This window comes from Chitinophaga filiformis, assembly GCF_021646545.1.
GTDB classification, from domain to species: domain Bacteria; phylum Bacteroidota; class Bacteroidia; order Chitinophagales; family Chitinophagaceae; genus Chitinophaga; species Chitinophaga filiformis_A.
This window is the reverse complement of sequence record NZ_JAKIRP010000008.1, coordinates 57,672-115,342: the sequence shown is the minus strand read 5'-3', so window position 1 is coordinate 115,342 and position 57,671 is coordinate 57,672. Positions and strand designations below refer to the sequence as shown.

General features: G+C 46.3%; 41 protein-coding genes (2 of these 41 cut by a window edge). 19 read left to right on the top strand and 22 right to left on the bottom strand.

What is annotated here, in order from left to right; all coding sequences use genetic code 11:
* On the top strand, positions 1-1,791 hold the 3' portion of the coding sequence (locus L3C95_RS19715; RefSeq protein WP_236390276.1) for a DUF3857 domain-containing protein. Its footprint begins 396 nt before the window's first position; the window shows 1,791 of its 2,187 coding nt (coding positions 397-2,187); its start codon lies off the left edge, out of view; its stop codon occupies positions 1,789-1,791.
* Between the two features lie 108 nt (positions 1,792-1,899).
* Here L3C95_RS19715 and L3C95_RS19710 read toward each other — a convergent pair whose 3' ends face one another.
* The 6 genes from L3C95_RS19710 to L3C95_RS19685 form a co-directional block, all read right to left on the bottom strand.
* A complete protein-coding gene (locus L3C95_RS19710; RefSeq protein WP_236390275.1) occupies positions 1,900-4,488 on the bottom strand; it encodes a hypothetical protein in 2,589 nt (862 codons plus the stop codon).
* A 92-nt stretch (positions 4,489-4,580) separates the two neighbouring features.
* On the bottom strand, positions 4,581-8,075 hold the full coding sequence (locus tag L3C95_RS19705) for a gliding motility-associated C-terminal domain-containing protein (RefSeq protein ID WP_236390274.1): 3,495 nt from the start codon (positions 8,073-8,075) through the stop codon (positions 4,581-4,583).
* A 245-nt stretch (positions 8,076-8,320) separates the two neighbouring features.
* Positions 8,321-9,286 carry a DUF5996 family protein gene (locus L3C95_RS19700; protein WP_236390273.1) on the bottom strand — a complete coding sequence of 322 codons (966 nt, stop codon included), beginning with the start codon at positions 9,284-9,286 and terminating at the stop codon, positions 8,321-8,323.
* Between the two features lie 477 nt (positions 9,287-9,763).
* Positions 9,764-12,799, bottom strand: coding sequence for a T9SS type A sorting domain-containing protein (locus L3C95_RS19695; RefSeq protein ID WP_236390272.1), 3,036 nt, complete (start codon positions 12,797-12,799; stop codon positions 9,764-9,766).
* A gap of 152 nt (positions 12,800-12,951) precedes the next feature.
* Positions 12,952-13,869 (bottom strand): HigA family addiction module antitoxin, encoded by a 918-nt coding sequence (locus L3C95_RS19690; protein WP_236390271.1) that lies wholly within the window; start codon positions 13,867-13,869, stop codon positions 12,952-12,954.
* Between the two features lie 2 nt (positions 13,870-13,871).
* On the bottom strand, positions 13,872-14,213 hold the full coding sequence (locus L3C95_RS19685) for a type II toxin-antitoxin system RelE/ParE family toxin (protein WP_236390269.1): 342 nt from the start codon (positions 14,211-14,213) through the stop codon (positions 13,872-13,874).
* Between the two features lie 374 nt (positions 14,214-14,587).
* Between L3C95_RS19685 and L3C95_RS19680 the strand changes: the two genes are divergently transcribed.
* The gene (locus tag L3C95_RS19680; RefSeq protein WP_236390268.1) at positions 14,588-15,016 is read left to right on the top strand and encodes a MarR family winged helix-turn-helix transcriptional regulator; all 429 of its coding nucleotides are present in this window, start codon (positions 14,588-14,590) and stop codon (positions 15,014-15,016) included.
* Between the two features lie 60 nt (positions 15,017-15,076).
* Positions 15,077-15,946, top strand: coding sequence for an SDR family oxidoreductase (locus tag L3C95_RS19675; protein ID WP_236390267.1), 870 nt, complete (start codon positions 15,077-15,079; stop codon positions 15,944-15,946).
* 143 nt (positions 15,947-16,089) lie between these two features.
* On the opposite strand, the gene L3C95_RS19670 is transcribed toward L3C95_RS19675, so the two are convergent.
* Positions 16,090-17,073: a quinone oxidoreductase family protein gene (locus L3C95_RS19670; protein WP_236390266.1), complete on the bottom strand. Its 984-nt coding sequence runs from the start codon at positions 17,071-17,073 to the stop codon at positions 16,090-16,092.
* Positions 17,074-17,196: 123 nt separating this feature from the next.
* Here L3C95_RS19670 and L3C95_RS19665 point away from each other — a divergent pair, with 123 nt between their 5' ends.
* On the top strand, positions 17,197-17,571 hold the full coding sequence (locus L3C95_RS19665) for a winged helix-turn-helix transcriptional regulator (protein ID WP_236390265.1): 375 nt from the start codon (positions 17,197-17,199) through the stop codon (positions 17,569-17,571).
* Positions 17,572-17,688: 117 nt separating this feature from the next.
* On the opposite strand, the gene L3C95_RS19660 is transcribed toward L3C95_RS19665, so the two are convergent.
* Entirely contained in the window at positions 17,689-18,543 is an 855-nt protein-coding gene (locus L3C95_RS19660; protein ID WP_236390264.1) for an NAD(P)-dependent oxidoreductase, read from the bottom strand.
* A 185-nt stretch (positions 18,544-18,728) separates the two neighbouring features.
* Here L3C95_RS19660 and L3C95_RS19655 point away from each other — a divergent pair, with 185 nt between their 5' ends.
* A complete protein-coding gene (locus tag L3C95_RS19655; RefSeq protein ID WP_236390263.1) occupies positions 18,729-19,118 on the top strand; it encodes a winged helix-turn-helix transcriptional regulator in 390 nt (129 codons plus the stop codon).
* A 123-nt stretch (positions 19,119-19,241) separates the two neighbouring features.
* Here the strand turns inward: L3C95_RS19655 and L3C95_RS19650 are convergent, their stop codons facing one another.
* The gene (locus L3C95_RS19650; protein WP_236390262.1) at positions 19,242-19,832 is read right to left on the bottom strand and encodes a DUF4202 domain-containing protein; all 591 of its coding nucleotides are present in this window, start codon (positions 19,830-19,832) and stop codon (positions 19,242-19,244) included.
* Positions 19,833-20,102: 270 nt separating this feature from the next.
* On the opposite strand from L3C95_RS19650, the gene L3C95_RS19645 reads away from it, so the two are divergent.
* A complete protein-coding gene (locus L3C95_RS19645) occupies positions 20,103-20,549 on the top strand; it encodes a hypothetical protein (protein WP_236390260.1) in 447 nt (148 codons plus the stop codon).
* Positions 20,550-20,715: 166 nt separating this feature from the next.
* Here the strand turns inward: L3C95_RS19645 and L3C95_RS19640 are convergent, their stop codons facing one another.
* Positions 20,716-20,934 (bottom strand): hypothetical protein, encoded by a 219-nt coding sequence (locus tag L3C95_RS19640; RefSeq protein ID WP_236390258.1) that lies wholly within the window; start codon positions 20,932-20,934, stop codon positions 20,716-20,718.
* Between the two features lie 660 nt (positions 20,935-21,594).
* Between L3C95_RS19640 and L3C95_RS19635 the strand changes: the two genes are divergently transcribed.
* The gene (locus tag L3C95_RS19635; protein WP_236390256.1) at positions 21,595-22,638 is read left to right on the top strand and encodes a DUF2167 domain-containing protein; all 1,044 of its coding nucleotides are present in this window, start codon (positions 21,595-21,597) and stop codon (positions 22,636-22,638) included.
* A 173-nt stretch (positions 22,639-22,811) separates the two neighbouring features.
* Here L3C95_RS19635 and L3C95_RS19630 read toward each other — a convergent pair whose 3' ends face one another.
* The 4 genes from L3C95_RS19630 to L3C95_RS19615 all read right to left on the bottom strand — a co-directional run bounded on the left by L3C95_RS19630 (position 22,812) and on the right by L3C95_RS19615 (position 26,152).
* Positions 22,812-23,312, bottom strand: coding sequence for a hypothetical protein (locus tag L3C95_RS19630; RefSeq protein WP_236390254.1), 501 nt, complete (start codon positions 23,310-23,312; stop codon positions 22,812-22,814).
* Positions 23,313-23,452: 140 nt separating this feature from the next.
* Complete coding sequence (locus L3C95_RS19625; RefSeq protein ID WP_236390253.1) at positions 23,453-24,406, bottom strand: tetratricopeptide repeat protein; 954 nt, start codon at positions 24,404-24,406, stop codon at positions 23,453-23,455.
* A gap of 39 nt (positions 24,407-24,445) precedes the next feature.
* Positions 24,446-25,102 carry a hypothetical protein gene (locus tag L3C95_RS19620; RefSeq protein WP_236390252.1) on the bottom strand — a complete coding sequence of 219 codons (657 nt, stop codon included), beginning with the start codon at positions 25,100-25,102 and terminating at the stop codon, positions 24,446-24,448.
* A 417-nt stretch (positions 25,103-25,519) separates the two neighbouring features.
* Positions 25,520-26,152, bottom strand: coding sequence for a hypothetical protein (locus tag L3C95_RS19615; RefSeq protein WP_236390251.1), 633 nt, complete (start codon positions 26,150-26,152; stop codon positions 25,520-25,522).
* A gap of 211 nt (positions 26,153-26,363) precedes the next feature.
* Between L3C95_RS19615 and L3C95_RS19610 the strand changes: the two genes are divergently transcribed.
* The 5 genes from L3C95_RS19610 to L3C95_RS19590 all read left to right on the top strand — a co-directional run bounded on the left by L3C95_RS19610 (position 26,364) and on the right by L3C95_RS19590 (position 36,796).
* Positions 26,364-30,446 (top strand): two-component regulator propeller domain-containing protein, encoded by a 4,083-nt coding sequence (locus L3C95_RS19610; RefSeq protein WP_236390250.1) that lies wholly within the window; start codon positions 26,364-26,366, stop codon positions 30,444-30,446.
* Positions 30,447-30,570: 124 nt separating this feature from the next.
* Complete coding sequence (locus L3C95_RS19605) at positions 30,571-33,555, top strand: SusC/RagA family TonB-linked outer membrane protein (RefSeq protein ID WP_236390249.1); 2,985 nt, start codon at positions 30,571-30,573, stop codon at positions 33,553-33,555.
* A 24-nt stretch (positions 33,556-33,579) separates the two neighbouring features.
* Positions 33,580-35,091: a RagB/SusD family nutrient uptake outer membrane protein gene (locus tag L3C95_RS19600; protein WP_236390248.1), complete on the top strand. Its 1,512-nt coding sequence runs from the start codon at positions 33,580-33,582 to the stop codon at positions 35,089-35,091.
* A 4-nt stretch (positions 35,092-35,095) separates the two neighbouring features.
* Complete coding sequence (locus tag L3C95_RS19595) at positions 35,096-36,127, top strand: glycoside hydrolase family 43 protein (protein WP_236390247.1); 1,032 nt, start codon at positions 35,096-35,098, stop codon at positions 36,125-36,127.
* 126 nt (positions 36,128-36,253) lie between these two features.
* A complete protein-coding gene (locus tag L3C95_RS19590; protein WP_236390245.1) occupies positions 36,254-36,796 on the top strand; it encodes an STM3941 family protein in 543 nt (180 codons plus the stop codon).
* Between the two features lie 64 nt (positions 36,797-36,860).
* Here L3C95_RS19590 and L3C95_RS19585 read toward each other — a convergent pair whose 3' ends face one another.
* The 3 genes from L3C95_RS19585 to uxuA form a co-directional block, all read right to left on the bottom strand.
* Entirely contained in the window at positions 36,861-37,436 is a 576-nt protein-coding gene (locus L3C95_RS19585) for a YdeI/OmpD-associated family protein (protein WP_236390243.1), read from the bottom strand.
* A gap of 138 nt (positions 37,437-37,574) precedes the next feature.
* Positions 37,575-38,657 (bottom strand): major royal jelly family protein, encoded by a 1,083-nt coding sequence (locus L3C95_RS19580; RefSeq protein WP_236390241.1) that lies wholly within the window; start codon positions 38,655-38,657, stop codon positions 37,575-37,577.
* An 887-nt stretch (positions 38,658-39,544) separates the two neighbouring features.
* Positions 39,545-40,711: a mannonate dehydratase gene (uxuA, locus tag L3C95_RS19575; RefSeq protein ID WP_236390240.1), complete on the bottom strand. Its 1,167-nt coding sequence runs from the start codon at positions 40,709-40,711 to the stop codon at positions 39,545-39,547.
* Between the two features lie 707 nt (positions 40,712-41,418).
* Between uxuA and L3C95_RS19570 the strand changes: the two genes are divergently transcribed.
* Positions 41,419-42,453, top strand: a complete 1,035-nt coding sequence (locus L3C95_RS19570) for a LacI family DNA-binding transcriptional regulator (RefSeq protein WP_236390239.1) — start codon at positions 41,419-41,421, stop codon at positions 42,451-42,453.
* 122 nt (positions 42,454-42,575) lie between these two features.
* Here L3C95_RS19570 and L3C95_RS19565 read toward each other — a convergent pair whose 3' ends face one another.
* Complete coding sequence (locus L3C95_RS19565) at positions 42,576-42,944, bottom strand: hypothetical protein (RefSeq protein ID WP_236390238.1); 369 nt, start codon at positions 42,942-42,944, stop codon at positions 42,576-42,578.
* Positions 42,945-43,769: 825 nt separating this feature from the next.
* Between L3C95_RS19565 and L3C95_RS19560 the strand changes: the two genes are divergently transcribed.
* The 3 genes from L3C95_RS19560 to L3C95_RS19550 are packed head-to-tail and all read left to right on the top strand — an operon-like array spanning position 43,770 to position 48,641.
* A complete protein-coding gene (locus tag L3C95_RS19560) occupies positions 43,770-45,899 on the top strand; it encodes an alpha-glucuronidase family glycosyl hydrolase (protein ID WP_236390237.1) in 2,130 nt (709 codons plus the stop codon).
* A gap of 24 nt (positions 45,900-45,923) precedes the next feature.
* The gene (locus tag L3C95_RS19555) at positions 45,924-46,673 is read left to right on the top strand and encodes an SDR family NAD(P)-dependent oxidoreductase (protein WP_236390236.1); all 750 of its coding nucleotides are present in this window, start codon (positions 45,924-45,926) and stop codon (positions 46,671-46,673) included.
* A 21-nt stretch (positions 46,674-46,694) separates the two neighbouring features.
* Entirely contained in the window at positions 46,695-48,641 is a 1,947-nt protein-coding gene (locus L3C95_RS19550) for a sialate O-acetylesterase (protein WP_236390235.1), read from the top strand.
* Positions 48,642-48,661: 20 nt separating this feature from the next.
* Here the strand turns inward: L3C95_RS19550 and L3C95_RS19545 are convergent, their stop codons facing one another.
* Positions 48,662-48,922 carry a SemiSWEET family sugar transporter gene (locus L3C95_RS19545; protein WP_236390234.1) on the bottom strand — a complete coding sequence of 87 codons (261 nt, stop codon included), beginning with the start codon at positions 48,920-48,922 and terminating at the stop codon, positions 48,662-48,664.
* Between the two features lie 136 nt (positions 48,923-49,058).
* On the opposite strand from L3C95_RS19545, the gene L3C95_RS19540 reads away from it, so the two are divergent.
* The 3 genes from L3C95_RS19540 to L3C95_RS19530 all read left to right on the top strand — a co-directional run bounded on the left by L3C95_RS19540 (position 49,059) and on the right by L3C95_RS19530 (position 52,638).
* Positions 49,059-49,244: a DUF3606 domain-containing protein gene (locus L3C95_RS19540; RefSeq protein ID WP_236390233.1), complete on the top strand. Its 186-nt coding sequence runs from the start codon at positions 49,059-49,061 to the stop codon at positions 49,242-49,244.
* A 64-nt stretch (positions 49,245-49,308) separates the two neighbouring features.
* Positions 49,309-50,049 (top strand): ROK family protein, encoded by a 741-nt coding sequence (locus tag L3C95_RS19535; RefSeq protein WP_236390232.1) that lies wholly within the window; start codon positions 49,309-49,311, stop codon positions 50,047-50,049.
* Between the two features lie 336 nt (positions 50,050-50,385).
* Complete coding sequence (locus L3C95_RS19530; RefSeq protein ID WP_236390231.1) at positions 50,386-52,638, top strand: glycoside hydrolase family 19 protein; 2,253 nt, start codon at positions 50,386-50,388, stop codon at positions 52,636-52,638.
* A gap of 84 nt (positions 52,639-52,722) precedes the next feature.
* Here the strand turns inward: L3C95_RS19530 and L3C95_RS19525 are convergent, their stop codons facing one another.
* From L3C95_RS19525 to L3C95_RS19515, 3 genes are all read right to left on the bottom strand, one after another.
* Positions 52,723-55,158, bottom strand: coding sequence for a TonB-dependent receptor (locus tag L3C95_RS19525; RefSeq protein ID WP_236390230.1), 2,436 nt, complete (start codon positions 55,156-55,158; stop codon positions 52,723-52,725).
* A gap of 277 nt (positions 55,159-55,435) precedes the next feature.
* Positions 55,436-56,752: a RagB/SusD family nutrient uptake outer membrane protein gene (locus L3C95_RS19520; RefSeq protein WP_236390229.1), complete on the bottom strand. Its 1,317-nt coding sequence runs from the start codon at positions 56,750-56,752 to the stop codon at positions 55,436-55,438.
* A gap of 30 nt (positions 56,753-56,782) precedes the next feature.
* Positions 56,783-57,671, bottom strand: the 3' portion of a protein-coding gene (locus tag L3C95_RS19515) for a SusC/RagA family TonB-linked outer membrane protein (protein ID WP_236390228.1). The gene runs 2,105 nt beyond the window's last position; only the last 889 of its 2,994 coding nucleotides appear in the window; its start codon lies off the right edge, out of view; it ends in the stop codon at positions 56,783-56,785.

The window sequence follows — 57,671 nt, the reverse complement described above, 5'->3', positions numbered from 1 at the left end:
AATGGCCAGCAGCGCGATATAGACATGAAAGACGCGGTGAACGTTAAAGATGAACATGACGAGAAAAAACAAAAGATCGCTATCTCTGATCTGCAGGTAGGAGACATCATCGACTTCTATATAAGGATGAACAAAGACGCAAGCAGTTATTACTCCTCTCCCGATCCACTGGATTATTCAATAGGCGAGAAATACCCCATGCTCGACTTTTCATTAAATGTGACTGTCAACAGGAGAATGGGTGTATCCTGGCGCTATCTGAATGACGAACCGTCTGCAATGAAACATAGCAAGGAGGGCGACGACTACGTATTCTCCATTCACAAAACAGACGTGCCTAAAGTAACAGACGAGCGGTGGTTGTATGAGCAAAGAGCGTTACCAACCCTGCGCCTGGCCTACAACGGACTAAAAAGTAGTGAATTCACGAACGGAATGAATGAAGAGCGCATCCGCCGTTTCCTGACATATGAGATCATCAGTATAAACGCCTCATATCCTACCCTCGCCGCTATTGTAAGAGGCTTTCCTGAGGTGCTGGACGAATATGCTACAAGGACCGGCGTAAGGAGAAAAGAGATGAGCAAAAGGGCCATCGCCGAGCTGGCTTTTTATTACATTCGCTATGCCTCTCTTTACAAAGAAACCAGTATAGGTAGTTCTATAGAAGTAGGACAACAGAGGAAGACTTACTCTCCCCGTGAACATTATACGGCTAACGTATTCAGAACGCTGCTGGCCCGTTATGATATTCGTACGGAACTGGCTGCAGCTGTACCCCGCAGTGTAGGTACCTTGGAAGACGTAGTGTCACTGGACGATCTGAATTACTTCATCATTGCCTATCCGGATGATAAACCGATGTACTGCTTTATGAGCAGCATGTTTAGTTTCCCTGACGAGCTGCCTACCCAACTGGAAGGTCAGCAAGCCTACACGGTAAGTGTAACCGGCAGCTCAAAAGAGAAAGATGCCTCGTTTAAAAAGATTTCGCTGCCAATGAGCAACGCAGATCAGAACATGGATGAGGAGAAACTTAATGTGAAATTTACAGCAGATAATATGCAGCAGCTAAGTATAGATCGTATTATCCGTGTTAAAGGACAATATCGCTACAACTACATAGACATGCTGTTGTATGAAGATATGCTGACTGACGAACGCAATAACCTGCGCGTAACTTCATCAAGAGATGAAGACCTGCTGGCCACCGGCCCGTACCGGAAAAGAGCCAATGAATTTGACGCAGCCTTCGCTAAAGCCCGGAAAGATATGGACGAAACGGTGAACGCCAATATTGCCAGTGAGTACGGAACTAAACCCACAGCCGTTACGTACTTTAAGGTAGCAGAGCATGGGCTGGAAAAACAAAACAAGCCCTTGACTATGCATGAATCATTCACAATGGAAGGGTTTGTGAAGAAAGCAGGCAATAACTATATGTTGGATATTGGTAAACTGATCACTGAGCAGATAGCACTTTCGCCTGAGGAGCGCAAACGTACCTATGATATTAACATGCCTTTTCCCCGTACGGTAGCATACGATATTATCGTTAACATTCCTCAGGGTTATCAGCTGGAAGGTGCAGACAACCTGAACAAATCTGTTAGCAATGAAACCGGCTCATTTGAGAGCAGCACCAAAATGGAAGATGGAAAGCTTGTAGTAACAGTTAAAAAGGTGTATAAGCATCAGCAGGAAAAATCTGTAAACTGGCCGCAAATGATAGCGTTTATGGACGCAGCAGCTGATTTTAACAAACAGAAAGTGCTGTTAAAGAAGATTTAACCAGTGCTGTCAAATAAATAAAAACATCCCATGGTGTACACTTAACCTTGGGATGTTTTTTTTAGCACAATCCTCCATTATGTGGCATCGGTTTTCCCAGTATTAGTCCTATCTGATCACGTCATTAAAGGACTTATAAAACTCTTCACCATAGATATCCCTATAATCCTTTATGAACTTCTCGTAGGTGTTATTTGCCAGCGAATATCGTTTTAACTGTATCAGACTCTTACACTTATATTCCAGCGCCTCCTCGTTCAGCCGGTCGAAGAGAAATATGGCATTCGTCACCCTGATCACAAATTCCGGGTCTTCCCCTGCCTGCTTGTCTTCTTTGAGGTATCCCAGGCTAAGGTCAATAACAGCGTTGCTCACTTCTGCCTTGATATCATCCAGCCAGTCATATTCCGTCTTGGCCAGGAAGGCCCCTGTTTCGACAACCTTCAGCAGGTCTGCGATAAACGGCCGGTCTGCCGCAGCCTTTCTTTTAGTCAGACTGACAAAGCGTTCATAATCAAGATAGAAATGATCTTCTGTGTATTGAAACTGCCAGTACACCGACTTCTTATTGACCATACAATTCCCGATCCTTTCCAGGATGGTTTTCAGCTTGGCCAGGTTCACCGATCTGTTATTCTTGGCATCTTTGGCCGATTTTCCGTTCCAAAGGATCTCATTCAGTTCGTCGGCTGTGATGCCCTGACCGGTCCTCACGGTATAGATCAGGATGAGGAGCAGCAGTTCTTTCATTAGTGGTGTGAACAATCCCGTCAGCTCTTCACCCTCCCCGTTAAACGCCTGGAAAGGGCCAAACAGGCGGATACTGGACCGGGGAGCTTCCGCTGGTTGCAGCGTTTCCTGTATGGGTTGTATAGCCGCATGCAGTTCTCCTTCTGAGGGCTCTATAGTGGTATCGATTGGTTCTCCGGATCCTTTCTTTTGCTCTTCCCCTTCATCTGTATTTCCATCCCGCTTATTTTGCGGGCTGATTTTCCTGAACCACCACCATAAAATCGCAATGGCAACAACAAAAAACAACAGCATGTAAATGAACCCTCTGGCTAAACGGCCTTTCCCTCCAGCTATATTTCCATCTCCTGCGCTAAGGTCTAGTGGAGGGAAATCGATCGTATAAACGTTTACTGTCGTTTTCCGCTGCCGCTGTTCCTGATCATCATACAACAAGGTGACCGCTATCAGTTTACCAACACCGGGAGCATAGTAGAGGTCCGCAAAGGACTGTACATCATAAAAAGAATAAGGAATAGGTGTGCCCGTCAGTTTGTATACAGGCCGGTCCAGCGAGCCTTGTATCAGCTGAAGGCGGGCGTTAAAACTATCTTTGGGAAATACCAGCCCGTAATATTGTCTTCTTTTAGCATCGATGACCAGGCTGTTGGCAAACGTGAAGCTGCCATATACCGAATCCAGGCTAAACCGCTTGCTGAAAGTCCTGTTTCGTACATCAAAAGTAAAGAGGTCATAATACCCTCGGGGATCGAGCATCTGATCGCCGGTCATGCTACCGTAGCCGCCTGCAATAAAAGCTGTATCGCCAGTGCCATTTAAGCCCAGCCCAGCCAGGTAACGCGGTGGGAAAAAGCTGCCTCCGGTGGGCAATATCTCCCATTTACCGGTGCGGGGCTGGTAGCGCTGTACCAGGTTTTTATATTTTAGCTGCCCATATCCACCAACGATGTATAAAGCAGTATCCCAGGGAGAAATGAACTTATTGGCATGCCAGAATTCCGTAAGTATGGTATCCGGGAAAGAGGTAGTCCACTGTGGATGTTCGGAGCTGTACGTAGCCACCTTCTTATGATCGATGTAGACATTATACAACTGGCGACTGAACGTATCATAGATGGCCTGGCATCCCACCAGGATATTTTCCTGTTTCGCAGCCATGGCCGTCCTGGCATGTTGCTGCTGACGCAGATCGTAGGTGATAACAGAATCAATCCCGGTGATCATTAACTGTTCGTTCCGCTGGTCAAAAGCCACCACTGCATTTCCGTTCAACTGAAAAGAACCGATCGTTTTCCAATACTGATGACCTGGTTTCAGCCATACTGCATTCTTGACCTTTGCAGGCTGCTGCCGGATATTGTCATAACAGAGGGTGTCTGCCACTTCCGCCAGCGGCCAGTGACAGGTCAGCCGCTCATCCTGAAAGATGCGGATGTCTTTGATACGCATGGGTGGGATATCCCTGGTATGAAATCGCTCGTCATCATTTGCTCCATAAAGGAATTTAAAGCAGTTTCCTTTAAATGAGAAAGCGCGGCTACCTACATGTTTGTTGTTTACAGCGAATGCGATCTGCTGCTTTTTCAGGTCCATGGTAACCGACACGCGATTCCATTCATTGTACAACTGGTAGGCGTCACAAGAGAACGAGATATTGAAGAAATGCTGGCCGGAAATAACCCGGAAGAGAGACGCTTTCTGATCATAGATCAGATCAATATTCTGGTTCTCGTTAACAATACGGAGGATGTAACCGAAATAAATATGATTGTAGGATACGAAGTTCAGGTCAAACTCAAGACGTATGGTTCCTGAAAAACACAGTGGCTTACCCGTAGCAATTTCAAAAGCGGTCCTTTTCTCGGCAACGGCTTCATGTCCATTAAAGGCGAGTCCATAGGATAAATAAGATTGGGCCTGTCCTATGGTATTTAGAATGAGTAACAAAAACAGCGTAAGGAACGATCGATACATACTTAAGCAAAAAACAATATTAAGCTGTATTAAGCAATCTTACACGTATTTTTTTACCCTTCGGCTTAATAGACAACAAGTACGGCGCCCTTCTCCTGAACCGGATGGCCGAGGATGTCAATTCCCTGAATCATCCATACATAACCACCTGCCTCTACCTTTTCCCCGCGGAACGTGCCATCCCATCCCGTTTCAATGCTTTTGGTAGAGAACACAACATTACCCCAGCGATCCATAACGCTAAAGTTATTGTAGGAAGCTACACCATACCCTTTAGGTTTGAATATATCATTGTGACCGTCACCATTGGGAGAAAAAGCTGTCGGCGCTACTACTTTAATCGCGTCTATTACAAGTACTCTGAAGGTGGTAGTCGGACTTATACAATCCCCGAACTGGTAATTCATGCCGAAAGTCGTGGTCTCTGTAATACCGTTGATCCGGAACAAGCCGGTATCATTCACTTCCGACCATTCTGTACCAGGTTTAAACAACGTATAGATACCAATACGCTTATCGTTTACGTTGATCTCTGCGGTCATTCCTTTTATGATAGTCACATCTTTTGCAGCAGGAGCCAGCAACAGTATATCTACCGGCAACACAGGAAAAGGACGACCATAGACGATACATCCGTTACCGTCGGTGACCTGCAGGGTATAATCTCCCCCAGGCAAACCATCAGCTCTCAGGGAAGTTGACACCACCATACTATCCGCATTCAGCCAGGCATAAGATATCGGCTGTTTTCCTGATACACTGATACCGGTGATCATACCGGAAGTAGTATTACATACATCGTCTATCACATAGGCTGATTTATCATCTATTAGCGGTAAATCAGGTGTTCTCAGGTTAACGGTGGTGACCAGCTGTTCGCATTGTTCAATATCTGTGATATATAACCTGTAATTGCCATCGCCCACACCCGTCAGATCCCTGTTCTGACTGATGAGGGTGCCGTTCTGGTCGAACCATTTGTAGGAAACCGGTGTTCCTCCCACGACAACAAGACCTGTCACGCTGCCGTTCTGCAGGTTGCAGACAGGGTTTTGTGTATTGATCTGTGCTACGTTCATAGGGCCTGGCCTGTGTTGAGGAACAGTGAAGGTAGCAGTTGCATTACATCCCGTCGTATTGCTGATCTGCAGGGTATATACACCTGCCGGCATATTTATCAGATCGAGGCTGGTGCTAACTGTCACACCATTCTGATCCAGCCATTGTACAGTCTCAGCGTTGGTAGCCTGCAGGCCGGTCACGCCGCCATCATCCACAGCGCAGGCAGCTTCCCTGATCGCTACGCCACTCTGGTCAATGGTGATGACACCGGGTGCCGCGATGGTAAAAGGTGCTGAAGGTAAGGCAGGACAGGAAGATTCATCTGTAAATGACAATGTATATACACCTGCCGGTATGTTAAGCAGATCTGGTGCATTGCCCACTACCTGCCCGCTGGCATCTCTCCAGGTATAAGTAATAACACCGGTACCAGTCACATTCAATCCTGTAATGCTACCAGTAGGCTGGCTGCATATTGCATCTATCACCACTGCTCCGCTGGCATCCAGCACAGGCGCAGCAATGCCCTGTATTACAAAGGGACCACCGGTAGCTGTACATCCGTTAACGGTATCGGCAATGGTCAGCGTATAGCTATCCGGTGCAAGATTATTAATAGAAGGGCCTGTTCCGACTACAGCGTTAACGGTATTACGCCATTCGAATTTCAAATTTATTCCCCGGATCTGTAATCCGTTAATACTTCCGTTGTTAGCACCACAGGTAGCAGGACTTATTATCGCCGCTGCTGCGTTTATCTGCGGGGTTTCATCCCTTACCTCAAAGAAAGGAGAATACACAATACATTCCGGCTTGTTACATCCGCCACCGTACATCACCAGGCGGTATCTCCCGGCAGGTACGTTGTTCAGTGAGGTGCCTGTGCCAACTGTATTGCCGGCATCGTCCTCCCAATGGAAAGGTGTGGCGTTGTAGAGTAATTTATTGGGGATGCTGCCAGTGCTTTTGCCACAGGCAGTATGTACAATACTACGTTCGAGTTCGATATGATCGCTCCATACAGGATTACTATAATCCGAGGTTGCACCGGTAGCGTCCGTTGCTGATAAGATGACACCGTCCCTGCCTTTGAGTGCGTATGTCCACCTGCCATCTGCACCAGCAAAGAAGGTCTCAATATAGTTCCTGCCATCGCACTTCAATGAGCCGCTACATCTGTAAGGAGTGAAAACTTCCATTTTGGCATTGGGCGTAGCTGTTCCGCTCAATGTTGTAGCAGTACATGCAGTGACATGCACGAACGGCATTGGTCTGCCATCAGTGGGCGACCAGTTTTCCAGCTGAATGCTGTTGGCCGGGTATCGATCAAAGCCAGTAACGTTATTGCAGAACATTTCATTCTGTGAAACCGTTACGCGATATGCATTAATAACAGTAACAGGCGCATCATAACATCCCGCAATGATATTTTTGTCGGCCAGTGACCCACCTATCATCCCCTGGTTACAATCTGTGATCAGCACCCCTGATGAGCGCTGTCCCAGGACATTCTGGCCCGTTACCTCTGTTCCTATTTTGTTCCTCACTATCCTGAAAGTGGCGTTCTGCAAACCTACTATTCCGATACCCTGGATACTGACACCTGCTATCTGGTTATCGCTGATCTGTACAGTGCCGGTGGTGGTACCATATATACCCAACATTGCCTCCCGGATACTGAAGTTCATTACAGCAGTACCGTTGACATCCGTACCGATCTTATTAAAAGATGCCACCACATTACCTGTCTCGGTCCATAATGACACCCCATAAGAGTTGCCCATGATCACATTCCCCAGGTCTGCCCTGTTGCCGCCCAGTGTTACACCATTCAAATGTGCGAGCAAAATGGGCTGATAACTGGATAACTGAGCTGTGGCAGTCATGCCATCCTCTTCAAAACCAATGATATTGCTTTGTATTACCAGGTTGCTGATGGTCCTGGGGTCAAAGTTCCCTGAATCGCCATAGATACAATACTTGTAACCGTTAATGACATTCCCTTTACCAGGTCCGCCAATGGTGATATCTGCGCATGTACCACTTAATAAGATGCCATAGCTTTCTGTATTGGCTCTCAGTGTATTCTTGATAGCCAATCCATATATCTCCACCTGTTGCGCATTATCGATCAGAAGGGCATAATATGTTGCAGGCGAACCTGTTAGCTGCCGGTACAGGAATACCCTGGCCCCACTGGCGCCCAATAAGGGAGCTGCCTGTGTTGAGGCATCGACAGCAATATTGCTTGTCAGCCCTGGTAAGTCGCTGAGCAACGTGATAGTCATATCGCTGGGCGTTGTACCAGGCAGATTAAAGTAGATATAGTCTTTTGCAGCAGTACCGTTACTGTTCGCTTTAGTGATTGCATCTCTTAAGGTTCCTGGTCCGCTGTCCGCATTAGAAGTGACAATGAAATTGGCGGCCTTGGTTGGAGTAAGAACACAAAAACAAGATATGGTAACGAGCAGGAGTAATACACCTGTTGTAGGTTTCATGTTAATCGATATTCGGGATATATAGGTAGTGTCTTTTGCTACCGGACTGAAAAATACACATATTTATTAAGAATATAATATAGAAAGCGGGTTCTGCAGATAAAATAACATTAAAAAACCGGCCATAGGCCTAAAACGCCGTTTTGAGTAACACAAAAGTGTTACTAAATATACATCCCTCGCCTCCCTATGCGACATGGTACCGGACATACGGCCTTCGTATATCCGGCATATTCACCTGCGCATTATAGCGTCCTGAAACAACCGTATTCCTCTTCAAACTTCGACAGATCGCATTCCAGCGCCTGACGGTCCCAGTTACCTGTATTGGCGGCCGCCTCGTAGGTAGACTGCAAAAAGGCCAGTAAGGTTTCCTCGGGGTTATCTGCCTGTTGTACCGTGTCGTAGTGCAGGAAGAACTCGCCCATCTCTTTGCTATAGAAGGCGCCTTCGGGTTTCACAGGTTGTTCTCCGAATGTAGCACTAACGGGGTAACAGTACGCATAAAAGACTACATGGGGGAACTGCTCACTACCCGGCCAGAATCCACAGGAGCTTACCTCTTTGGAATAGGCTTCCTTCATTACCTCAGCCGGCATGTTGGGTGCCTGTCCCTGGTGCGGGGGTGCATCTTTACCTGAAAATCTGGTAACTGCCAGGTCAAAGGCGCCCCAGAAGAAATGCACAGGACTGACTTTACCCGTAAAGCCCGATCTGAAACGTGTAAATACATTATGCACCCTGACAAGCGCCTGCCAGTAATTCTCCATTTGCTGCCTGTCATACGCACGCTGCACCTGATCTTCTTCAAAAGGAACAGCATGTTCCATTTCACTGGGTGTTGTATGAATAATAACGTCTACGCCTGATGCATGTAGCTTTTCAAACACCTCTTTGTAAAAATCAGCTATTGTCCGCGGTTTCAATTCTATCGCCAGTCTTTTACCGGTGCTGGTTATCATCATTAACTGATGCAAATGGAAATCAAAATCTATCTGAAAGATACCATGCTCATATGGCATGCTGCCTGTGCTAAGTCCATATGGCGTAACATATAAGGTAACATGCCAGGAGTGATTCAACCAGGGCATTTTTCTGAGGCGTATCTTCCCTACTATCTGTGTCCATAGATGAACTGTCGACAATGTATCTTTCAGTTCATCATAATTTAACACGGGCCATTTGTCTGACGTAAAAGCAGCATCTTGCATAACGAACAATTGAAAATGAAGAGAGTAGTCTTTCAATAGTAATTTAGCGAAATAATCAATGCCACATTCCTTCCTCGAAGAAGTAGTTCATATACACCATAGCGAGTAATAATGAATTTTCGTTATATCATTTTCTTTGTACATTTGTCGCGAACAATGAGCACCTGATAACCTAAGTGACTTCAAGGACCCTTCATATACAGTGAACATTTAAATCAATTCAACAACGCATTTACAAACACTTCCGGTACAGCTGCGGGTAATGGTGTTACGGCATTTATTCCGCCCTATAACATTACCGTACTCGACACCGCAAGTGTAAAATCAGCTATAACAGGTGCAGATGGCGCCGGAGCTACATTAGCGGGAAATAGTTGCTCAACGCTATAGTTGCACAAGGGTCCTTGAAGATCACTTAAAACAAAAGCAGGGATACAGATAACTGTATCCCTGCCCTCAAAACCACAGCAAGAAAGGCTATTCTACCACTAACTTCTTCGTCTCAATCTTTGTAGTCGAAACAGTTTTTACGAGATAAACACCCGGCGTCAGATTGCCCGTGGTCACCGAAATACGTTGTTCCCCTGCCGCAATATGCTGCCTCAATGTCTTCACCAGCACTCCATTTGAATTATAGATCCCGATCACTGCATCTGTCGCTGCCGGCAGCTGATAATGCAACGTTACCTGTTCCCTGGCAGGATTTGGATAAAGCTTCAGGCCTGCCTTCGCCAGCTTATTCTCAGTCAGCTGTGCCTGCACTGGTGCTACTCTTGCAGCAGATGTAGTGCCCCATCTGAAGGTCTCCCAACCACCAATAGCTGCACGGTTACAATTCATAGGCTGGGTACCATTTTCAGAACAGATATACTGTCCTTTCAGACTCTGGAAAGCAACCGTATTGCTGGTTAAATTAATCCATTTAAAACGTGTGGTGCTATCCAGCGTAGTACCTGTACAGTACATCGGGCTGGTCGCAGTTACATAGAGCCCATTATTACCCTTCAATGCGATAGTGCTGTTCCCACCATCCACTACTACAAACTTTTCCCATGGACCTAATCCGGTACGGTTACAGTTCATGGCCTGTGTACCATTCTCAGAGCATACCAGCAGGGTGTCATTGTACAGGTAAATAGTACTACCGATCGGAGCCGGAGAAGGCGGATCAGTGATAGTAGTATCCTGGGCATCTTCGATGATGATATCATCAAAATAAGCGGTAAAATTACCACTCAGCGCCGGATTGTCGTAAGCAATACTGATACCGGTTATTTCATCTCCTATCAGTTCTCCTTTACCGATCTGGCAGGAGAATTTCTGCCAGCTGCCTACTGTACCACGACCCACATTCGGATGCATCACATTGCCGTTGTTATCCTTATAGGTACTCAGGTTACGCAGCACCTTCCCCGATTTGAATGTCAGGTCTACGGAAGTATACCTGCCGGGATTGTTTACCGTATATTTCCAGAAACTCAATTGCATATTGGCCTTCACTGCAATCTTTGTTTCTGATATTTTATAATAGTAAGATGATGCGCCGGCAGCTGTGCCATTGATCCTCACAGTGTACACACCACTCTTTGAAAACGCAGCTGCATTATCGATAGTCACGGTTGTATTGCTCACACCAGCAGACGACAACACCGTATTCTTATAGAAGCAGGCATCAATCGGGGAAACGATATCCTGTGGCACATTATTGATGATACAGTTCGCGACCCTGCTTTCGAAGCTGTTCCTGTAATAGATCGGTCCCAGTGAGTAAGGGATCGGAATTTCAGCAGGCGTTTCTGCGCTGGTCAGCAAACGGGCTGCTTGTCCGGCGAGACGCAGGTAATAGTCGGACGAGGTCCAGATACCATCCATCGACAAGGTACCAAAATACTGGTCTGTTGGGATGTCAAAATAATCCACTGCCGAACTGATAATATTGGTCGATTCTTCAAACTCATCCAGCATAGCGTAATACATTGACTTCACGCCTATGCTTTTGATATTGCGTGCCTGCTTCCAGAGGAACTTCCCTCCCAGCCTTCTCGTATCATTCGGATAACCTGATACATGCTGCGACCAGGCGCTGCCAGGGAATATCACCGGATAGAAACCCATGCCATTCTGATCGCAATACTGTTTGTCAGGGATCAGGTATTGTGTCCTGAAATTATCCGCACCAGTTGTGTCATTGTATACGCCTACGGTCCAGGGAGAGATCATGTGATAGGCCTTGTAAACGTCTTCGAAGTCAGGACGTGAACCAGCGTCTCTTAGTCGCCAGTCCCTCGGTACTCCCGCAATCACATAACAACCGCGGTCTTTGAAGAACTGTGCCAGTTCCAATGCCTGGGCTTTATCCACGAGAATGGTCGAATATCCCAATCCCCAGAGTTCTACCACCGGTTTGCCATTCACGGTGGCATATGCGCCGGATTTAGTTAGTTCATAGATCTGTTCCATCTGGTATACCCAGTCGCGTTTAATACCTTCCACCAGGTCAATGGAATTTACTTCTCCATTGTTCTGATCGGGCATACAGTACATCACATAAAACAACCTGCCATTAGCTTCACAGGCGTTCTTGATATGCACATAATAATCGTCGGTAGATGTGTACTTCATATTCCTTCCGACGGGAGCATTACGCTGAATGGCCACACCGTCAAACCCGGTTCTTTTCAGTAGTGCCATCTGCACGTCTATCACTCCTTTGTCGGTAGAATTGTACAACTTCGCCGGCTTACCGTTGCCGAGGTTCGCAAAGTTGGTAGCATACATTGGTACATTTGGATTATTCTCGTAATCTGCCAGCTGCGGGAATGTTTCTGTATTGTGATTACCTCTTCCGGCGGCCGGCACTTTGTCGTATGACCAGTGCGTCCAGTCTTCCGGTTTAGGCCCTGCTTCATGCCATAGTTGATATCCTGCGAATGACTTACCTACAAACTCTGAGGCCGGATTGTTTGGTCTGGCGGGAATAGGCTGCGCATCCGGGTTCAAGGAGCCAACATATACTGTGATGTCTTTAATATAAGTGTCTTCCGAACCATAACCCAGGCGGATGTCTCCAGCATAGCCCATGCTACCATCCAGGCCGGCATCTTCCAGGAACACCAGGCGGGTGACCCATTTTTTTGTATTGGATTTCTTGAAATCGGCACCGCCCCAACCTGTACCAGAACGCGTATAGTTCAGCCATACGAAATTCATGCTGTTGTCATAATAGGTGATAGACAGGATAAGCTTCTGCGCCGCGGTAGGAACAGCGGTTCTGTCGCAACGCACATACATGAACTTTCCCGCCGGGATCTTCCGGCATGGTACACCGTCTATAGTAGCGACTTCAGTATAGCCTTCGCCACTCTGGTTATTTTCGATACCATAGGATAGACTACCGGATTGGACGGGATTGGTAAATTTAATCCAGGCCGACACCGGTGGCAGGACAATATCGCCCGCTTTCAGGATACATGCGCATAGCAGGCATGCAAATAGTAATAGAGAGTGTTTCATATATAGTATTTAAGTGGGAAAAGAAGCTGGGTGTTGATGGGTTTTCTACAGATGATGCTGTAAATCAACAGGTATGGATAAGTTATGGGTTTACAAGGTTTAAAGAGTATGGCTTTCGGGGATTGAAGATACAATTTTATGGGGTTTAACTACTAACGTGATGTCCATTTTTCGGCAAATTCATCCGCTTCTTTTTCCTTAATCAGATCTTTGTCAGAATACTCCACCCTTTCTAAAAAAATATCCTTCTTCCCATGTAAGAGAATATGCCCGGCTTCATGAAAGAAAGTAAACCAAAAGCTATTGCTGTCATTATCCGGCCCTGTTAATTGAATGAATGGAGTATCATTTAACCATCGCGTTGAACCACTTATGGGCGCTTTATTAATACGCGGAGTATATACCACTTTAACACCAGCTTCCAGGCAAATGCGTTGTAATTGGCTGAAAAATTCATCAGGATGATTTTCCCTGATTGATTTCAACTTTGGCAATGCGTCCTTAAACTTCTTTTCTGAATAGACCTTCGCGTCTAACTCCATTGCCTGTAATTCACCTTTTCGAAGCCATGCAGAAATGGCATATGGCTCAGCGGTTTGCGCAAGAGAAATCCGGAAAGCCACTTTAAGCTGTTGCTTAAAATAATAGTCTTCCCATGCTGTGTGACTGGAGAAGCCAAAGAAGGTAAGCATCTCCGTCGTTTTTTCCTGAATAGTTGTTACAGCCGGTAACCAGCCTTTTTTAATCATCTCCGCCAAAGGGAACTTCTTTGCCCATCCGGTTGCTTCCTGAATAACAGCTTGCCGTTTCTTTCTTGCGACAAATTCGTCATAATTTCTTTGGTGGTTCATCCAGAAATTAGCGGGAATTCTGGTTACGCTTTCAAACTGGACGGCCATATCAGGAGTAATGGAGCTATCTCCTTTAATTATGGCAATGATGGTTTTTTCTGGCTTGCCTGTACGGAGGGCAAACTCTTTTGGCCCCATATTCATTTCTTCCAGCTTCTCGCCTAAAGTTTCTCCCGGATGTGGAACTGTTTGCGGAAAGTATTGATTTTGCTTCGCCATGATTATTTTTCTTTATGATAGTTGACTATTTCTTTAACTTCTATTCCTGTAATCTCCATCCAAACACGTTGACCATGCTCGTTTGTAGGAACAGGTACCTCGTGAGGTATAAAAACCAACCTGTATGGCTGGTCTAAATCACAGGCCCATTGCCCTCTCCGCCTATTGGTAAGTTCATGAAAATTGCCGGGGAGGTCTCTTACTTCCTCAAGATTGGCCGCAGACATTAACTGTGTCAGCCTGGCTTTTATTTTGTCTGCCCGGAGCTTACCAAACTCCCTGCGACGCTTCCTGTCATTATTGGCAAGTTCTTCTAATTTCTTGTCTGCAAAAGTAATATCCACAACAAATATAGTTTAATTTTAGTTAACACAATATGTAAGTCAAAAAAAATAAAAAACAAAAAGACAAATTACCCTGGCTAACATTGGGTGGCTTCGTCTGTCATTACATCACTGGTTAAATAATAGCAGCACTGTTTAGGGGAGATGTTTTACTACGCAGAATGCGTTTGGGGCTTTCAGAGGTATAACTTTGATAGTATTTGCTCAGCTTCTATTATCAAATCAAAACTAAGAAAAACAGCATGGTGCATGTTAATACGAAAAAAATGAACAGAAACTGAATAAGTCAGTAAGTGGTCTGACTGAAATGAATAAATAGAATATAAATTTTAAAAAATAGTTAGTCGCCTAACTATTTTCATTATCTTCGCATCGTGAAACCAAAAAACCAGGATACCATTATCAGCAATCTGCTTGTTCAAATCTGTAAAGTTCGCAGAAACAAAAGCAATGCTTTGCTTTCGGAAACGGGCATACATTCCGGGCAGGACATTCTGCTATATCATTTAAGTCTTGAAGACGGACAAACTGTTTCCTCGTTGGTTGAAAAAATGTGTATTCAACAAGCCACCATTTCAAGTATGATAGACAGAATGGTGGCCACAGGTATGATAACAAAAGAAAAAGACGCACAGGATAAACGGACCTCAAGAATCTATATAACCGATAAAGGAAAGGCTACTTATAAACAAGTAGCCAAAATCTGGAGAAGCATGGAAAGTATTGCAATACAAGGACTTTCCGAACAACAACAAACACAATTAACTGAATTACTAAAACACGTGTTAAACAATCTGGAGTAAAAATTTTACCCCAATAGTTAGGCGACTAAGTAAATATTCAATTTCAAATCACCCGCAAACATGGAAGATAAAAACAAAATCACCATATTCGGTGCAACCGGAAAAATAGGTAAAGAGCTGCTAACTTTTTTATCTGCCGCTGGAATAACGGCAATTGCAGTAACAAGGAATAAAAATAAAGCGAAAGAAATGCCCTCTGTTGAATGGGTAGAAGCAAATATGCTGAGCAAGGCAACTCTTTACAACACAATGAAAAACAGTAAAGTGGTTTTTCTTGCCTCAAGTATAAACGACAACTTTGTAGAAGAACAGAACAATGTAATCGAAGTTGCAAAAGAACAAGGAGTGACCCATATTGTAAAACTTTCTTCTCCGGGAGCTGTTAAAAATTCACCATTCTTCATTGCAAAATTACATTTTGAAGTAGAAGAATCATTAAAAGCGTCCGGGCTCTCATGGACTATTTTACAGCCTAATTCCTTTATGCAGAACTGGCTGGGAGAATTTTCCGAAACCATCAAAAGAGAACGTAAAATTTATGAAGGAACGGGCGACGGTAAAAAGCCTTTTATAGACACCAGAGACATTGCAGAAGTAGCATTTAAAATACTAACAAATCCCGCCGAACATAGTAATCAAACATACCTGTTAACGGCTGACGAAGCAGTAAATTATGCAGAAGTCGCAGAAGCTATTAGCAATGCCATTGGCGACAATGTCCAATTTATACCGCTGACAATTGATGAATTAGAACAAAGAATGAAACGAAAGGGAATGCCGCCATTGATGATACAAACGTTTATTGCAATTGCCGAAGGACAACGTCAGGGAAAAGCAACCTTTACAAATACGATCGTTAAAGATATCTTAAACAAACCATCGAGAACAATTCATGACTTTGCAATGGACTATGCAAGCTGGTTTAAATAAAGCAAATGGAGCATGCACGTCATAACTGAAGTGTATGCTCCATGGCTGTTCCTTGGGAGAAGATCATCGATGCCCCCCTTTAAGATCACACAAATATGTCCTGCTTAGTTAGCCACTATTCTTGCAGAAAACAAAGATGCCAGCTAAGGCCTAAGGATAATGCTACCAGTAGTTCTCCGCGCTTCCATGTCCGCATGCGCTTCTGAGGCATCAGCCAGGGAATAGACTGAAGGATGTTGTACCTCAAATATGCCTTTTTCAACCTGTTCGAATACCTCCTTCATTGCCTCACCTTTCTTATCCTGATATCCCGGATAATTATTAAGTTGCGCTTGCACAAAATGGATCTTCTTTTGATCAAGCTGCTGAGCGTCTACCTGAGGCCAACCAGATGCACCGCCATAGCATACAAAGGTGCCACCTGCCTTGATAAGCTCTATTGATTTGTCAAAAATGTCTTTCCCAATACTGTCATATACTACATCCACACCAGCATTACCTGTGATAGCATTCACCCGGGCAGTAAGATCTTCGTTTTGCAGATCAATTACATGCTCATACCCCCGCTGTTCCGCCAGTTGTTTTTTAGCCGGGCTGCCAACTGTACCTATAACATTAGCACCCAGTGATTTAACCCACGCGCTTAACAAAGTACCTACTCCTCCTGTCATGGCAGTAATCAGTACCTGCTGTCCTGCTTTAATCGGACAACTGTCTCTGATCAACATTTGGGCCGTAAGACCTTTTACCATCACCGCGGCCGCTACATCAAAAGTGATGCTATCAGGTAATCTGAAGATGTCATTGACACTGATCGTTCTTATTTGTGCATATGCTCCTGTTGTAGCATAATAAGCAACCCTGTCGCCTACAGCAAATTCAGTTACGCCTTCACCGACGGCGCTTACTATGCCCGCAGCTTCCAGCCCGATCGGCGCCGGATACTTTGGCAGTTGGAATCTCCCGCTTCTGAAGAAAACATCGAGGAAATTTACAGCAATAGCTTTCTGCTCAATTAAAACTTCGTTGGAACCCGGACCTGATAGATCAATCGTTTCATACTTCAGAACCCCTGGCCCACCAGGTTGTTCAATAAGAACAACACCACTTTTTGTTAAGATGCTCATTTAATGTTTTTTATTCCTGCAAATTTATTTGCGCTTCTCCTTATGATGGGTCTCAGATTCCTCTAAGGAAGTAGTTCCCTCCAGGGAAGTGTTTATCACCAAAGGAAGTAGTTACATTTGTGTATGGGAACATCAATTCTTACAGAAGAAACGCTATCAAAAGCATGCATACAACATTTTAAAGCCATTGAGGATACACAGTACATATTGGCTGGAAAATGGAGGATATCCATCATTGCGATGCTGGCATTCAGGAAGATGCGCTATCTCCAGCTACAGCGCTTCCTGAATGGTATTGGCACTAAAATGTTATCAAAGGAATTGCAGCACCTGGAAATTAATGGATTGGTTGCCCGCACTGTCCGGAATACGAAGCCTATTACGGTAGAATATGAGCTTACAACATATGGAAAATCGCTGAAGCCATTATTGGATGAGATGGCGCGTTGGGGTAAAGAACACAAAAAGTACATTGTAAAGGAAGTGAGCGGAAAATAAGCGCAATAGTCAATGCAGACAGCTGATATTTCTAATGCTATCTGGCTTGCCAGGGGCAGATAGATTTCGTATACGAAAAGACACAGCTTGTCACGCGCTGTGTCTTTTTACCTGATATTACCGCAGCACCTTCATCATCGCTGCCAACCTCTCATCCCCATATCCTGCCGCTCTGGCTTTATTAAAAAGTTCCAACGCAAATGCAGGGAACGGCGCCTCAATGCGACTCTCCGCCGCCTGGCGTTTCATCAGCTCAAAACTAAGGGCACATATCTCCAGCGAACTTTGAGGAGAAGTATAATGCTCCTGCTGTATATCATCTGCTGTGCTTTTCACCATCTGTCCCAATACAGGGGAGATATCGGATATCATATTACCCAGGGCAGCCACCTCCAGCCCCTCGGCCTCTATTATGCGCGCACCATGGAAGAATCCAAACATCATTCCGAACATACTGGAGAGCGCAGCGAGATCCCATGCAGCTGCGGCACCCGGGGCATCACCCATATACAGCAGTGTGCCGGCAAGCATCTTTAAAACCGCTTCACTGCGCTTAAATGCGGTTTCGGCACCCGAAAGGAAGATTGGGGTAGACGGCTGCCCCATCTGGGAAGGTGTAGCCAGTATCGCCCCGTCCAGGTACAAAGCGCCGCGTGATTGCATCATGGCTGCCATTTCCCGCGCATCCTGCGGCGTGCCGGTGCTTAACTGGACGATCGTCTTACCTTGAACATCCACGTCCCGGAGGAGCTCATAAGTGACCGCATAATCCAGTACACAAATAATGACCAGCGGACTGGCATGAACCGCTGCATGAATATCAGCAGTGTAATTGGCGCCATCTTTAACAAGCTGCTCAGCTTTTGCTGCCGTTCTGTTCCAGACAGTCACCATCTGCTTCTCCTGCACCAGTAACTGAGCCAGTACTGATCCCATAGCGCCTAACCCTATAATAGATACTTTTTCTCGCATATCGATTGTTTAAATGATTTTGAAGGAAATGATAAGCTCTCATTACTTACAATTCTAATGCAAAGAGAAATTTTTCACAGACGACTACCAATACGGGAAATTATTTGCGGGTATGGAAAATTTTTTCCATACCTGCTTTGTCCGGAACATAGGTGTACTTTTGTACCACTTATAAATGATCGGTTATGTACGAGAAAAAAATGCCAAAAGAGTTTAACTGTGGTATTTCCATTATCATGGAGATCATTGGCGGCAAATGGAAATCTTATCTGCTCTTTCTGATCAGTAATGGTATACGCAGGCCCAATGAACTGCAGAAAAAAGTACCGTCCGCCACGCGTCGCGTGTTAAATCTTCAGTTGCGGGAACTGGAATTTCATGGTATTGTAAAGCGGGTGATCTATCCTGAACTGCCTCCGCGCGTTGAATATTACCTGACTGAATTCGGCGAATCTTTACTACCGGTAATACAGGAAATGGATAAATGGGGTAGCCGCCATCTTGATAATTTCAGAACACTGATGGAACAAAAAAAAGAGAGTATGACAAATACAGCACTCGCGAACGCCTGTTAGTGAGTGCAGGCTAGCTGCCATTGGCGAACCAGCCTGCGAAATTTCTTCATCAAATATCCAGGAAATTGTGCCCGGCACCAAATTGGCTGCCCTCGATCATACCTGGGACAAGCCGCGCAAATACTATTGATCGCCACCGTTTAGTGCTTTATTCAAGAGCATTTGTCCGGCGTTACTATAAGTAAGGGACAAGGCTACCTGCCTTCCTTCTTCGCTCATCTTTGCCCATGTCTTTTGCAAAATACCAATCATCTTTTCTTCTGTATGTTTCTTTATAAGATCATCATACTGAAATGACAGGAACACCAGGCAAAGGGCATCCTCCATCGTTTGGACATCAGCATCCGTTTTAAGTCTTTTCTTCAAAACAATTTCATTGACCCTGGAAATGGTGTCCGCGTCATACCCTATTGACTGCAATATTTCCGTGGCTTTCCGTGCATGAAAATGCGACAGATCGTTTCTCCATTTCAAGTAACCTACTCTCCCTTCGGGGTACGTTTCTCTGGCGATTTCCCATCTTCCTATATGCTGACATCTTGAAGCAAGTAGAAGTGGTTCACTGGCCTCCGGATTCAGCTTCTTTACCCATTCATACAATTGAATAGCGTAAAAATATTCAGATGCATATTGATTCCCATCCCATGTTATCCGTGAAGGGTCCTGTTGATTATATGCATCAAACAATTGAAAAGCCTGTTCCATTTTTGTCATAAAAACCAGTGATTTAGTAAAGTCATTGCTCAAGTTCCTGTAAATATAATAAAGAAAATACCATATAGTATGAGTGAAGTTCCGTCTGGCCGCTGCAGGTGTATTCGGCACTATCCGGAAAAGTTGCAGTAATTATTGACGAATTATATAGTATACTTTTATTTTATCATATTTAAATAAAAAATGTATTTTTATTTTGAAATTAGCCCTATAGACTATAAGTCTAAGCTATACCCTTAAACAAGTAATATTAAATTAGCATTTATTCCCATGATCCGTCCAATTTTTATCGCTTTACTAATTGCGTTCTCCTCAACTTCTGTATTTGCGGGCATTAAAATTCCTATGGGGGAAAGAGAAGTATTAAAGAAAGTGTATGACTTACCAGATACCGATGAATTTAAGTCAGACCATGGCAATTTTATTGACGTGGCGACACTTCATAAAGAATACAACATCGCTTACTTCCTACCATTATACGTCACAGAAGAACCTAAATTGGTTCTCTTCGATGAAAAATCGGACTCTTTTTATGATATGCCGCAAGACAAAGTAGATGCAATTTTAGCATCACAAAAGCAAAACAAAGAACAACTTAATAAATTGCCTTTCTACACAAGATATGGCGGTAAAATAGTTGCGCTGTTGATTATCGGGGCATTGATCTGGGGTGTTATTCCTTCAAAGAAAGAAGAAGAAGAACCTGCGAACAGTTAACTTGACTTTATTAATTTCAAAAGCCTTCAGATCGAAAGACTTGAAGGCTGTTTTGTTGAATGTCGCCCGATGAACAGTCTCATTTATCAGGCTTTCGTATATTCAGGAACGATTCCTCTAAACCAGCGGCACGTAACGTCCCCATTGCCTGCATCTGCATATTTTGTCAGCTTACACTTACCAGTTGCTTCAATTCTGCGAGTATATTGTCAAAAGAATAGTCTCCGATACAAGCCTTCTCGAGCTTTATCAACCGATTTCGCCGGCTATAGATCTCAACAAATTCTTTCGCTTGCTTGCTCGTACCTCCCGGGTCTTTACCACATTTAAAGGTTATGTCCGGATAATTGTAATCTTTGACTTCCGTCCCATTAAGTAAGGTCATGGTTCTTAAAGTTATTCTCTTAACAATTGGGTCAAAAGTAATACTCACAAACATTTTATCGAATAACAGATCTATTGTCAAAAGCAAGATAAGCACAAAAGTAATTACCCATTCTCCCATGGAACCGGAGAACCGGTTAGGCCTAAGAATTGGTAGTAAAAATTGAGAGCCGATTAGTGCAGCAATTCCAATAAGAAGTCTAAAAATATAAGTGCTTCTTTCTTTTAAGTTTTCATTTTCAAAGTGTCGGGGAGAATGCATAGGTCAGGGATTAACATTTATCTATAGTCTCTTGTTAAGTTAACGCTTTTTTTCAAAACGACAGAAGAAGTTATATACAGTCCCCCCTTCTTCCCCGAGCAAATACGAACAGCACTGCATGGTCCGTGCTAGCCGGAAGTGCTGTAATTGCCAGCTAGCTGCTACATATATCCTTGATGCGGTCATTAGCTATGGCATAGCCTTAACGCCGGACTTGCGCGGCCGGGGAAGGGTGCAGTGGGGGCTTTTTACATTTGTTTGAAAACATAAACTATTTTTCTATATTTGCACGTTCAGGACAATAACGTTTAATATTCAGGTTTACCCCTTTAAGAAATTATCATAAATAAATCCCTTTATCGAACTACAACCGAATACTACATGCTAAAAACTTTGTACATGACTGTACTGTTGCTGGGTGCATTGACCCTGAATGCAGCAGTTCCCGCTAAAGATTCTACTGAGATCTATAAAGAGCAACTGGAGCACTTCATTGATTCTGTGAGAAAAGCGCAGAAATTTGAAACCGGCCTGATCAACCTTCCGGGCGGTAAAGCCACGGTTGACGTGCCTAAAGGATTCAAATTCCTCAACCAGCAACAGAGTAAATGGGTATTGACAGAACTCTGGGGTAATCCTCCTTCCGGTGCTGAGGATGTACTAGGTATGATATTTCCGGAAAACTCCGACCCTTTTACTGATGGCTCTTATGTTTTTGTCGTTGAGTACGAAGACATGGGGTACGTGAAAGATGACGATGCGGAAAAGATCGACTATGACGACATGCTGAAGAAGATGCAGGAAGACGAAAAAGAAACCAACAAAGCGCGTGTACAAGGTGGTTACCCTACCCTGCATTTCGTTGGATGGGCACAGAAGCCCTATTATGACAAGGAAAAGAAAGTACTGCACTGGGCCAAGGAAATCAAATTTGGCGACCAGGAAGGTGCTAATACGCTGAATTACGACGTACGTGTACTGGGACGTCATGGCGTTCTTTCTCTGAAAGCCGTTTGTACGATGGATGAATTGCCACTCGTTAAAGCCAACATCGACAAGGTATTGAATATGTCCTCCTTTACCAGTGGTAATGCCTATAGTGATTTTGATCCGAAGATCGACAAGATAGCGGTATGGACCATCGGCGGACTGGTAGCAGGTAAGGTACTTGCAAAGGCTGGCTTATTCGCTGTTTTACTGAAGTTCCTGGCTGCAGGCTGGAAGTTCATCGCTATTGGTTTCCTTGCATTGATCGGCTTCCTGAAAAACCTTTTCTCCCGTAAAAAGAAAGAGAAAGACATCGACACTGCTGATCTGGCGACGACCGAGGAACAGGATACAGTGGCTGTGGAAGAGGAAGCACCCGCTGCGGAAGGACTTGCAGCAGATCATACTCCGGCCCCGGAAGCTGGTAATAGTGATAAGACATCCGGCAACGTATAATTGAAATTAGTTCTTGGATAAGCCCTCATAAAGTCAACTTTATGGGGGCTTTTTACTGACGCGTAGTACCGTATCCGTTTTCCCGACACCAATTCTCAACGTTCCGCTTTACAGAACACGACGAATAAGATTTCTTCCTGCAGGTGTATCCTAGAGGAAGAAATCTTAATAAACTAATTGATCTTCACTAACCGCTCCTTCATTGCACCATCGACATGTTCTACATCGATAATAGTCAGAGATGGTTCAGTTCCCGCTTGTGGCTTCAATGTCTTGTAGATCTGCTTATCTGCATTGCCAACTTTCCACATACCTCCAGTCAGCGGATCCACGACTAACATACCAACAGCTCCGCCGATCAGGATGTTTCCGAAATACCAACCATTTAATTTAAAATGGATAGGCATTGTAAATTCCTCATATCCGGGTTTAGTGAACTTTACAGTATACCGGGCCGGAGAAAAGTAGCCGGCACCGGATTTCAGTCGTACCGTAGCGGGTGTATTGCCGCTAAAGACTTCACGCCCCTTTTTGTTGGTAATCACCAATTTGGCATCGCCGGGATGAGAATTTACTACGAAGGTGTAACGGGTACCTCCAAAAATAGTAGCGCAGGATGAAAAGGTAAGTGCGGCGACAATGGCCATGCCACACATCATAGATGCTTTTTTCACAGTACAGGGATTAGATTTTAGTTAAATATTGAAATGTGTGTTAACGCTAGCCAAGATATCATTCATTTTCCAGCTTTTCAAAATAAAAACAGCTCCTTTTAAACTGGTTAATGGATGCGGGCTCACTTTCTCTCATGTTATTATTTTGTCTTTAGCAAGCAGTGCTTTTCTAACAGCTCCTGCACCTCATTACCATACATGGGTGTAAATCCTAGTTCTATAGCATGCTGAAGGTCCTCACAGGCTTTATCCTGCTGTTTCATAGCAAGGTGGATGAGGGCACTGTTACGGAAAGCATAAGAGTTGGCCGGATAATATTTGATCGAGAGCTCAATATCTTTAAGGGCCCCTTTCAGATCGTTCATTTTGTATTTCACGTAGCCTCTGTTGTTATAGGCCACACCATCGTTCGGAGAAAGTTCAAGCACCCTGTTGAACATCGCGATTGCCTTTTTGTATTCACCAAAATCTATATAGCGGAAACCGAGATTGCCGATGGCGCTGACTTCGTTCGCAGAAAGACGGACGGCCTTCTCGAGGTATGTGATACCTTCCCTTGGCTTACCGAGATCATCGAGGATAGAACCCATACTGATAAGGGCCTGTATGTTGACAGAATCAAAAGTCAGTGCTGTCTTAAAGTCTTCGTATGCGCCCTGGAAATCACGTTTCATCTGACGCGCGCTACCACGGTTGCCGATCATACTGTACTTCAGGGTATCGTTGCCTTTGATCAGTTTTATGGCCTGGTTATAGTCTTCGATCCCCTCGTCCGGCATCTGGAAAGACAGAAAAACGGATGCACGATGAGAGTATATGTAAGGATTTTGCGGATCCAGCATGAGCGCGGCGTTAAAGTTGAACAGTGCGGTATCTGCGATATCCTTGCGCATGTAGATCTCACCGCGCAGATCAAAGTATTCTGCATTTTTGCGGTTGCTGATAAGGCGGTTTACGATGGTCAATGCCTCATCATATTTTCCACCGGAGAGGAGGGCCGCAGCCTGATCAAATAGCAACGAGTCTTGTTTTGTTTGCTGTGCAGCAGCGAACAGGGTTGCCAGGAGCAGTAACAAGGTCAATATTGATTTCATATAAAGGGATAAAGTTGTGCAAATATATTATGTTTCTCATTAATCGACCAGGATCCGGGACGTATAGTCGATGATGAAGCTTTTCAGGAAGTCGTCCAGGTTTTCTTCTCCCATGTTCTCCTTTTGCAGCAGGGAGGCCTTGAGTTGCTGGTATTCATCTGTTTTCTTAAAGGCCAGGAACTGTTTGTTTTTAAAGGCTTCATATTTGCGGTAGCTAAGGTGTTTATCTTTTTTGACGGCTCCTTTGTCTATTTCCAGCAGGATGTAGTGCTTGTAGCTGGAACCGTATCCCATATGCACATAATTGACCAATTTACCATAAGGGATGACCAGCAGACCTGTCATCCAGTCGACCTTGATATCAGTTTGTCCTGGAAAAACCTGCTCCAGGACGCTTTGAAATTTCGTACCGTATCCGTCTTTTCTGGCTGTGTCCCTCACCATGACCTCGATATCCTTCAAGTAAAGCGTACCCTCGCGTACTTCGAAGGTTGCAATGTATCCCCGCCAGAGTGCTGTGGAGGAGAGTCCTGCCCGGGGACGTTTCTCCGGATGCCGGGTAAAATAACTTTCCAGGGGATTGCTATGCATGTTGTACTCCTTCCCCTTATAGACGATCTTATCGGGAAATTGGGCGGTGGAGAAGGCGGTGAGCTTTAAAAGGACAATTAACAAAACAGTAAGTAACACTTTCATGTATTTCATTTTTTGTGAGATGCAGATTGTCCCTAAATTCCATAAATGTAACCTGTGTCCGTTTGGAAACGTATTCGCTTTGAAACCTGTCAAAACAAGTGAACCCTTAATTTAAACTCCCAACCTCACATTTTTGTATTTCGTCCCACATTTTTGCGGCTTGTATACATCATTTTGCAGTTTATATACATCGCCCGAAAAGGCAGGGATAATAGTGCTAACATTGCATCAGCAGCCGCAATAAACAGGACCGCGTGGGCTGGGCGCAGTAACACGTATCTGAAGTTTACAAACGGAAACAGTTCTTTGACATATTGTACACAATGGGGATAGTACTTCAACAACATGCACCGGATAGGTGGCCGCGTAGACTTATGCTTCAGCCGTGCTGATCGCCCATCAATATCTCACTCATCATCATCCAATACTCTTCTTCCTCTCTTCCCTCATCGCCGCGATATACTCCGGTAACGTACTCAACTCCGGATATCCATCTTCTTCAGGATCGCCAGGCAACTCGGTTATCGCATACACATTAATATACTGCGCAAACATCTTCTCGCCCAATACACTTTGCAAGAGCAAAAAAATAGCTGTATCAAGATGCTCACTTTGTTTAATAAGCTCATAATCCTTAAAATGGATCACCAGGTTCAGCTTGTCCGGATGTTTCTCATCTTCAATGGCAGTAAACCACATTTCAGATGGAGACAGGTCAAGGTCTTCGTACTCGATCCCCTCATTGTCTTCTTCCGCCGGAATCAGCGCGGTAAACGTCCAATGATCAATTGTCGGCGCTTTTGATACCAGGAATTCTGCATCATCAAAGAAATCTTCATCACCTTCAGCAGTAATGATAAGCTCACCTTCATTATTCACATCACTACGCATCTCGAAAAACAGGCTGGTACAATACAGATGAAGTCTTTCCGTGAGCTCTCCAAACAATTCTTCGCACTCTTCCGGATCCATTTCCCTGAAAAAGCGGAAGTCTTCACTCTTCTCTTCAAACCAACGCCAGAATTTTGCTGCATCATTACTTCTAAGCATATCTTGTCCGTTTTGTGGCTGTGTATAGCCGGGGGTAACACTTAAATTTATACCCGCAAGGTAACTCTATTTCATCATATTACACTTCTCTCCTATCACATCTCATATTCAACATTTTCCGTCCGGGAATTTCATTTATTAAAATAAGTTCCGTACATTTTCTGACAGTCGTTATGAAATAAAATAAGGGACAGTATAAATTACAGTGAATATGAAAAAATATCTGAGGCTTGCCATCCTCTGGGTATGGTGTGTGTATTGCTTGCCAGTCAATTCCTTTGCTGCTGCTCCACCTCTGCTTACCTATCTGGGTATTGAACAGGGACTCTCCAATAATGCGGTCACCAGCATCTACCAGGACCACAACGGTTTTATGTGGTTTGGCACTTACGACGGATTAAACCGCTACGATGGCTACAATTTCACTGTATACAGGAATGAATTCAACGACAGTAATTCCCTGGCTAACAACCGGATTGCCTGCATCACTGAAGATCATCACAAACGCCTCTGGATTGGCACCCGGGGCGGCATTAGCATTTACAGTAATACCACCGGTCGTTTCTCGGGCCTGCAGTACCTCCCTTACAAAGCCTCAAAGGCGAAGAAGATCCTGGTACCCGTGAACGCTATCCTGCCCGGAGCAAAAGAAACCATATTCATTGGCACCAACGGAGAAGGACTGCTTGTGTATAAGTCCTCAGGCCCCGCCAGACAGGCGCCGCTCAGGTACCAGGATGCTATTACTACCCAATATGAAGTTTCATCGATCACAATAGACGCCTCCGGCCAGACCTGGTTATTTGTACGCAACTTCGGGCTCTGTACTTATGACAACAACAGCGGCGTGGTAAGGGTCATCAACGATAATATCAGGAACGGGATCGCCTTACAGGCAGATCATAAAGGCCAGCTGTGGCTGGGTACCGACGAAGGCCTATATAAATATAACCTCGCTGCCAATACCTTCACCAGCGTGCTTACTACCCATTCCAAAAGGGTCGTGCATCTCATCATCGACCGGTATAATACACTGTGGATTGCCTCCGACGGGGAAGGTATTTTCACAATGCCACTATCTACAGAAAAGATCACCCAACTGGCTTCTCCCGGGAATAAAGACCTGCTTACCAGCACAGCTGTATTCTCCATCTTTGAAGATCGTGAAGGACGCAAATGGATAGGAACCCTCCGTGGAGGCGTTAATATCCTCGATCCGGGAAAAGCCGGCTTTGCGCGCATCACCCATGATCCACTGAACACCAATAGCCTCATCAATGATTTCACCCTGTCCCTCTGCGAAGATGCGGATCATAATATATGGATCGGTACAGATGGCGGCGGACTAAGTATCTGGAACAGGAAACAGAACCGGTTTACCAACTTCAGACACCTGGCCGGTAATGATGCTTCCCTGTGCAGCGATTTTGTGACGAGTATTATCCGCGACTTCCAGGATAATATCTGGATCTCTACCTGGGGCACAGGCATCTACCGCTACAACAAATCAAAACGTTCTTTTGACCATTATGCCTGCTTCAACCAGGCAAACAGTACAGAAGATAAAAACACCTGGCTGCTCTACGAGGATGCCGCAAAAACACTCTGGGCGGGTGTCTGCACAGGCAGCCCCTTATACCGTTTCAACAGAGCTGCCAACCGGTTCGAAATATTCGACAGCCACCTTACCAATATTCTTTCCATGGCGGAAGATAACAAAGGCGACTTCTGGGCGGGCGACTATACCTCGCTGATAAAGATCGACAGAGCGACGAAACATCACCAGGTATATAATATCGGGTATCCTGTGCGGGTATTTCACCAGGACAAAGCCGGCAATTGCTGGATAGGTACTGAAGGCGGCGGCCTGCTCCTGTTTAACAGGGAAACCGGCACCTATGTGCGATACACAAAAGCCGACGGCCTTGCCAACAACTCCATCCTGAAAATACTGGAAGACAAGAGCGGTAACCTGTGGATCAGCACCTTCTATGGTATCTCAAGATTCAGTCCCTGGCAGAAAACCTTCAAGAACTATTCGCAGTCTGACGGACTGCTCTCCAATCAGCTGAACTATAATGCTGCACTGGCACTGCCGTCTGGTGAGTTTATGTTTGGCGGCATCAAAGGACTGAATATTTTCTACCCCGACAGTCTGCCTTCTTTCTCAGGTACACCCGGGATATTGCTGACAGGTTTAAAAGTTGATAATGTGCCCATTGAGCAGGCGGACCGCTATGTTACCGGAAGAACGGCAGATCATATCACCTCACTGAAGATACCTTATAACAAAGCTGTGCTGGCGCTCGATTTCGTATCACCCGAGTACTCGGCGCCCGACAAAATAGACTACGCCTATTACCTGGATGGATGGGATAAAGGATGGAACTATGTCGGCAAATCCAGAACTGCTAACTATACCCGCCTGCATGAAGGCGACTATACCTTCCGGATAAAAACGACCAATACGGAAGGCGTCTGGAATGCCCGGGAATATACCCTGCAGATCACCATCCTGCCACCCTGGTATCGTACCTGGTGGGCATACCTGCTGTACATGGCAGCCATCGCAGGAATGGCGTACACCTACCTGCAGTACAAGGCGCAAAAAACTAAACTGGCCTTCGACATCCGCCTGGCGCGCCTCGAAACAGAAAAGGAGAAAGAGCTGAACGAAAAGAAACTGGCCTTTTTTACGAATATCTCACACGAGTTCAGGACACCTTTAACGCTGATTATCAATCCGGTCAAAGAGCTACTGAACAATACCGATAAGACTCCCGGCAACGGACTGGAAGTTGTATACCGGAATGCCCGGCGCCTGCTTAGTCTTGTCGACCAGCTGCTACTGTTCCGCAAAGCGGATAGTGAGATGGACAGACTGAAAATCACCCGGATGAACTTCCATAACCTTTGCAGAGAAGTATACCTGTCCTTTAGTCAGCAGGCCAAAGGAAAACAGATCGATTATATATTCAATTGCTCCAATCCGCAGCTGGAAGTATACGCAGATAGGGAGAAGATCGAGATCGTCCTGTTTAACCTGCTGTCAAACGCCCTGAAGTTTACACCTGAAAATGGAACAGTCAGCATTATTGTCAATGAAGTGGAAGATAATATTACCGTCAACATCACCGATACCGGCTGTGGCATCAGCGAAGATGCCGGGCAACGACTGTTCGAAAAATTCTACCAGGTAAAGGAAAAACAGACCTCCGGTAAAGCCGGTTTTGGTATAGGTCTCTACCTGTCAAAACATTTCATCGAAAGCCATAAAGGTGAGATATCCCTCACCAGCTCCCCCGGACAAGGCACCTCCTTCACGGTGCAGCTCAGGAAGGGCACCAGCCATTTCGCCGGACAATACATTTTTGAAGAGATGAGCGACGATCCGGCCATGCTGGAAGAACTGATGGGTAATATCACCAGTGAGATATCCCTGGAACGGCCGGGAGCTGATAATGAACAAAGTCCGCTGGAAGACATCTTTACCAGTAAACGGTCTATATTGGTGGTGGATGATAATGCCGAGATCAGAGGCTATCTGCAACTGCTCTTCCGTGAAAAGTTTATTTTCCTGGAGGCAGATAATGGCGAGGATGGACTGAAGCTAGCCAGGGAACATTTCCCGGATATTATAATAAGTGACGTACTGATGAAGGGAATGGACGGTATGGAATTGTGTACCACCATCAAACAGGATCCGTCCCTCAGCCATATCCCGATTATCCTGCTCACCGGCAACCCGTCCCAGGAGATCAAACTGAAGGGCATTGAATGCGGAGCGGACGACTACATTACCAAACCTTTTGAACAGGACCTTCTCCTGGCCCGTATTGAGAACATCCTCCAGAACAGAAACGCCCTGCAGGATTACTTTTACGACAAGATCACCCTGAAAAAGAACGACGCCAGGATCTCCGCCGAATACAAACATTTCCTGGAACGCTGCATCACCATCGTCGAGGACAACCTGGACAAGGATACTTTTAATATTAAGATGCTGGCTGCAGAAATAGGCATGAGCCATTCCAATCTCTATAAGAAAGTAAAATCCATTTCCGGTCATTCCGTCAATGCCTTTATCCGCTTTATCCGTTTACGCCGGGCAGCAGTCCTGCTGCTTAGTACAGATTGTAATGTGAATGAAGCCGCCTTCGGGGTGGGGCTCAATGACATGAAATATTTCAGGAAGCAATTCTCTAAGCTTTTCGGTATGAACCCTTCCGAATACATTAAAAAGTACCGCAGCTCCTTCAACAAAGATTTTAACGTGGTCAACTGGAAGGAATAGGTCCCGTTTTACCATTTTAGCGCCCATATTTGATCATTTCCCCCCTGTTGTCTACCGGCAGGTGGTCATATCATTGCACTGAACAACGACCAATCTTCCACGGTACAAAAATTAAAACGCTGTCATGAAAAGTAATCTGACGTTATGGAAAAAACTGGCCCTTTGCCTTATTTTCAGCAGTTATGCCATGGCCCTCTATGCACAACAACCCGTCACCGGAAGGGTCACCGCCGGCGACACCGTTCTGCCGGGCGTAGTGGTGTACATAAAAGGTAAAGGCCTGAACACACAGACCGACAACAACGGCCGGTACTCCATCAATGCTCCCGCCGGGGCCATCCTTACCTTCAGCCTGATGGGCTACACCAGTAAAGAAGTGGCGGTAAACAACCGGAGCACCATTAATGTGCAACTCGAATCTTCTACCCAGGGTTTGGGAGAAGTGGTAGTTGTAGGTTATGGCACCCAGAAAAGAAAAGATCTCACAGGTGCTATCGCCTCCTTAAATGCGACCGCCTATAAAGATCAGCCGGTGTTGAACGCCTCCTCCGCCCTCCAGGGCAGGGTTGCAGGTGTGTCTGTGGCCAACAGCTCCGGTGCACCAGGTGGTGCGGTAAAGATCCGCATCAGGGGTGCTAATTCCATCAATGCCAGCAACGACCCGCTGTATGTAATCGACGGGGTAGCGCTGAGCAGCATCAGCATCCAGGACATCAATGTAAACGACATCGCCTCCATGGAGGTGCTGAAAGATGCCTCTGCGACCGCTATTTATGGTTCCCGCGGTGCCAACGGGGTGATCATCATCACTACCAAAAGCGGCAAGTCCGGCGATATGCATCTGGAATACAACGGCTTCCTGAGTACCAATAGCCCTATGAAGAAGTATAAACTGCTGGACGCACAGGGATATGCGACATTGGCAAATCATATTGCAGGCACGAATGTCTTCGCTGATCCTGCTTCTTATGCAGGTAAAACCACCGACTGGCAGGACCTGGTCTTCCAGACCGGTACTACACAGAACCACCAGCTGTCTGTTTCCGGCGGTACAGAAAAATCGCGCTATTATATCTCCGGATATTATGTGAACCAATCCGGCCTCCTGTTGAACACCAGCCAGGAAAAGTTCGCACTACGCGCCAACCTGGACAGCAGATTGAGCAAAAAAGTGAGCATAGGTGTAGGCATCTTCGCCGGACATTCCAACTCTCACAATAACGGCGATATTGGCGGCAAGGGCAATCCCGTAATGTCAGCCCTCGCATGGGCGCCTACCGAACCGGTATATGACTCCGGTACCCAGTACAACCGCTTTGCCATCTCTCCTATCTGGGCCAACCCATATATGACCATCAAGGAAAGGAAGAACGATAACTCCGCCAACTCAATAGTGCTCAACGGCCGACTCAAATATGACATCACAGACTGGCTCTCCCTGAACGTGAACGTAGGTCTGGATGCGAATATCGCCCGCACCGCTTATCTGAATAACGACTGGGTAAGTCCGGGTAATCCCGGCTCCGGCCAGAGCTCACTGGAGAACTATACCATCCAGAACAGCAACTCCCTTACCTTCCACAAGAAGTTCAACGAGAAGCATGACTTTACCCTGATGGGTATCGTAGAGGAAACTTCCAGTAAGTTCAATTCGTTTGCAGCATCAGGTTCCGGCCTGACGTCTACCTCCAATGGTTATAATAACCTGGGACTGAACACCTCACAGGGTATATCTTCCACATACACCAACTGGGCATTGCTCTCCTATGTGGGCAGGGCTTCCTACACCTTCAACGATAAATATCTTATTACCGCAACCTACCGTGCAGACGGTTCGTCCAAGTTCCAGAGTACAGCCAATAAATGGGGGTATTTCCCATCCGTTGGTCTTGGCTGGCGACTGTCTGAAGAGTCTTTCATCAAAGACCTGAACATTTTCTCTAACCTGAAGCTGCGCGGTAGCTGGGGTATTACAGGTAACCAGTCCATTAATCCCTATAGCAGTCTGGGCCTACTCAGTGGCGTACAATACTCCTACGGCGGTACCACCCTTTATCAGGGTTACCTCCTGGGTAGTCCCAGCAATCCTGATCTCAAATGGGAAACAACTAAACAAACTGATATAGGTGTGGATATGGGTTTACTTGGCGGAAGAGTGAACATTACGGCCGACTACTATAACAAAAACACAAAAGACCTGCTGTTGCAGGTGCCTATTGCCAGCTATGATGGTGGTGGAACGATGTATAAGAACGTAGGTGCTGTCAATAACAAGGGATTTGAAGTCTTTGTGGAAGTTGCCGCCGTTCAAACGCCTGATTTCTCCTGGACAGCCACTATCAATGCATCCTCTTACAGGAACAAGGTAACGAGCCTGGGTAAAGACTCTATCCTGTACCGTCCCGTTATCGGCGGAGGCCTGATCAACACCAACATACAGGTAGTGAAAACCGGTCAGGCACTGGGCGCCTTCTACCTGATACCATGGCAGGGCATCTATACTTCCGACGACAATACACTGGGCTATAAGACTGGCGACAATCATTACAGGGACGTAAGCGGCAACGGTTCTATCGGCTACGAAGACCGCGTGATTGCTGGCAGCGCCCTGCCGAAATTCCTGTGGGGCTTTAACAACAACTTCCATTACAAACAGTTTGAACTGAATGTATTTGTGCAGGCATCACACGGCAATAAGATCTTCAACGCCACCTACGCAGGTATTGCAGCGCCTACGAGCGATGTGAAATATCCTACACTGGCGGAATCGGCCAACTACGCTACCAGTAAGAATACCGGCGCGGAATGGGCTGATCCGGCGAGTAAAACAAACCGCAGCTATGTTGAGTCTACACAGTATCTGCAGGATGGTAGTTATGTACGACTGAAGAACATCAGTCTTTCCTACTCTCTGCTGAAGAAGACCACCCGCTTTGCCGATATACGTTTTACGCTGAGCGCGCAGAACCTGTATACTATCACTAAATATAAAGGCTATGATCCGGAGGCCACCTCGACTTCGGCTACCAGCGATGCTGATGCCGGTATTGACCTGGGGGCTTATCCCTCCCCACGCACTGTCACATTCGGGGTGAATATTTCTTTATAAGTGATCACATTAAACACGTACAACATGAAACTACATAAAATCGCTCCGCTGCTGCTTTTGCTCTTTACCTCCTGCAGTAAGGATTTCCTGAAGGAAGACCCGAGAAGCAACCTGACACCGGATAACTTTTATAAAACTGCCGATGATCTGAATATGGCCACTATCGGGTTGTATACACAAATGAACGGCGCGTTCAATCAGTCTGCAGGCTTTTCCACCCTCTGGGGCGGTGATGATATCACCGTGGCCCGCGCGGGTAACAAGATATCTTATTCTGATTTTGATACTTACCAGGCTAACTCTTCCAACGATCGTATGACGAACTGGTGGAACTATTTCTACTCTACTATTAAGTCCAGCAATTCGCTGATCAATAACTATCAGAACGCCACAGGTGCAACAGAAACGGCCCGTAACAATGCCGCAGGACAAGCATATTTCTTCCGTGCCCTGAGCTACTTCTTCCTTACCCGTACCTGGGGTCCTGTACCACTGATCACTGATAATAAAGTAGACTATACCCGCGCCAAAGCGGAACCCGCAGCTATTTATGCGCTGATAGTGGAAGACCTGCAGAAGGCAGAAAGCATGCTGCCCGATGGCTGGGATGGCACCAAAAGACAGAACGGCGTTGATATACCACCTACACGCGGTTCTGCAAAAGCGCTGCTGGCAAACGTATACCTGACCATGGCAGGCTGGCCATTGAAACAAACCGACAAATATGCACTGGCAGCTGCCAAAGCTAAAGAAGTGATTGATGGCAGGTCTACCTGGGGTTATGATCTCGTGTCTAACTTTGCCGATCTGTGGAAGAAAACTGGAAAGTTCAACCACGAAACAGTATTCGGTTGCTATTACAATGTAAGTGTTTCCGGTTGGGCCTGGGAAAACTACAATATGCTTACACCCAACGCTTACGCACCCGATGATGAAGGCGGCTGGGGGGACGGCTACGCAGAGATCAATTTCTACAAGAAATTCCCTGCCGGACCAAGAAAAGACGCTACTTATCAGATGGTGTATTATCTGAACAATGATCCTAATAATGCCGTTGACTGGACTAAAGTACAGCGTAAACACCCATACTTCTTCAAGTTCCGCGACGACGATGCCTTTAATCCGACAAACCACGTGAATAGTAACTGGATAGGTAGCCATACTGTTCCTGTGATCCGTTATGCAGAGGTCTTGTTGACATACGCCGAAGCACAGGCTATGTCAGCCACTCCTGATGCAACTGCATACGCTGCCATTAACCTTGTCAGGAATAGAGCCGGACTGGGAGATCTCGTTGCCGGACTGTCTCAAAGCGCCTTCCGCGACTCAGTGGTAGCAGAACGTGGTTGGGAGTTTGCCGGTGTTGAACCTGCAGCCCGCTGGTATGACCTGATACGTACAGAAACAGTAAAGAAGGCCAACTCAGACAGGGATCCATCAGAAGAAGCACTGAAGAATATTCCTGACGACGCTACGCATACTTTTTACTGGGCGCCTATACCAATCGGCGATCAGCAACTCAACTCAAATCTCTGAGCGTATGAAAATAATTGTGGCCTTATGGTCATTGATGCTGGTAATACCAGTATCAATGACAGGCTTTGCCCAACAGCAATCAAGTATCATCCCCGGGGCTGTATGGACAGATACAGATGGTAATCCGATCAATGCCCACGGTGGCGGCATGTTATACTACGCCGGAACCTGGTACTGGTACGGCGAAATAAAGAAAGGCGATACCTGGAGAGTGCCCGGCTCTACCTGGGAGAACAACCGGGTAAACGCAGGCGGTGTCTCCTGCTATTCATCGAAAGACCTGTTACATTGGAAATATGAAAGTGTCGCCCTGGCGCCTGACAGCAATGATAGCACATCCGATCTTCACATCAGCAAGGTAATAGAGAGACCGAAGGTGATCTATAACAAAAAGACTGGCAAATTCGTCATGTGGATGCATATCGATTCTCAGGACTACAGCTACGCTCGTTCGGGCGTAGCCGTGGGCGACCAACCCGAAGGCCCTTTCCGCTACATCGGCAGCGTACGACCTAATGGTAATATGGCCCGGGACATGACCATTTTCCAGGACGATGACGGCAAAGCCTATCACTTTTATTCATCAGAAGAGAACCAGACCATGCACATCTGCGAACTGACGGACGACTACCTTTCGCATACCCCCAACGATCACCGCATACTTATAAAGCAGGCCAGGGAAGCTCCGGCGGTATGTAAATACAATAACCGCTTTTACCTGTTCACATCAGGCTGCACTGGCTGGTCGCCCAATGCGGCGTCTTATGCCACAGCAGATAGTATTATGGGCACCTGGACAGAGCACACCAATCCCTGCCAGGGCACAGACGCAGACAGTACTTTCCATGCACAGAGCACGTTTGTACTGCCTGTAAGCCGACAAGCGAATGCGTTTATCTTTATGGCGGATAGGTGGAATAAGAATGATCTGGAAACATCACGATATATATGGCTGCCGCTGACATTTGATGCGGAGGATAAGCCAGGTGTACAGTGGAAGGATGAGTGGAAGTTGAGTGGATTAACGGGTAATTGATTGATTGATAGTAAAGCTGGAGGGTTGCTTATCTTATAGCAAGGTTAAGTGACCCTCTTTATTTTTTCACCCCGGAAAGAATGCTGGGATTTTTCGTACTTTACATATCTCTATAAAATCTCTGCTATGCCTACCGGTGAAATAATCGAAATTCCATCTAGTAAAAAGAAACTGATCAAGACCTTAATCGGCGGTATTTTCCTCGTTACCGCAGCCATATGGATGCTGGTTTCTGATCATGTAAGCACAAATTTCCTACTCCGGCTCCCATACGTTAAGAACGGCGTTGCCATTGCAGGCATTCTTCTCTTTGCGGTAGGGAGCTTTTTTATTGTTAAAAGATTGCGCAATAAAAAAGCGGGGTTGATCATCAGTGATGATGGTATTATTGATAATATGAGTGCGGCTAATCCCGGCCTTATTCCATGGAGTGATATTGAGGAAGTAGTAAGTAACAGCGTCATGAAACAGGAATTCCTGACCTTAATAGTCAGGAATCCGGAAGAATATATTGGCCGTCAGCGTAGTTTTCTGATCCGCAAAACGATGCAGCTAAACTTCAAGAGTTATGGATCTCCTATCCAGATCCCTCTCAATAATCTTAAAGCCAGTCCGGCCGAAATAAAAAATATTGTAGCAACGAAGATGATTGGACGGCGGTCTGTCTAACAGACATTACGCGAAACAGAAGTGCGATTGGAAGATCTTAACACAGGCTGTTGAAAAGACTTCTTTAGTCCATCAACCCTTTGCCATCGAGAATCTGCTGCATGCATTTCTCCACCCTTGACACCCTTGTCTTAGATTGCTTTGGTGCAGAAAAATGAAGCAGGTAGGCGCGCTGTCTTCCCGGCGTCAACGCTTCAAAAGCAGTTTTTAAGTCCGGGCGTTCATCTAACTTTTGCTGAAACTCTTCAGCCACTTCGAATTCTGTCGTCTTTTTATATTCCACTTTCAAACCAGCCCTTTCTACTTCAATCGCCTCGTATACATAAGATTTCAGGATCTGCACCATCCCGTTTATCTCCTTCACATTAGTGAACCGGATCTGGCGTGTTGCCTGGGTATTCTCTGTCTGCTGGATCAGCACACCTTCAGGGTCACTTAACAAAGCACCCTTGAAAAACAGCATTGCACAGTATTCTTTAAAAGTATGTATCAGGACGACATTATTCCCCTCATACGTATAACAGGGTGTTCCCCATTTGAATTCCTCATTCAGCTGACAATCAAGAATAATCGCCCTCAATTTCTCCAGTTCCTTCTCCCATTTCGATTTCGCTATGTATGCGTCAACTTTAGAATGCATGGTATGATTGATTGGTTAGTAAATAGATTTACTGCTGCAAATATATACGTAGTTATTTAACTACACAAATGTTTATAGTCGCAGACGACCACCAATCATATTCCACTGTAAATTCATTTTATGCCAATCACATTTCCACTATATTTTCACTCTATACACTGTATACGGAGAAGTTCGTTTATCCACGCCATTATTATATTCAGGCTGCTTCTGTATCTGCGAGCAGCTCACATACAAATAACCATCCGCTATGGAATAACTGTCCGGCCATATCAGGCGATCGTCCTGCACAAGCGTTGTCATCTTCAGCGTTGAATCCAGTTTCACCAGCCGGTACCGCTGCAGGTCTCCGAGGTACAGATTACCTTTTTTATCGAAGATCATACCGTCGGTAGTCGTAAAATGTCCAAGGTCTTCCACCTTGCTACCCAGATCAGCTTCATTTATATTCCAGTCACGCAGGTATTCCGTCCGTATGCGGTATAGCTTATCGTCCGAAAGCGGTTTGTAATACAACCAGTTCCCATCAGGCGTTAACGCAATACCGTCCGAATTGAATTTAGCTGGCTTACCGTCTTTCATTAATTCCCGGCCATCGATCACAAACTTAAACGCCGGATCTGATATCGTAGAATAGTGCGCCTGCAACACCCTTCTCATTTGCCCGCTAGCCAGGTTTACTATAATGATCCCTCCGCCTTTCGATTCTGTCAGATAAGCATATTGACGGGCAACATCCACCCGTACATCATTGACATAGGAAGTATCCGCCAGGATATCCATAAATGAATAAGTGCGGGCGACGGTATTAGTCGTCTTATCCATTTTCACCAGCTTTGCCCCGTTCCCCTGGATCGTTTGCAACCTGGGAGCAGCCGGGTCGAGTATCCACAGTTCACCGGCATCATCAAAATAGACAGACTGTACACATACCCATTTATCCAATCCTGATAATCCATGTTGCCACTGCTGCATCTCCTGATTCGGATACGGTGTTTTACCTGTCCTGCCTTCGGTTCTAACAACGGCATATTGATAAATATCTGACCAGCGGGGGTAGTTGACCAGCATGCGTCCGCCTTCTTCTTTGGCTACGCCCGTCAACTGGAAGGTGTTATCCTCAAAAACCAATTGTAAACCGTGGTTATCAGGATCATTATCATCGGAACAGGCGGCAATAATGCCTGTCAACAGCAGGAGAAGTACAGCATAAGTTTTCATAAAAATGTCTTTTAAGAGATAGTAATTGGGTCAGATGATCTGCAGAAACATTGTGCCAAAACATCCTCCCTGTTGAAGGATGCTTAGGGCATATTTAAGCTGTTGCAGTCTTTGCCCGTTCAGATAGTAGCAATGTGGCAATTACTCGCATAGACAGCAGGGACAGCATTACAATGCATGCCCCATTATAAAAATGTTCAGCAGTAGAGGATGTTTTATTAAGAAGGGGTTAACAAATAGAAATAAATATACTTATACTTCTCATTATTTCCTGACAACTATTTATATTACATATTCAATATTCCGTCATGAAAAAACAGTTACACCTTACGCTTATATTACTCTTCGCTTTCATTTCATTAAGCGCCATTAAATTCACAAAAGTGTATATCTGCAAGTCTCCCACAAGTTATTCCTATCACAAAGCTTTCTGTGAAGGATTAAAGCGATGCACACACAACATCGATTCGGTTTCAGTACAGGAAGCAAAAGCCATGGGGAAAGATCATTCTTGTGGGTACTGCTACCGCTGAACGGTAATCATTCAAAACATCCCAACCTCACCCCTCGCAAAGTAGCGCGGAGGGTTTTCAGGTGGAGACCTAAGGGCATTAGCCCTTGGAGAGTGCTGATACGATTGACGGGAGTTTGATACTACCAGACAGCCAACCACGATTGACAATGCCCAATAGCACGACTCGCAAAGGCGTACAGCCCGCGGTCCCACCTGAAAACGCAGCAACTCCCCCAAACACCCACAACCAACAAAACAAAATCTTTATACCGCCACAGACCCGGGTCAGACCTAAATTACAAGTCCAACCTAAGTCCAAAGATATCCTTACTTCGTCCTAACGCCTACCCAGGTACGGGTAAAAAGCGTCATATTACCTCCCGCTCAGGCCAACAGCGATCCCCATTTCCAACCCTCTCAGCTCAGCTAAGCCCTTCAAACGACCTATCGCCGAATAACCGGGGTAGGTAGTTTTCGCAAGATCGTCCAACATCTGGTGACCATGATCCGGCCGCATGGGAAGCGTATGCGCTTTCCGCTGCATTAACAGCACTAACTCCTTCACCACCGCATACATATCGACAATCCCCTCCAAATGGTCCGATTCAAAGAAGTTGCCATCTGCATCCTGCTGCGTGTTGCGTAAGTGAACGAAATGAATACGGTCGCCGAACTGCCGCACCATCTCCGGCAGATGATTATCCCTTCTTACCCCAAAAGACCCCGTACAGAAACACAGTCCATTCGCAGGCGAAGGAACCGCATTCAACAAAGCCTCCACATCATCAGAAGTGCTTAGAATGCGCGGCAACCCAAGCACAGGAAAAGGAGGATCATCCGGATGAATAGCCAGCTGCAGACCTGCGGCTTCTGCAACAGGTGTCACCTCCCAGAGGAAATAATACAGGTGTTGCCTTAGCTTGTCAGCAGTAATCCCTTTATAAGTATCCAATGCAGTCAGTACTTCAGCGGCAGTGAAAGGCACGTCGCTACCCGGTAATCCGAGTAATGCATTCTTATAAAGCGTCGCCTTGTCCTCTTCACTCATATGCTTCAGCAAAGCCGCGGCAGCATCAATTTCGGCGGACGTATAATCCTGTGCAGCCCCCGGTCTTTCCAACATGAACAGGTCAAACGCAATAAACGCGGATCGTTCATAACGCAGTGCTTTACTGCCATCCGCTAAGGTGTAATTGACGTCTGTCCGTACCCAGTCCAGCACGGGCATAAAATTATAAGTCACCACCTTCAGACCACATTTCGCTACGTTCAACAGACTTTCCTTATAGTTGGCAATATGCCGCAGATAATCACCGGATTGCTTTTTAATATCCTCGCTTACCGGCAGGCTTTCGATCACCGTCCAGTCCATACCGGCAGCTTCAATTTCTTTCTTTCGTTTGAGGACTTCCGATACTGTCCATACCTCTCCCACCGGTATGTGGTGCAGCGCAGTTACCACGCCTGTACATCCTGCCTGTCTGATATCCCGCAGGCTCACCGGATCATTAGGCCCGAACCAGCGCATTGTTTTCTCCATCAATAACATTAGCTATAGTATTATTGTCAATGAAACGATTAGTGTTTTATCTGATGTTCTATCAGCCCTGCCACTGCATTCCCTGCATTCATGCCGAGCCTGTTTAACCCAACAACTGAAAGGGCAATGCCTGCAGCATAATACCGCAGGCATTTTTTATCTACCCTATGAACAATCTTCGTGAAAATCATCAATAGCCCGCATTCTGATATCCTGCTGTGCAAAACTTACCGCAGGCAAGGTAAGCCGGCAAAAGAGCATAACGGTCGCCCGGAAGATCGTAAACTGCCCCCATTTACCCTTACAGCATTGTATATGTAGATTGACCACTTTCCCGTATTTGGTTGATGTAGATGAAATCGGTTGAAATAAACAACAAGTCAATGCCAGATTCGATTACACACAAAGAGTTAGCACATAACCCCGGGGCTACATAACAAGTGAATTGCCAGTAGTTGTGAAGTCACAGTAAAGGGTTGCTGATAGCCTTCAGCCGGCAGGAAATGAGCTTTCTGTCTTTCTTTGAACCGTTGGCACGAGCCTTCTTTCGTTTATTTCGTGGAACCCTTGAAAATGTGCTTACATAGTGGAATCATTAAATCAGTCTTTTCACACAACGAATATAATATTTTCCATAACAATTACAACCGATTGTATTTTTTCCATAAAATATTTCTGCTTTTATTTGCACGGGAAACACTTTGGTCATGTCAGAAGAAAAAGAGATCACGATTTACGATATAGCAAAGCATCTGAACATTTCACCTACGACGGTCAGTCGTGGGTTGAAAGATCATCCCACAATTAATATAAAGACCCGTAAAAAGATCGCTGAAACAGCCCGGCAGCTGGGCTATCGTTCCAACACCTTTGCCAGCAGCCTGCGTAGCAAAAGGACCAATACATTAGGCGTTATCGTACCGCGGCTCAATAGTAGTTTCATGTCATCGGTACTCGCCGGTATGGAGAATGCGGCCAGCAGAGAGGGTTATAACCTGATCATTGCACAATCCCAGGAGCAGGCAGATAAGGAAATGGAGAACGTGATGACAATGTTCAATAAAAGAGTAGACGGACTACTGGTATCCCTGGCGCATAGCTCAGAGAACGTCCGGCATTTTGATGTGTTCTTTAATAAAAAGATCCCGGTCATCTTCTTTGACCGTGTAGCCTCTCATCCCGACAGTACCAGTATTGTTATAGATAACTTCGCGGCAGCCTACCAGGTTACCCGGCATCTCATCATGCAGGGCCATAAACGCATTATGCACCTGGGAGGCAACATGTTACTGAATGTTTATTCTGAAAGGCTAAGAGGCTACAAACAGGCCTTACAGGACCATAAACTGCCTTTGGACGAGAAGTTAGTTATGACAGGTAACCTGACCGAGGAATGCGGCACAGACATTGCCAAACACCTCCTGAAACTGAAACCCAAAGAAAGACCTGAAGCCGTCTTCTGCGCCAACGACACTGCCGCCGTTTACTGCATGATAGCACTCAGGAACGCCGGCGTCAACATCCCGGCAGACATCGCCTTTGCCGGCTTCAATAATGACCCTATCAGCAGAGTGATAGAGCCCAACCTCACCACCGTCAACTATCCCGGCTACAACATGGGCCAGGCCGCAGTAACCAGCCTTGCCAGCCATTTGAACGGGGACACGAATATCACCAATATGAACACGATCGTACTAAGATCCGAGCTGATTATCAGAGCGTCTTCAGGGAAGAAGAAATAAAACCAACACAACTCTATCTGGTTTGACCTATTATCGGGATATCTTCAGGAAAGAAGATATAAACCCGACAAAACTTTATAAGGTTCGAACTGATTATCAGCGCCTCCAGGGAAAAACAACCGCTACAACTCAGACAGGATAGTACATTTGCTAAGATACTCCCTATTGAAAAACGATGTATAATGCCCGGTCTTCTGCAATTCCATCGTCGCAACATTCAGTTCCCACACCGCTGCATCCAGGTATGGTATGCTCACTAACAATTCAACCGTAAACGCATCTTTCTGACGGATATCGAACACGGGACTCGCATCAATAGTCGTAACGACTCCCTCATCCCAAACAGTTATTTCAAATTCCCCGGCCACTACAACCCACCGTTCGTCTTCACTGATCAATCCACAAGTGGGGTTTCCATAAAACCAGTTGAGATATGTTACCTCCCGGGTATCCAGGTGAAGCAAGTACGCATTCTCGGAGAGGCTAACCATTCTTAGATTCTTACCTATGATATATTTATCCGACCCACCAAGGGTAAAATAAGCATTATATAAATTCGTAAACAATTCACACATAAGGGCTGCAAGTTAATACATATCCTCTTTTATATGCAAATCGGCACCCTAAATAAAAGGCCGCCCATCCCTCACAAATCCTCCCAAAGTAGCGGACGGTTTCAGGTGGAGACCTAAGGGCATTAGCCCTTGGAGAGTGCCGATACGATTGACAGGGGTTTAATAAACAAACAAAAGCCAACCACGATTGACAAAGCCCAATAGCACGACTCGCAAAGGGGTACAGCCCGTGGTCCCACCTGGAACCGCAGCAACTTCCCCAACCAACACCACCAAACAACAAAACGCTACAAACACTGCCTATCCCCCGCACCTGCAGGCGCCCTAAATAAAAGGCCGCCCATCCCTCACAAATCCCCCCAAAGTAGCGGACGGTTTCAGGTGGAGACCTAAGGGCATTAGCCCTTGGAGAGTGCAGATACGATTGACAGGGGTTTAATAAACAAACAAAAGCCAGCCACGATTGACATAGCCCAATAGCACGACTCGCAAAGGGGTACAGCCCGTGGTCCCACCTGGAACCGCAGCAACTTCCCCAAACAACACCACCAAACAACAAAACGCTACAAACACGAGCCCACCTCTGGCGGGGCTTCCGTAAATCAATCGCAATCCTCAGAAAACCGTCCTAAAGTCGCGGAGAGCTCAGGTTGAACCCTGATCCAAAAACAAATCCTTTGTAATTAAATTTCTTTTCCCGACTTTTACGCAACCGATTGTAATTTCTACAACACCCCCGTTATGAGAAAAACACTGTTACTGCTGTCGCTACTATGCGTCGCACATCTGCTGCACGCCGAAGATGGGTACGATCTCTGGCTTCGCTATAACCGCATAGACAACAACGACTTACTGATCTCCTACAGGAAAACCATCACCGCCATCCATGTAGCAGGGCAATCCCCCACCATGGGCGCAGTGAAGAAAGAACTGGAACTGGGTTTAAACGGCCTGCTCGACACCCACATCGCAGTAACTAACAAACCTGCCAACAACACGCTCATCGCCGGCACCCTCGAAGCATTAGCTGACCTGAAGCTGGAAGACAAACCAACAGGTCCTGAAGGCTTCCTGATTGTATCGAAAGTAATAGACGGTAAGCACTATACGATCATCACCGGCAACACAGCAGCCGGCGTCCTTTACGGCACATTTCACTTACTGAGATTACTACAAACTCACCAACCCATCGAAAAATTACACATCATATCCACTCCCCGTGTCAAACTCAGATTGCTCAACCACTGGGATAATCTGAACAGATATGTAGAGCGCGGATACGCCGGTATATCGATCTGGAACTGGCATACCCTGCCGGACTATATCGATGACCGTTATATCGACTACGCCAGGGCGAATGCCTCCGTCGGTATCAATGGCACAGTGCTGAACAACGTCAATGCCAATGCCACCGTACTTACAGCCCCTTACCTCCAGAAGGTGGCCGCGCTGGCAAATGTACTCCGCCCCTATGGCATCAGAGTATACCTCAGCGCCCGCTTCAGCGCACCTATAGAAATTGGTCGCCTGAAAACCGCCGATCCGCTCAACGACACCGTACGCCAGTGGTGGCAGGCCAAGGCTAAAGAGATCTACCAGCTGATCCCCGACTTCGGCGGCTTCCTGGTGAAAGCCAACAGCGAAGGACAACCCGGCCCTCAAAGCTATGGCCGTAACCATGCAGACGGCGCCAATATGATGGCAGATGCAGTAGCTCCCTTCGGCGGTATTGTCATCTGGCGTGCTTTTGTATACGATCCGCAAGCCAACGACAGGTTCAAACAGGCATATGCAGAATTTACCCCACTGGATGGTAAATTCCGGAAGAACGTACTGGTACAGGTGAAAAATGGACCTATCGACTTCCAGCCAAGAGAGCCATTCTCCCCCCTGTTCGGCGCTATGCCGCAGACACCCCTTATGATGGAATTCCAGCTTACACAGGAATACCTCGGTCAGGGTACACACCTCGTTTATGAAGCGCCCCTGTTCAAAGAAGTGCTCGACGCAGATACACACGCCAAAGGCCCTAACAGCACTGTTGCAAAGGTCATTGACGGAAGTCTGTATGAACATACATTGTCAGGCATTGCAGGCGTATCTAACGTCGGCAATGAACGCAACTGGACAGGTCATCTCTTTGGGCAGGCTAACTGGTATGCTCTCGGGCGACTGGCATGGGATTACAATCTTACCAGCGAACAGATAGCCACGGAATGGATCCGGCAAACATTCAGCAATAATCCTGCTGTAGTAGCTTCCATTAAGGAAATTATGCTCTCCTCGCGGGAAGCTGTTGTAAACTATATGACACCCCTCGGCCTGCATCATATCATGGGCAATGGCCACCACTACGGCCCTGCGCCCTGGAGCAACAAAGCGCCCCGTCCCGACTGGGACCCTGTATATTATCACAAAGCAGATGCAACAGGTATTGGCTTTGACAGAACAGCCAGCGGCACCAATGCGCTGGAACAATACCAGCCTGCCGTAAGAAAACTATATGCCGATAGCAATACCTGCAGCGATCAATACCTCCTGTGGTTCCATCACGTCAGCTGGCAACATAAAATGCATTCCGGCAGAACGCTGTGGAATGAGCTTTGTCACAAATACCAGCAAGGTGTAGACAGTGTCAGCGCCATGCAGCACAGATGGGAACAGCTAAAAAGTCATATTGATCCGGAGAGATTTCACCAGGTACAAATGCTGCTGGCCATCCAGCACAAAGATGCCATCTGGTGGAGGAATGTTTGTCTGCTATACTTCCAAACCTTCTCCAAAATGCCTTTCCCGGCCAACTACGAAAAACCAGACCATACACTCGAATATTACCAACAACAACGTTTCCCTTACGCACCGGGAAACTGATACAGCTTAAATAAACAGATCGATATGGATACAGTAAAAAAACGAGTAGCAATTGTAACCGGCGGAGGCTCAGGTATAGGACTCGCTATCACGGAAAAATTTATCGCCAGCGGTATCCACACCGTGATCGTAGGCAGGGATGAAAAGAAGCTGCAGGCCGCCAAAGCACAACTGGGCGATCTCTGTTATCCAATCATCCATGACATGAGCAACCTCCCTTCTATTCCTGATCTTATTAAAAAAATCGTTGACCAGCTGGGACAGATCGATATCCTCGTGAATAATGCCGGCATCAATATGAAGAAGGATTTCATCGAAATCACCGATGAAGACTTCCAGCAGATCATTACTACCAACCTCTGCTCCGTATTCTCTATTTCAAGGGAAGTAGTGAAACATATGTTGCCAAGAGGCACCGGCAGTATTATCAATATAAGCTCTATGGCGGCTCAATATGGCATGCCAAGGGTCATAGCCTATACAGCCAGTAAAACGGCAATAGACGGCATGACAAGGGCCATGGCGGTCGAATTATCCCCTAAAGGGATCCGCATCAATTCCATTGCTCCCGGATTCATCGAAACAGCGATGACGGCTAAAGCATTAAACGCTGATCCTGAAAGGAAACAGAAAGCCATTGGCAGAACCCCCATGGGACACATGGGGCTTCCCGAAGATGTTGCAGATACTGCACTGTTTCTTACTTCGGATGCTGCGCGGTATATTACAGGGGTAATATTGCCCGTAGACGGTGGTAATTCAATTGGATTCTAAGCTTCACATATCTCACGTTTTATGAAGACTTTTCGTTTGTTCCTACTCAGCACAGTAATAAGTACCTCCATTTGCGCACAGGTCAGGCTTCCACGCCTCATCAGCGATAACATGGTATTACAGCGGGAAACCCAGCTAAACCTGTGGGGATGGGCTACCGCAGGGGAAAACATCACTATCAGCTTTGCCGGTCGGCAATACGAAACGGTCACTCCAGCGGATGGCCACTGGCGGGTGGCCATCCCGCCTGTGGAGGCTGGCGGCCCCTATGACATGAAGATCGATGCCAGTAATCACCTCACTATTAAGAACATCCTGATCGGTGATGTCTGGCTTTGCTCGGGGCAGTCCAATATGGAACTGTCCATGATACGGCTAAAGGATAAATATCCTGCTGTAATCGCAGCAGCCACTAATCCAAATATCAGGGCGTTCAATGTCGCCACCAGGATGAATTGGCAACAACCCCAGGAAGATCTTGAAACCGGCTCCTGGGCTATGGCCGACCCGGAATCTGTGCTGCAATTCTCTGGTGTAGGATATTTCTTTGCCAGGGAGTTATATGAGAAATACCACATCCCCATCGGCATCATCAGGGCTGCCACCGGCGGATCAACTGCTGAAGCATGGCTAAGCGATGAGGCATTGCAGCAATTTCCGGCCATCTACAAGTCAATGAAGTTAAAAGACCCGGCGTACCTGGACAGCATACGCAAAGCCGATCAAAAGGCCTCCGACGACTGGTATAGTAGATTATGGTGGCAGGACAAAGGCATGCAGGCGCCTGTAAAATGGTTCGATAGCAGCTATCACCCGCAAGACTGGAAAACGATGAACATCCCCGGTTACTGGCACGACCAGGGATTAAAAAATGTACACGGAGTGGTATGGTTCAGAAAAACCTTCCAGGTACCCGCTACAATGGCCGGACAGGCAGCCAGGCTATTCCTGGGCAATATGGTCGACCGCGATTCAGTCTACCTCAATGGTCGGTTGATCGGCGCTACACAATACCAGTATCCGCCGAGGAAATATCCTATCCCTGCCGGCATGCTGAAGAAAGGTGCAAACACCATCGTTATACGACTCATCAACTATAGCGGCAACGGTGGGTTTTATAAAGACAAACCTTATCAGCTGTTCACTGCAACCGACACTATCGACCTGAAGGGACCATGGCAATACCAGCTGGGGGCCGCGACGGATCCTATACCGCCTGCAATGACCTTTTACACCCAGCCTTTAGGGTTGTACAATGGCATGATAGCGCCGCTATTGCCATACGCCATCAAAGGCGTCATCTGGTACCAGGGAGAAGCTAATACTGAGAGAGCTATGGAATACAGCCAAATATTCCCGGCACTGATAAAAGATTGGCGAATCAAATGGTCCGGCATGCATCCCATGAGGAACTTTCCCTTCCTCTACGCACAACTAACCAGCTATATGGCTATTCATTCGCAGCCGACTAATAGTAACTGGGCCCTGCTACGTGAAGCACAACTAAAGACACTCTCCGTTCCTAATACCGCTATGGCCGTCACCACGGATATAGGGGAATGGAATGATATCCATCCGCTCAACAAAGAAGATGTAGGCAAACGGCTGGCCCTGGCCGCCCGTAAACTGGCATACAATGATAGCCTGGTTATCAGTTCTGGCCCCCTGTATGAGGGCATGACCATCAAAGGAAATAAGATCATCATCCAATTCACCAATACCGGAAGCGGCCTGATAGCAAAAGGCGGTACGCTGAAACACTTCGCGATTGCCGGAGCTGATGGCAAATTCAGGTGGGCACATGCAGAAATAGTAAACAATACAGTGCTTGTCTGGAATGAATCCATCAGCAAACCTGTAGCGGTACGTTATGCCTGGGCGGATAGTCCGCTGGACGCCAACCTGTTTAACAAAGAAGGTTTACCTGCCTCCCCCTTCCGAACGGATAATTTCACAGCTGTTCCTTAAAACAAGCACCGGCGCAACGGTCAGTTGTGCCGGTATTTATATTTAAACACCAGCATCGCTATATTCAATCCGAGCGCAAGAAAATTGGTTGAAATAATCGGGAAATCGGATTTCGCAAATCCGTAGTATATCCATAAACTGTTCCCCGTTAGCATCACAATGAACATAAACACGGATACATCCTGTGCTTCTTTTGTCTTCACTGTCTTAATTAGCTGTGGAAGCAAGGAAGAAGACGTACATATACCCGCTGCAAGTCCCAGTATTTCAAGAAATTCCATAGCCCGGTTTTATTATTCCAGCAGCAAAATAATGCCAATCCCGCCGCCTGTTGCGGCTGGGCCAAATCCCAGCCATGAGAATGGCACAATCTCTGATCAGATATATGATAAGATCTTTCACCCTAAAACTGATCATATGTCTGACAACAAAACCAATGTCGGTCAGCAGGACCGCGTAAGAATTGATGCCAATGATCCTGCAGAAGTGGAATATGTTCACAGACAGTTTCCGCATTTAAAACATGAACAGATACTGGAAGCCATCAAAAATAAAGGCCCTTTCCGGGAAGATGTTATTAAATATCTGCAGAATCTGAAGTAATTTCAGCGAAACGCCCTGCGTAATGAAACGCAGGGTTTTTCAATCATCGTAATCCCGGTAAACAATGACATCATCCGATCACATTTTAGCGATAGACGTAGGCGGTTCACACATCAAAGGCACTATCCTCAACAGCAAGGGCGAATGGCAGATGGAATATAAACGGCTCCCCACTCCGAAGAATGCGAAGCCGGCGGATGTACTGGAGACCATCGCCACATTAGTCAGGGAAATGCCAGCCTATGACAAGGTTTCTGTGGGCTTCCCCGGATATGTGCGCAATGGCATCGTTTATACCGCTCCCAACCTCGGCAACCCGAACTGGAAGAATATCGACCTCGGTCAGCAAATTGCTGACTTACTGGGTAAACCGGTTAGACTTGTCAACGATGCTGACCAGCTTGGCCTTGGCGTAGTCAGCGGTAAAGGATATGAACTGGCTGTTACATTAGGCACCGGATTTGGCACAGCGCTACTGATAGATGGGTATCTGTTGCCTCATCTTGAGCTGGCACACCACCCTGTTACCCGGGAACACGATTATGACGAATATATCGGCAATAAGGCCCTGGAAAAAGAAGGCAAAGAGAAATGGAACAAAAGGATGGAACGCGTGCTGGATATCCTGAAAACCGTCTTCAATTACGATCGGCTGTATATCGGCGGTGGAAGTGCCGACGAACTGACGATGCCACTGGACGATAACATTCACATTTTCACCAACAAAGAAGGAATTAAAGGCGGCGCAAGGCTATGGGATATGGAAGACAGGTATCACATCAGCACAAACTATCCTAAAAAATAGAGAACGCATACATAAAAAATTTATCTCCCTAACAGGTACCAGATGGTAACTCGTACGTCATAGTATGCGTACACGCCTGGCTGCTCATCACAGCAGGCAATATTCGCAGATAAATATATATTCCCAGTGCCAGTAAACAGACACCAGCAACAAACATGACGTAAGCGAAAAGAGAGCCTACTTTTATTTTACTCAGAATAATCATTTGCATTACTCAAAATAATCATTGCTACAACCCGCTGCACACAACTCCTGTAGCGGGCAGGCCATGTCGTATTCACTATAAAAATCCACTTCATTTATTTGACTATTCACTGAAAACCAAATAGTATATCCATGAAAATCCTCTCCCTACAGTCCGCCGTCAGCAGATGGTTCAGGCGGAGCTTTGTCGTAACTTTCATTCTCTGCTGCATCGCTGCCACCAACAATGGCTATGCACAGAGCTTTAGCGATGTGCTGGCCGCATCTGAATGGAACACCTTGTTCCCTCACCGTTATAATCCGGACGACCGCTCCGGCTCTGGCATTCCACCCACAACTGCTGAAAAGGATTTTTATTCCTATGCTAACTTTGCGGAAGCAGTGCGCCGCATGAGCAACATTAAGATCATTGTGGAAAGACGTTGCGGTACGAATGCGTATCGTCTTACCCGTGTTGACAAGACCACGGGGGCTTCCATAGTGTTCCGCACGGATGTGGACTTCAACATTTCCACCAACAACATCCTGACGGAAACGGTGGACTATGCCTCCTTTGCGGGCGAAGGCGATCTCGCCGCACGCAAGCGTGAGCTCTGCGCTTTCCTGGCAAACATTTCACAGGAAACCACCGGCGGCTGGCCTACAGCACCTGGCGGTCAGTATGCCTGGGGACTTTATTTCCGCGAAGAACAGGGTTTTGAAAACACCAACAACATCGGTTACGTTATTAACGATGCCACATATCCGGCCGCTCCAGGTAAGTCTTACCATGGCCGTGGTCCTATTCAGCTGAGTTACAACTACAACTATGGACAGGCCAGTGAGTTTATCTTCGGTGATAAGAACGTACTGCTGGCTAATCCTGAAAAGGTGATCCAGGATGGTGTGATCGCGTTCGAAACAGGTATCTGGTTCTGGATGACACAACAGTATCCAAAACCTTCCTGCCACGACGTAATGATCCCCGGCAAATGGACGCCTACCGCCGAGCAGACAGCTTTAGGTCTGCGCCCCGGCTTTGGTGCTACCGTCAATATCATCAATGGAGGCATCGAGTGCGGCAGCGGTACTGAAAATACTAAAGTGCTCAGCCGTATAGGCCACTATCAGCGTTATGCCGGCCTTAAAGCTGTAAGCATTGAGCTGAATGGCGGTAACAACGCATCCAACTGCGGTTGCGCTAACATGCGTCCTTTCGTGATTGATAATACAGAGTGCAGCAAGATCGCTTCTCTCACATTCACAGCGCCATCCAGTGGCATTCTGAATGTAAGCTCTCTTTCACCTATTACCTTATCCGTATCTAAAAATGATCCACTTGGTGAGATCACACAGGTATTCATCAAGATAGATGGCAAGCGACTGGCAGGTACTTCTGTACAGTGGACGCCATCAGCCTATAACTCCTACACCGCTACTGCCGTGGGTATCCGCCCTGGTAAGGATTCTGTAGTGACCAGCATTACTTTCGCTGTATGGAACTCCCAGACATTTGAAGGTTGTGCGGGCCTGCCATTGTGGAGCGCGGCAAAGACCTATGCCACCGCTGGTACCTTAGTGCGTTACAACAGTACCATTTACCGTAACCTCTGGTGGGCAGGTGCTGCCGACGTTCCGGGTGTAAGCTCTGCGTGGGCAGTGGTAGGCGCCTGCAATGGTACCAATCCTCCAACTGATCCTCAGAATCCAAATGAGCCTTCAAAAGCGCCTATCGGTAAAACGATCTGGCTGAAGGGTTCAAACAACCTGTATGTGAGCTCAGAGAACGGTACAACAGCTATGAACTGTAACCGTCCTGAAGTACAGGGCTGGGAACAATTCCTGGTAGTAGATGCCGGCAACGGTAAGATTGCACTGAGCAGCCAGGGCAAGTATGTAACTTCCGCTAACGGGGCTGCTGCTATGACCTGCGACCGCACCACTATCCAGGGCTGGGAACAGTTCACCTGGATCGTCAATGCTGATAATACGATTTCCCTCCAGGGCAACAACGGTATGTACGTAAGCTCTGAGAACGGCGAAAAGGCAATGAACTGTAACCGTCCTTCTATACAGGGTTGGGAAACCTTCAACTGGGGGACAGTGAGCGCTGCAAGGTTAGCCGCCATAGCACAAACAGTAGCGCCTGCAACCAAAGCAGCCACTGCTTCCGTGTATCCTAATCCAATAGTGAAGGGTAGCACCTTTATCGTAAGGCTGGATCAGGTGGATGCCAGACAACCGGTACGCGTAACCATTCTGGATATCAATAAGAAAGCAGTTGCCACTAAAACCGCCAGCACTGGCGTAATAACCGTTTCAACTGCCGGCATCCCTGCAGGATTCTATATCGTAGTGATCACAAACGGTCACAACACAATCACCAATAAGATAGTGATTCAGTAAAACGTTCACATGGCATAAGATAAATGAGGCCGCCTCTTTCTATGGAGGCGGCCTCTGTTTATCTATCTATGGATGAAGTCTACATTAGAATTTATACGCGAAACTTGCGGTGAAGTTCCTTCTGCGCTGTGGGTTCACAGACCAGTAACCGATGTAATATGTCTCATTGGTGATGTTGTTCACGTTTAGTGAAGTCCTGAAATCCTGCGAATTATAAGAAATTGCGCCATTCAACAATGCATAACTGGGCAGATAGAAGTCGCCGGTAGTGGCATTGTCGATCACTTTATAGCGACTGGCATAGTTACCACCTACACCAATACCAAAATTCTTCAGTTTACCACTTTGAATTTTATAGTTAGCCCAGATGTTGGCCAGGTCCTGTGGCCCTTGTCCACCGGGAGCCCTGCCTGGCTCGGAATAAAAGTCCTTGGGATCACCTTCTTTCACTTTCGTGCTGTTATGGCTGTAACCAGCTGTAAGGTTGAATCCCTTCACCGGGTTTGCATTAATATCCAGTTCGAATCCCTTACTGCCTACCTTACCACCCTGAATAACATTCTTAGCATTCGCCGGGTCAGGGTACACCCTGTCCGATACGCTGATGTCGTACACAGAGAAGGTAGCATGTACCCTGTCTTCAAACAGATTGGCCTTTACACCATACTCCAGCTGGTTGGCATGCTCCGGTTTAAAAGTCTTCACGCGCACATTACTGCCATCTTCATCCGATACCTGGCGGGGAGCCACATTGATAAAGGCATTCATGTAACTCGCAAACACAGAAAGCTTATTCAAGATAGGCTCATATGCAAGACCAAACTTGGGCGACAGCGCAAACTGGTCAAAATCATCATCCTTAGTGTTCTTTTCTCCCTTGGAATCAAAATAATCTGCCCTGAGACTCACCATAGCTGATAATCCTGGCGTAATATTCAGCACATCAGAAAAATAGGCGCTATAAGAGCTATTGGAGATATTACTGTTGCTGACGTCTGTCCCTGCCAGCAAATTATCAATCGCGGCCATTGACAAACTTACAGGAGCAGTCGTATCGAGGGTCTCCGGATTTACATAATAACGGATATCACCCTGTGGCGTTACAGACCGCCCGCCTAAAGTACCGGAACTATTGTCAATTATATTTCTGTGGAAGAAATCCAATCCTACCAGTACACGGTTTCTCAACTTACCGATCTTGAAATCGCCGTTGAAGTTCTGTTGGATATCTGTTGTAGTGATAGTCTGACGCTGGTCTTGAAAGGACTGATCGAAATAGTCATCCCCGGCAATATCATCCCATATATAGGTATAGATCCCGTTAGATTTTATACTTCCTCTTGAGATAACCGTCTGGGACGTCCATTGTTCAGATATCCTGTACATCATCTGCGCCTGCAGATTGTAACGTGGATTCTTCATGGTCAGATCATTACTGGTAAAGGACAGATCGTTATTCAGATTCAGCCCTTCGATAGTCTTATACCTCAATGGCGTAAACCTGTCTGAATGGAAGAACACCGGAGCTACCGCTCTTTCTTCATTCAGGATCTCCGCCATTACCTGGAAGGAAAGTTGATCGTTCACTTCGTAGGCCAATGATGGCGCAATAAAAAAAGACTTCTTAAAACCTGCATCCTGGAAACTGTTTTCAGAATGATACGCCGTGTTCACACGCATAGCGATCTTTTTCTTCCGGCTCAAAAGTGCGTTCACATCTGCGGTTAAACGATTCAATCCATAACTGCCGATGTTATAACCCACTTCACCACCAAAATCATAATAAGGCTTTTTGGTGATGGTATTGATCATCCCGCCATAACTATAAAAGGCGCCGCCAAAGAGTGTACCTGAGGGCCCTTTAATGACTTGTATCTCTTCAATATCTGCGGGATCAAGATTACCACTCGTAATACCCGGTAATCCGTTATATAACAGCGGCTGTGCGTCAAAACCTCTCAGCGCAAAATAAGAGGCGCCGTCATTCGCTCTTCCAGTGGATTCCCAGGTACGGGTGATGCCCGGTATATTCCTGAATACGTCGTCATAATTCGTGATACCCTGCTGTTTTATGATCTCTGAAGACACAGTGTTATATACCTGCGGATTCTCCAGATTGCGCAACGGCATCTTCGCCACAATTCTGTTCTCCTTATTCGGATTAGTGGAAGATACGATGATCTCCTGCAGCTGCGCCGAGTTCTCATTTAAAGTAAATTCAACATGCACCGTTTCGCCTGCAGCCACATTTACTGATTTCTCCTGAGCCACAGCAGCCACTGCTGACACTTTCAGCTGCCAGTTGCCCGGTCTTACATTTTTAATAATAAATTCCCCCTTCTCGTCACTGATACCACCCCACCTGGTACGCTCAATCCTGATAGTCACATTGGAAGCTGGTTTACCATCGCTGGTAGTGACAGTTCCGCTGATGGCGCCATTATTATCCTTTACAGCCTGTGCGGATGCAACATGGATCAACAGCAATAAAAAACTAAGGAAAAGTAAATGTCTGGTCATTCCCGTTAACGTTAGGTTGATAGAAAGTTTAAACTGCAAAGTTGACCTGACGAAAAGGGAACAGTTTACGCAATCCGGAAATTATTTTACGGGAAGCGTTAAATGACTATCGGTTGACAGTTACAAGAAAAGAATATATCTATAACAGATACACAGATCGAAGTTATCAGGGAAATCGTATAAGGCTATTCCGGACAGTGGGAGTCATAACGGTCACATGATAAATACAACAGCGCCGCAGAAGACGTATCCCCTGCGGCGCTGTTGCTGACTAAAACTACAAATTGCTCTCGTTCTGCGGCAACGGATACCGTGCCCATACATCATCATCGGGTCTGTCTTTCGGCAGGGTGCCCAATAAGTTATAACGTCTAACGTCTATCCAGCGATGTCCCTCCATGAACAGCGAATACCTCCTGTTGTACAACAGTTCTGTTGTCAATGCAGCAAGTGAAATTCCACCTGCATATGGTGTCAGGTTATGTGCTGTTCTGATACGATTCAGGGCAACAATAGCATCAGGAATAGCTCCGCTCTGCAGCTTTGCTTCTGCATAGATCAGGATCAATTCCTCATTGCGGATAATGCTCACCGGTGAATTAAGCGAGCTCCAGATCACCACATCACGTGTAGCGGTCAGTCCGTTCTGACTGAAAGCTGCATTACGCTGCGCGGTTTTACTAATACGGTCATCTCCGGGCACAATATCTGTTGCATAGGATGGATGTGCACCTCTTACCTCACCGGTATTATTTGGTGGTATGAATAGCGTATTGGCCAGGTCGCCACCATTTGTAGAGAAGTAATGATATACACCTGTATTCAATGCGCCGTTCAGATCAAAGAAAGACTCGTTCAAGGCAGCCAATGCTCCCGCCCAGTTCTTCCTGTAAATGTGTACCCTGGCAGCCAGCGCACGGTTGAATTTCAGCAGACCGGCTGCATCTTTGAAACCGGCAAAACCATCTGACAGCGGGAACATTACTTCTGATCCTGTCAGGTCTGCTTTACCGTCTTCCAGGAATTGCAGCACAGTGTCCATCACCTTTCCCGGATCTGTCACCACAGGACCTAATGTTGCGCCATTCGCCACCGGAATACGGGCGCCATTGGAATCAGTCATATTGATGTTCAACAGCAACTGATAACCGATCAGCGTCTTGGCAAACCCGGAGAAGGCTTTCTTCTGCACGTCTGACGCAATCTCAGTACGGGCATTCTTTATGGCATCCAGCAGAATGAAACATTGCCTGGCCACCTGGTAACGGGCGCCCCAGGGATTTGTCAGGTAGAAAGTATTGTTATCCAGCCTTCTGCTACCACCGCCAAGAATATCGGTAGTATAACGGGGTTCAGAACCAGAGAAACGATAAATTTCCCGGCCGATAGCACCCAGCCCATCCAGGTAAACAGCATAGTGGTTACGCATACCCGATTCGGCACCTGTTACAAGGTTAAACAGGTCGCTGCGGGTAGGGTTATTAATAATACCACCTACTACAGGCGTATTCAGACTGGTTATTTCCCCTTTCTGACATGCACTCATGATCAGCAGGAAAAAGGCGGTAGTTATAATTGAGAAATAGTTCTTCATGTGTAATAATTTTTAACAGACAGAAAATGATCAGAAATCAACACCAACATGGAAGCTTGCTCTTTTCGAAGCAGGGAACGGTGTAACATCCACACCGGTAGATAAACCATTACTACCGCGGCTTGTAGAGGTAGTGATGGTATTACTTCCGAAGTTGGACACCTCGGGGTCATACCCTACATAATCTGTCCAGGTAAAGAAGTTGTTGGCCGATACGCCCAGGCGTACACCCTTGATGAAATTGGTATTTCTCAACGGTATATTATAGTAAAGCCCTATCTCGCGGATACGTACATAAGATGCATCCTGTACATAAATAGAAGCATCGCCTGCACCGGTGCGGTAAACGCCTGCTTTGGTGCCATGCAAGATGTCGTCATAGTCAAATGAAGTAGCACCCAGGTCAGTCAGCAATTGTGTGAGGTTGATATTATCGCCTCCTTTCTTCCAATGCACGAGGAACCGTAACGTGAAGTTCTTCAGGAATGTCACTTCATCATAAAAACTCATCTGGAACTTAGGTTCTGAATTACCGATCAGTTTCAGGTCGCTGCCCACAGTTCCTTTGATCTGTGTAGCCGGCTGTCCTTCTTCCAGGTAGAAAGTACCGAGTGAGTTACCAAAGGCGCCGATCGCATAAGGAGGTATGATCAGTTTTGTCACCTTTGAACGGTTGCGCCACCAGCTGATAGAGGAAGACCACCGGATATTTTTATTGTTGATCGGAATAGCTGTCAGTCCCAGCTCAATACCCTGGTTCTTCAGGTCACCACTGTTCTTCCACTCGTTCGCATAACCGGAAGATCCTGGCAATGCATGACGTAGCAGCACATCCTGGATACGCTTGTTGTAATAGGTTGCTTCCAGGCTGATCCTGCCGTCGAGTACACTTACGTCCAGACCTGTTTCGAACTCAGAC

What these genes read in the sequence shown, in the direction of transcription:
- L3C95_RS19635 (WP_236390256.1), top strand. Translation starts at nt 21,595, where the DNA reads ATGACTGTACTGTTGCTGGGTGCATTGACCCTGAATGCAGCAGTTCCC.
- L3C95_RS19590 (WP_236390245.1), top strand. Translation starts at nt 36,254, where the DNA reads ATGCCTACCGGTGAAATAATCGAAATTCCATCTAGTAAAAAGAAACTG.
- L3C95_RS19690 (WP_236390271.1), bottom strand. Translation starts at nt 13,869, where the DNA reads ATGGCGAAGCAAAATCAATACTTTCCGCAAACAGTTCCACATCCGGGA.
- L3C95_RS19610 (WP_236390250.1), top strand. Translation starts at nt 26,364, where the DNA reads ATGAAAAAATATCTGAGGCTTGCCATCCTCTGGGTATGGTGTGTGTAT.
- uxuA (WP_236390240.1), bottom strand. Translation starts at nt 40,711, where the DNA reads ATGGAGAAAACAATGCGCTGGTTCGGGCCTAATGATCCGGTGAGCCTG.
- L3C95_RS19670 (WP_236390266.1), bottom strand. Translation starts at nt 17,073, where the DNA reads ATGAGCATCTTAACAAAAAGTGGTGTTGTTCTTATTGAACAACCTGGT.
- L3C95_RS19520 (WP_236390229.1), bottom strand. Translation starts at nt 56,752, where the DNA reads ATGAAGAACTATTTCTCAATTATAACTACCGCCTTTTTCCTGCTGATC.
- L3C95_RS19595 (WP_236390247.1), top strand. Translation starts at nt 35,096, where the DNA reads ATGAAAATAATTGTGGCCTTATGGTCATTGATGCTGGTAATACCAGTA.
- L3C95_RS19675 (WP_236390267.1), top strand. Translation starts at nt 15,077, where the DNA reads ATGGAAGATAAAAACAAAATCACCATATTCGGTGCAACCGGAAAAATA.
- L3C95_RS19695 (WP_236390272.1), bottom strand. Translation starts at nt 12,799, where the DNA reads ATGAAACACTCTCTATTACTATTTGCATGCCTGCTATGCGCATGTATC.
- L3C95_RS19650 (WP_236390262.1), bottom strand. Translation starts at nt 19,832, where the DNA reads ATGACAAAAATGGAACAGGCTTTTCAATTGTTTGATGCATATAATCAA.
- L3C95_RS19565 (WP_236390238.1), bottom strand. Translation starts at nt 42,944, where the DNA reads ATGGTTAGCCTCTCCGAGAATGCGTACTTGCTTCACCTGGATACCCGG.
- L3C95_RS19600 (WP_236390248.1), top strand. Translation starts at nt 33,580, where the DNA reads ATGAAACTACATAAAATCGCTCCGCTGCTGCTTTTGCTCTTTACCTCC.
- L3C95_RS19655 (WP_236390263.1), top strand. Translation starts at nt 18,729, where the DNA reads ATGTACGAGAAAAAAATGCCAAAAGAGTTTAACTGTGGTATTTCCATT.
- L3C95_RS19550 (WP_236390235.1), top strand. Translation starts at nt 46,695, where the DNA reads ATGAAGACTTTTCGTTTGTTCCTACTCAGCACAGTAATAAGTACCTCC.
- L3C95_RS19640 (WP_236390258.1), bottom strand. Translation starts at nt 20,934, where the DNA reads ATGACCTTACTTAATGGGACGGAAGTCAAAGATTACAATTATCCGGAC.
- L3C95_RS19615 (WP_236390251.1), bottom strand. Translation starts at nt 26,152, where the DNA reads ATGCTTAGAAGTAATGATGCAGCAAAATTCTGGCGTTGGTTTGAAGAG.
- L3C95_RS19525 (WP_236390230.1), bottom strand. Translation starts at nt 55,158, where the DNA reads ATGACCAGACATTTACTTTTCCTTAGTTTTTTATTGCTGTTGATCCAT.
- L3C95_RS19545 (WP_236390234.1), bottom strand. Translation starts at nt 48,922, where the DNA reads ATGGAATTTCTTGAAATACTGGGACTTGCAGCGGGTATATGTACGTCT.
- L3C95_RS19585 (WP_236390243.1), bottom strand. Translation starts at nt 37,436, where the DNA reads ATGCATTCTAAAGTTGACGCATACATAGCGAAATCGAAATGGGAGAAG.
- L3C95_RS19580 (WP_236390241.1), bottom strand. Translation starts at nt 38,657, where the DNA reads ATGAAAACTTATGCTGTACTTCTCCTGCTGTTGACAGGCATTATTGCC.
- L3C95_RS19560 (WP_236390237.1), top strand. Translation starts at nt 43,770, where the DNA reads ATGAGAAAAACACTGTTACTGCTGTCGCTACTATGCGTCGCACATCTG.
- L3C95_RS19535 (WP_236390232.1), top strand. Translation starts at nt 49,309, where the DNA reads ATGACATCATCCGATCACATTTTAGCGATAGACGTAGGCGGTTCACAC.
- L3C95_RS19705 (WP_236390274.1), bottom strand. Translation starts at nt 8,075, where the DNA reads ATGAAACCTACAACAGGTGTATTACTCCTGCTCGTTACCATATCTTGT.
- L3C95_RS19540 (WP_236390233.1), top strand. Translation starts at nt 49,059, where the DNA reads ATGTCTGACAACAAAACCAATGTCGGTCAGCAGGACCGCGTAAGAATT.
- L3C95_RS19665 (WP_236390265.1), top strand. Translation starts at nt 17,197, where the DNA reads ATGGGAACATCAATTCTTACAGAAGAAACGCTATCAAAAGCATGCATA.
- L3C95_RS19625 (WP_236390253.1), bottom strand. Translation starts at nt 24,406, where the DNA reads ATGAAATCAATATTGACCTTGTTACTGCTCCTGGCAACCCTGTTCGCT.
- L3C95_RS19605 (WP_236390249.1), top strand. Translation starts at nt 30,571, where the DNA reads ATGAAAAGTAATCTGACGTTATGGAAAAAACTGGCCCTTTGCCTTATT.
- L3C95_RS19700 (WP_236390273.1), bottom strand. Translation starts at nt 9,286, where the DNA reads ATGCAAGATGCTGCTTTTACGTCAGACAAATGGCCCGTGTTAAATTAT.
- L3C95_RS19555 (WP_236390236.1), top strand. Translation starts at nt 45,924, where the DNA reads ATGGATACAGTAAAAAAACGAGTAGCAATTGTAACCGGCGGAGGCTCA.
- L3C95_RS19530 (WP_236390231.1), top strand. Translation starts at nt 50,386, where the DNA reads ATGAAAATCCTCTCCCTACAGTCCGCCGTCAGCAGATGGTTCAGGCGG.
- L3C95_RS19620 (WP_236390252.1), bottom strand. Translation starts at nt 25,102, where the DNA reads ATGAAAGTGTTACTTACTGTTTTGTTAATTGTCCTTTTAAAGCTCACC.
- L3C95_RS19645 (WP_236390260.1), top strand. Translation starts at nt 20,103, where the DNA reads ATGATCCGTCCAATTTTTATCGCTTTACTAATTGCGTTCTCCTCAACT.
- L3C95_RS19660 (WP_236390264.1), bottom strand. Translation starts at nt 18,543, where the DNA reads ATGCGAGAAAAAGTATCTATTATAGGGTTAGGCGCTATGGGATCAGTA.
- L3C95_RS19570 (WP_236390239.1), top strand. Translation starts at nt 41,419, where the DNA reads ATGTCAGAAGAAAAAGAGATCACGATTTACGATATAGCAAAGCATCTG.